This window comes from Marinomonas sp. ATLA20, from assembly GCF_057180105.1.
The window spans coordinates 1-57,671 of sequence record NZ_JBXUKU010000006.1; the positions used below are offsets into that span (position 1 = coordinate 1).

General features: G+C 43.6%; 49 protein-coding genes. 26 read left to right on the forward strand and 23 right to left on the reverse strand.

Annotation, left to right across the window (positions count from 1 at the left end; translation table 11 throughout):
- Positions 1 to 601: 601 nt before the first annotated feature.
- From AC2A4J_RS11405 to AC2A4J_RS11420, 4 genes are all read right to left on the reverse strand, one after another.
- Positions 602 to 1,291 (reverse strand): hypothetical protein, encoded by a 690-nt coding sequence (locus tag AC2A4J_RS11405; protein ID WP_484176083.1) that lies wholly within the window; start codon positions 1,289 to 1,291, stop codon positions 602 to 604.
- A gap of 84 nt (positions 1,292 to 1,375) precedes the next feature.
- Positions 1,376 to 2,665, reverse strand: coding sequence for a hypothetical protein (locus AC2A4J_RS11410; RefSeq protein WP_484176084.1), 1,290 nt, complete (start codon positions 2,663 to 2,665; stop codon positions 1,376 to 1,378).
- 687 nt (positions 2,666 to 3,352) lie between these two features.
- Positions 3,353 to 3,523: a hypothetical protein gene (locus AC2A4J_RS11415; RefSeq protein ID WP_484176085.1), complete on the reverse strand. Its 171-nt coding sequence runs from the start codon at positions 3,521 to 3,523 to the stop codon at positions 3,353 to 3,355.
- A 326-nt stretch (positions 3,524 to 3,849) separates the two neighbouring features.
- Complete coding sequence (locus tag AC2A4J_RS11420) at positions 3,850 to 4,761, reverse strand: AraC family transcriptional regulator (RefSeq protein ID WP_484176086.1); 912 nt, start codon at positions 4,759 to 4,761, stop codon at positions 3,850 to 3,852.
- Positions 4,762 to 5,027: 266 nt separating this feature from the next.
- On the opposite strand from AC2A4J_RS11420, the gene AC2A4J_RS11425 reads away from it, so the two are divergent.
- The 3 genes from AC2A4J_RS11425 to AC2A4J_RS11435 all read left to right on the forward strand — a co-directional run bounded on the left by AC2A4J_RS11425 (position 5,028) and on the right by AC2A4J_RS11435 (position 8,014).
- On the forward strand, positions 5,028 to 6,131 hold the full coding sequence (locus AC2A4J_RS11425; RefSeq protein ID WP_484176087.1) for an alpha/beta hydrolase: 1,104 nt from the start codon (positions 5,028 to 5,030) through the stop codon (positions 6,129 to 6,131).
- Positions 6,132 to 6,226: 95 nt separating this feature from the next.
- The gene (locus tag AC2A4J_RS11430; protein WP_484176088.1) at positions 6,227 to 7,432 is read left to right on the forward strand and encodes an MFS transporter; all 1,206 of its coding nucleotides are present in this window, start codon (positions 6,227 to 6,229) and stop codon (positions 7,430 to 7,432) included.
- A 42-nt stretch (positions 7,433 to 7,474) separates the two neighbouring features.
- Positions 7,475 to 8,014, forward strand: a complete 540-nt coding sequence (locus AC2A4J_RS11435; RefSeq protein WP_484176089.1) for a cyclophilin-like fold protein — start codon at positions 7,475 to 7,477, stop codon at positions 8,012 to 8,014.
- 253 nt (positions 8,015 to 8,267) lie between these two features.
- Here AC2A4J_RS11435 and xdhC read toward each other — a convergent pair whose 3' ends face one another.
- The 3 genes from xdhC to xdhA are packed head-to-tail and all read right to left on the reverse strand — an operon-like array spanning position 8,268 to position 12,968.
- Positions 8,268 to 9,134, reverse strand: a complete 867-nt coding sequence (gene xdhC, locus AC2A4J_RS11440) for a xanthine dehydrogenase accessory protein XdhC (RefSeq protein WP_484176090.1) — start codon at positions 9,132 to 9,134, stop codon at positions 8,268 to 8,270.
- A complete protein-coding gene (gene xdhB, locus AC2A4J_RS11445) occupies positions 9,131 to 11,476 on the reverse strand; it encodes a xanthine dehydrogenase molybdopterin binding subunit (RefSeq protein ID WP_484176091.1) in 2,346 nt (781 codons plus the stop codon). The genes xdhC and xdhB overlap by 4 nt, the downstream gene beginning before the upstream one ends.
- Positions 11,469 to 12,968: a xanthine dehydrogenase small subunit gene (xdhA, locus tag AC2A4J_RS11450; protein WP_484176092.1), complete on the reverse strand. Its 1,500-nt coding sequence runs from the start codon at positions 12,966 to 12,968 to the stop codon at positions 11,469 to 11,471. The genes xdhB and xdhA overlap by 8 nt, the downstream gene beginning before the upstream one ends.
- 244 nt (positions 12,969 to 13,212) lie before the next feature.
- Between xdhA and AC2A4J_RS11455 the strand changes: the two genes are divergently transcribed.
- From AC2A4J_RS11455 to AC2A4J_RS11480, 6 genes are all read left to right on the forward strand, one after another.
- Positions 13,213 to 13,515: a cupin domain-containing protein gene (locus AC2A4J_RS11455; RefSeq protein ID WP_484176093.1), complete on the forward strand. Its 303-nt coding sequence runs from the start codon at positions 13,213 to 13,215 to the stop codon at positions 13,513 to 13,515.
- A gap of 347 nt (positions 13,516 to 13,862) precedes the next feature.
- Entirely contained in the window at positions 13,863 to 14,858 is a 996-nt protein-coding gene (locus AC2A4J_RS11460; protein WP_484176094.1) for an ABC transporter substrate-binding protein, read from the forward strand.
- A gap of 4 nt (positions 14,859 to 14,862) precedes the next feature.
- Positions 14,863 to 15,666: an ABC transporter ATP-binding protein gene (locus AC2A4J_RS11465; RefSeq protein ID WP_484176095.1), complete on the forward strand. Its 804-nt coding sequence runs from the start codon at positions 14,863 to 14,865 to the stop codon at positions 15,664 to 15,666.
- The gene (locus AC2A4J_RS11470) at positions 15,644 to 16,438 is read left to right on the forward strand and encodes an ABC transporter permease (protein WP_484176096.1); all 795 of its coding nucleotides are present in this window, start codon (positions 15,644 to 15,646) and stop codon (positions 16,436 to 16,438) included. The genes AC2A4J_RS11465 and AC2A4J_RS11470 overlap by 23 nt, the downstream gene beginning before the upstream one ends.
- 14 nt (positions 16,439 to 16,452) lie before the next feature.
- Positions 16,453 to 16,929 (forward strand): nucleoside deaminase, encoded by a 477-nt coding sequence (locus AC2A4J_RS11475; RefSeq protein WP_484176097.1) that lies wholly within the window; start codon positions 16,453 to 16,455, stop codon positions 16,927 to 16,929.
- Between the two features lie 123 nt (positions 16,930 to 17,052).
- Positions 17,053 to 18,039 (forward strand): isopenicillin N synthase family dioxygenase, encoded by a 987-nt coding sequence (locus tag AC2A4J_RS11480; RefSeq protein ID WP_484176098.1) that lies wholly within the window; start codon positions 17,053 to 17,055, stop codon positions 18,037 to 18,039.
- Between the two features lie 61 nt (positions 18,040 to 18,100).
- Here the strand turns inward: AC2A4J_RS11480 and AC2A4J_RS11485 are convergent, their stop codons facing one another.
- Positions 18,101 to 19,501, reverse strand: a complete 1,401-nt coding sequence (locus AC2A4J_RS11485) for an aminotransferase-like domain-containing protein (protein ID WP_484176099.1) — start codon at positions 19,499 to 19,501, stop codon at positions 18,101 to 18,103.
- A 112-nt stretch (positions 19,502 to 19,613) separates the two neighbouring features.
- Between AC2A4J_RS11485 and AC2A4J_RS11490 the strand changes: the two genes are divergently transcribed.
- Positions 19,614 to 20,219: a LysE family translocator gene (locus tag AC2A4J_RS11490; protein WP_484176100.1), complete on the forward strand. Its 606-nt coding sequence runs from the start codon at positions 19,614 to 19,616 to the stop codon at positions 20,217 to 20,219.
- On the opposite strand, the gene uraD is transcribed toward AC2A4J_RS11490, so the two are convergent.
- Entirely contained in the window at positions 20,216 to 20,737 is a 522-nt protein-coding gene (gene uraD, locus AC2A4J_RS11495) for a 2-oxo-4-hydroxy-4-carboxy-5-ureidoimidazoline decarboxylase (RefSeq protein WP_484176101.1), read from the reverse strand. The two genes, AC2A4J_RS11490 and uraD, sit on opposite strands and share 4 nt — an antisense overlap.
- A gap of 196 nt (positions 20,738 to 20,933) precedes the next feature.
- Between uraD and uraH the strand changes: the two genes are divergently transcribed.
- Together uraH and hpxO are read left to right on the forward strand one after the other, a co-directional pair.
- A complete protein-coding gene (uraH, locus tag AC2A4J_RS11500; protein ID WP_484176102.1) occupies positions 20,934 to 21,299 on the forward strand; it encodes a hydroxyisourate hydrolase in 366 nt (121 codons plus the stop codon).
- Between the two features lie 287 nt (positions 21,300 to 21,586).
- Entirely contained in the window at positions 21,587 to 22,765 is a 1,179-nt protein-coding gene (gene hpxO / locus AC2A4J_RS11505; protein WP_484176103.1) for an FAD-dependent urate hydroxylase HpxO, read from the forward strand.
- Positions 22,766 to 22,819: 54 nt separating this feature from the next.
- Here hpxO and AC2A4J_RS11510 read toward each other — a convergent pair whose 3' ends face one another.
- The gene (locus AC2A4J_RS11510; protein WP_484176104.1) at positions 22,820 to 23,536 is read right to left on the reverse strand and encodes a FadR/GntR family transcriptional regulator; all 717 of its coding nucleotides are present in this window, start codon (positions 23,534 to 23,536) and stop codon (positions 22,820 to 22,822) included.
- Between the two features lie 249 nt (positions 23,537 to 23,785).
- On the opposite strand from AC2A4J_RS11510, the gene AC2A4J_RS11515 reads away from it, so the two are divergent.
- From AC2A4J_RS11515 to AC2A4J_RS11565, 11 genes are all read left to right on the forward strand, one after another.
- Positions 23,786 to 24,919, forward strand: a complete 1,134-nt coding sequence (locus tag AC2A4J_RS11515; RefSeq protein WP_484176105.1) for a mandelate racemase/muconate lactonizing enzyme family protein — start codon at positions 23,786 to 23,788, stop codon at positions 24,917 to 24,919.
- Positions 24,920 to 24,994: 75 nt separating this feature from the next.
- A complete protein-coding gene (locus AC2A4J_RS11520; protein ID WP_255825151.1) occupies positions 24,995 to 25,990 on the forward strand; it encodes a TRAP transporter substrate-binding protein in 996 nt (331 codons plus the stop codon).
- 87 nt (positions 25,991 to 26,077) lie between these two features.
- The gene (locus AC2A4J_RS11525) at positions 26,078 to 26,593 is read left to right on the forward strand and encodes a TRAP transporter small permease (RefSeq protein WP_255825153.1); all 516 of its coding nucleotides are present in this window, start codon (positions 26,078 to 26,080) and stop codon (positions 26,591 to 26,593) included.
- On the forward strand, positions 26,593 to 27,873 hold the full coding sequence (locus tag AC2A4J_RS11530) for a TRAP transporter large permease (RefSeq protein ID WP_255825155.1): 1,281 nt from the start codon (positions 26,593 to 26,595) through the stop codon (positions 27,871 to 27,873). The genes AC2A4J_RS11525 and AC2A4J_RS11530 overlap by 1 nt, the downstream gene beginning before the upstream one ends.
- A gap of 127 nt (positions 27,874 to 28,000) precedes the next feature.
- Positions 28,001 to 28,921 (forward strand): ArsR/SmtB family transcription factor, encoded by a 921-nt coding sequence (locus tag AC2A4J_RS11535; RefSeq protein ID WP_484176106.1) that lies wholly within the window; start codon positions 28,001 to 28,003, stop codon positions 28,919 to 28,921.
- A gap of 291 nt (positions 28,922 to 29,212) precedes the next feature.
- Positions 29,213 to 30,721 carry an arabinosylfuranosidase ArfA gene (gene arfA, locus AC2A4J_RS11540; RefSeq protein WP_484176107.1) on the forward strand — a complete coding sequence of 503 codons (1,509 nt, stop codon included), beginning with the start codon at positions 29,213 to 29,215 and terminating at the stop codon, positions 30,719 to 30,721.
- A 43-nt stretch (positions 30,722 to 30,764) separates the two neighbouring features.
- Positions 30,765 to 31,865 (forward strand): ABC transporter ATP-binding protein, encoded by a 1,101-nt coding sequence (locus tag AC2A4J_RS11545; RefSeq protein ID WP_484176108.1) that lies wholly within the window; start codon positions 30,765 to 30,767, stop codon positions 31,863 to 31,865.
- A gap of 1 nt (position 31,866) precedes the next feature.
- Complete coding sequence (locus AC2A4J_RS11550) at positions 31,867 to 32,748, forward strand: carbohydrate ABC transporter permease (RefSeq protein WP_255825163.1); 882 nt, start codon at positions 31,867 to 31,869, stop codon at positions 32,746 to 32,748.
- Complete coding sequence (locus AC2A4J_RS11555; RefSeq protein WP_114411183.1) at positions 32,745 to 33,590, forward strand: carbohydrate ABC transporter permease; 846 nt, start codon at positions 32,745 to 32,747, stop codon at positions 33,588 to 33,590. The genes AC2A4J_RS11550 and AC2A4J_RS11555 overlap by 4 nt, the downstream gene beginning before the upstream one ends.
- A gap of 77 nt (positions 33,591 to 33,667) precedes the next feature.
- On the forward strand, positions 33,668 to 34,978 hold the full coding sequence (locus AC2A4J_RS11560) for an extracellular solute-binding protein (protein WP_255825168.1): 1,311 nt from the start codon (positions 33,668 to 33,670) through the stop codon (positions 34,976 to 34,978).
- 60 nt (positions 34,979 to 35,038) lie between these two features.
- The gene (locus tag AC2A4J_RS11565; protein WP_484176109.1) at positions 35,039 to 36,022 is read left to right on the forward strand and encodes an aldose epimerase family protein; all 984 of its coding nucleotides are present in this window, start codon (positions 35,039 to 35,041) and stop codon (positions 36,020 to 36,022) included.
- Between the two features lie 100 nt (positions 36,023 to 36,122).
- Here the strand turns inward: AC2A4J_RS11565 and AC2A4J_RS11570 are convergent, their stop codons facing one another.
- The 12 genes from AC2A4J_RS11570 to thrS all read right to left on the reverse strand — a co-directional run bounded on the left by AC2A4J_RS11570 (position 36,123) and on the right by thrS (position 50,920).
- Entirely contained in the window at positions 36,123 to 37,205 is a 1,083-nt protein-coding gene (locus tag AC2A4J_RS11570; RefSeq protein ID WP_484176110.1) for an ABC transporter substrate-binding protein, read from the reverse strand.
- A 198-nt stretch (positions 37,206 to 37,403) separates the two neighbouring features.
- Positions 37,404 to 39,371: a methyl-accepting chemotaxis protein gene (locus AC2A4J_RS11575; protein WP_255828733.1), complete on the reverse strand. Its 1,968-nt coding sequence runs from the start codon at positions 39,369 to 39,371 to the stop codon at positions 37,404 to 37,406.
- A gap of 299 nt (positions 39,372 to 39,670) precedes the next feature.
- Complete coding sequence (locus AC2A4J_RS11580; protein ID WP_255828732.1) at positions 39,671 to 39,901, reverse strand: hypothetical protein; 231 nt, start codon at positions 39,899 to 39,901, stop codon at positions 39,671 to 39,673.
- A gap of 74 nt (positions 39,902 to 39,975) precedes the next feature.
- A complete protein-coding gene (etfB, locus tag AC2A4J_RS11585) occupies positions 39,976 to 40,752 on the reverse strand; it encodes an electron transfer flavoprotein subunit beta (RefSeq protein ID WP_255828731.1) in 777 nt (258 codons plus the stop codon).
- A complete protein-coding gene (gene etfA / locus AC2A4J_RS11590; protein ID WP_484176111.1) occupies positions 40,742 to 42,016 on the reverse strand; it encodes an electron transfer flavoprotein subunit alpha in 1,275 nt (424 codons plus the stop codon). The genes etfB and etfA overlap by 11 nt, the downstream gene beginning before the upstream one ends.
- Positions 42,016 to 43,941, reverse strand: coding sequence for a (Fe-S)-binding protein (locus AC2A4J_RS11595; RefSeq protein ID WP_304941380.1), 1,926 nt, complete (start codon positions 43,939 to 43,941; stop codon positions 42,016 to 42,018). The genes etfA and AC2A4J_RS11595 overlap by 1 nt, the downstream gene beginning before the upstream one ends.
- A gap of 212 nt (positions 43,942 to 44,153) precedes the next feature.
- Positions 44,154 to 46,220 carry a dimethylglycine demethylation protein DgcA gene (gene dgcA / locus AC2A4J_RS11600; RefSeq protein ID WP_484176112.1) on the reverse strand — a complete coding sequence of 689 codons (2,067 nt, stop codon included), beginning with the start codon at positions 46,218 to 46,220 and terminating at the stop codon, positions 44,154 to 44,156.
- Positions 46,221 to 46,316: 96 nt separating this feature from the next.
- Positions 46,317 to 46,862, reverse strand: coding sequence for a DUF5943 domain-containing protein (locus AC2A4J_RS11605; protein ID WP_255828728.1), 546 nt, complete (start codon positions 46,860 to 46,862; stop codon positions 46,317 to 46,319).
- Positions 46,863 to 46,915: 53 nt separating this feature from the next.
- Positions 46,916 to 47,893: a dipeptidase gene (locus AC2A4J_RS11610; protein WP_255828727.1), complete on the reverse strand. Its 978-nt coding sequence runs from the start codon at positions 47,891 to 47,893 to the stop codon at positions 46,916 to 46,918.
- A 278-nt stretch (positions 47,894 to 48,171) separates the two neighbouring features.
- Entirely contained in the window at positions 48,172 to 48,867 is a 696-nt protein-coding gene (locus AC2A4J_RS11615; protein WP_484176113.1) for a VC0807 family protein, read from the reverse strand.
- Between the two features lie 511 nt (positions 48,868 to 49,378).
- On the reverse strand, positions 49,379 to 49,543 hold the full coding sequence (locus AC2A4J_RS11620; RefSeq protein WP_255828725.1) for a ribbon-helix-helix domain-containing protein: 165 nt from the start codon (positions 49,541 to 49,543) through the stop codon (positions 49,379 to 49,381).
- Positions 49,544 to 49,732: 189 nt separating this feature from the next.
- The gene (gene thrS, locus AC2A4J_RS11625; RefSeq protein ID WP_484176114.1) at positions 49,733 to 50,920 is read right to left on the reverse strand and encodes a threonine--tRNA ligase; all 1,188 of its coding nucleotides are present in this window, start codon (positions 50,918 to 50,920) and stop codon (positions 49,733 to 49,735) included.
- A gap of 324 nt (positions 50,921 to 51,244) precedes the next feature.
- On the opposite strand from thrS, the gene AC2A4J_RS11630 reads away from it, so the two are divergent.
- Positions 51,245 to 52,051, forward strand: coding sequence for a M48 family metallopeptidase (locus tag AC2A4J_RS11630; protein ID WP_484176115.1), 807 nt, complete (start codon positions 51,245 to 51,247; stop codon positions 52,049 to 52,051).
- 410 nt (positions 52,052 to 52,461) lie between these two features.
- Positions 52,462 to 55,353 (forward strand): two-component regulator propeller domain-containing protein, encoded by a 2,892-nt coding sequence (locus AC2A4J_RS11635; protein WP_484176116.1) that lies wholly within the window; start codon positions 52,462 to 52,464, stop codon positions 55,351 to 55,353.
- A gap of 97 nt (positions 55,354 to 55,450) precedes the next feature.
- On the opposite strand, the gene AC2A4J_RS11640 is transcribed toward AC2A4J_RS11635, so the two are convergent.
- The gene (locus tag AC2A4J_RS11640) at positions 55,451 to 56,302 is read right to left on the reverse strand and encodes a mechanosensitive ion channel family protein (protein ID WP_484176117.1); all 852 of its coding nucleotides are present in this window, start codon (positions 56,300 to 56,302) and stop codon (positions 55,451 to 55,453) included.
- Positions 56,303 to 56,704: 402 nt separating this feature from the next.
- Here AC2A4J_RS11640 and AC2A4J_RS11645 point away from each other — a divergent pair, with 402 nt between their 5' ends.
- A complete protein-coding gene (locus AC2A4J_RS11645; protein ID WP_484176118.1) occupies positions 56,705 to 57,580 on the forward strand; it encodes an MYG1 family protein in 876 nt (291 codons plus the stop codon).
- The last annotated feature ends 91 nt before the right edge of the window (positions 57,581 to 57,671 follow it).

The window sequence follows — 57,671 nt, forward strand, 5'->3', positions numbered from 1 at the left end:
CCCACTGTTGAACGGCTGCGTTGTCTATATAGGGGATTTGCTTTTTTCATGGTAGGACTTCCCTGTTATATAACTCGCTAAATACCAACGTCTGTCTGGACTATGCCGCTTCAGATCGTCTTTGATCGCCGCTATGTTGATTCTTAATGTACCCTTTTTGTAGCGTGATTTGATCAGATAGGCAAGGGGTTCCCTCAGGCCTTTTGACCTGATCTGTTTTATTACCGACTCTCACCGTTTGCTAACGCTAACAGCCATTGTCCCATGGCAGCTTGATGCGAAGCCGTTCTGTCACTTTATTCTCAGATACACCGGCAAGATAAACAAAAAGAAAGCTTCGCTTTCGCGGCAGATCACGCTGCGCTCATCGTGCCCTACATGTAAGTTTGTACGCGAGGTATTTTGTTGATTGACGTGGAGCAAGGCGAACACCAAAAACGAGGTCAAACGGCAATCTATGAATTTAGGGTCAGATGAAAAAACACTATTTTTCATCTGACCCTAAATTCCCAAATGGTAAATTGTACGTAGAAAGTGTTGGTCTATTTTTTTATTCATTGGAGACTCAATTCTCTCGTATATGTAGGAGATGCCTAACGTCCTAATCAGCCGCGCCGCTTTTTGGCGTCGACTGGATTTGCCTGTTAGACCACTGGTTCGGGTTTGGTAAATTGACTAAATACATTTCTTTATAGCTATCAATAGCATTTTTATAAGGTATTTGTTCAATAACTAAGCTAATAACGCCTATGCAGGCTTGATATGCCCAGAGTGCAAAATCTTTGTTGTCTATAATTGTTACCCAGTCATATGAGTCATTGTTTTTACCAAACCCATTGGACTTTAGTTTTTTGATTAATAGTTTTTCGAATTTTGGTGGTTCAATAACACCACCTGAAATATTTAAAACAGAAGCCTTTGGATGCGTTAATTCATTGCGTACGTCTACAACAATACTAAATCTTTGAAATTCAGGAGTATTACCTTTTTTGAGTCTTTTACCAGATAACGCTTCATAAGCAACTTGAACTTTCTTTTTGGGAGATGCTCGGTTATTTTCAGCTTTTTCCAATTCTTTTGCCATTTTTACCATTGGGTTTTGGATAGAGTGATTATGTTTCTCGTAGCCAATACCGAACTGACAAAATTCGTTAAGAAATGCTTCTACAGCAGAAACTGAAGATTTCACTGCTGCTTTTGCACCAGATCCATTTTCACCTATAGATAAAATCTGATTTCTTGCATCCTCAAGAAATGCGAAAGACCTCATCGTAAATCCATGTGCTTCCACTCAACACCTCTATATTTATGATTTGTGGCCTAACGCTCAAAGCAGCTGCGCGGTACGCGTCGGCTGCCTTTGCTTGTTAACTCATTATACGACTGTAGATGTTTCAAAAATTATCTTCTCAGATATAAATCTCAACAATGGTACTTCTTTTACCAAGGTTTTATCATCCCTAAAAGGGGTGTATTTTTCTTTTTCCGATTCTTTACTATGTACGATTGAGTTTCGATTTTTGTATATTCTTGCCGCCAGATGCTTGAATATTATCTCATCATCATCGCCTTCGAGATGAACTGTTCCTGCGCCAGAGAATTCAACTGACTCAAGCTTATAGTAGTTTACTAGACTGCCATCATAGTCATTAATTTTTTGCACTAACTCACTTATATTTAAGTATTTTTTGAGAGTTAATCGAAGCCCTTCTTGCTCGTTAAAGGTCATACTATCATCACGCATTTTGATAGACTTACCAATCTCTTTAATGAGAGAGGAAATATCTTTTTTTCTTTTATATGAGAAATCTGGGTGAGTAAGTTTATTTCTCACCTTGTCGACGAGATCTTCATTAAATACACTTTCAAAAAAATGCTCGGCTATATGGTAGTAACAAATGTACTCAAGCATTGGATTTTCAGTGCCAACTGCCAATTGATAGTGATGAATAAGATCTGGTACATATGTTCTTCGCGGAGGATCTATTTCATCAATATTAGACCTGCGATTTCTTGTAATTCTAGCCGTCCTCAATAACTCATCGAAATCCCTTTGCTGAACCAACGCGGCATCAGTATTGTAAGTAATATTAAAAAGAAATGCGGAGGAAAATTTCTCGAAGTCACCAGTTGACTTGCGAGTATCAGACTTTACCTTGAGCGTCATTCTGCCAGCAATGAATTTCTTGAGATAATCAAAAACGCAAGGCTGTTCCTCTATCGCCCTACGTATCATTGAGCCATTCATTATTGGTCTCGATAAAGCTCTCGGGTCACCATATACGACAGCATTTTTGATTAAAAAAAGTATAAATTGGTTAGATGGTCGACCTAAGGTATATCTAATTTTATTCTCAGAGTCTTCTATTTCAAGGATTACGTTTTCATCTCGACCACGTGGTGAAAATCTGAAATACGGCCCTTCTTCTCTTACAAGAATCTCATATGACCTATCTGTTGTGATGACTGTCTCTGATGCTGATTCGAATTCTTTAAGTAGAGTAATTTCATTTATCAATTTTTCTTTGGAAAGAACAAGCTGCAAGCCATCAGACATCGCAGACCTAGCCTTGTAGATAAAGCCATCATCAATCTCTTCAACTTCACACCTAATTATTTCTCCAATCCACGAAGCAAAATCATTAATACTTTCTTCAATTTCCATTTATTCTCCATGTACATGATTGGGAGTTAACAATTAAGGGTTATACAGCAGCGTAGCTGCGGCTATAACCCACTGTTGAACGGCTGCGTTGTCTATATAGGGGATTTGCTTTTTTCATGGTAGGACCTCCCTGTTAAATAAATCACTAAACACCAAAGAATGTTTGGAAGATTCCTCTCAGATGGCCTTTGATCGCCGCTATGTTGGCTCTTTATTTGTTCTTTTGTAGCGCGATTTGACCAAAGAGGCAAGCGATTCCCTCAGGCCTTATGACCTGATCTGTTTTTATACCCTGATCTCACTAAGTGCTAACGCTAACTGCCATTGTCCCATGGCAGTATGATGCGAAGCCGTTCTGTCACTTTGCTATCAGAGACATCGTCAAGATAAACAAAAGAAAGCTTCGCTTTCGCGGCACTTTTAAAATATATAAAAATCCGCTTCGCTTATATGCCCTACAAGGTGAGTTGGGACGCGAGGTATTTTGGTGGAGCAAGGCGAACGCCAAGAGCGGGGTCAAACGGCAATTTATAACAGTAACGTCGAGCGGTGGTGTTTGGTTTGCTCGCGTCTCCAGCGGAGGTCAGGGTCAAAGCCCTTTTCTATAAAGGCTTGTTGTATCCGACAGTACAGTAGAGGAAAAGGGGTTCGACCCTTTGGGTTATTGAAGCACTCTAGATAAAGATTTTATAGTTTGCCAATAATTTCTAATTCTCTTTGAAAGTCTTCATAAGATATTTCTTGCTCACTTGAACGTTCAGATATGGCAGCTAGGTCTTCTTGATCTTCTCTCATAAGCAAACGGATCGCTTCATCAATTAGTTCTGAAATTGAAACATCTGATGATGCCGCTCGCATTTTTAACGCTTTGATAAATTACTCATGTTATGCCTCGACGATTCCTTTGTAGCCTTTATATTGTAGCGCTATAACACTAAACCACCAAAGTAATAACCCCTCCCTCGCCCTCCCCTTGGAAGACATAAGGGGAGGGAATAATTACGTTGTCGAGCTGAAGCCACGACCTACAAAAATTGTTAAATCAATAACTTACAAGGTTAATGTGGAGCAAGACGAACGCCAAGAGTAAGATAAAATTGTTTAAGTAAGCTAAATAAAAGCTAGGATCAAAGATCTTTGGTTTGCACCCATAAAAAACGTCGCTTTTAACGACGTTTTTTTGATTAGATAGGCGCTGCGCTTCCTTTTCTTAGTTCCTCAATGTGTCGCTTGGGCGATTGACCAAAGAGGCGAGCATATTCGCGACTGAAGTGAGAAGGGCTTTCATAACCCACTTTGAATGCAGCGCTTGAAGCATCAAGACTATCATTCAGCATCAAGCGCTGTGCTTCATTTAATCGCAACCATTTCTGATACTGCAAAGGACTCATCGCTGTGTGTTCACGAAAGTGATGGTACAGAGTAGTGCTACTCATTTGAACATAAGCAGCAAGCTCTTCAATATGCAAAGGTTTAGAGTAATGCTTTCTCAACCAGCCAATCGCTCTTGAAATTCTGTGGGCCTGACTCCCGGTCGAAGCAATCTGCCAAAGTCGACCCGCTAGGTCGCTATTCAAAAGACGATAATGAATTTCTCTGATAATGAGTGGCGACAGCGTTGCAATAGCATCTGGCTCATCAAGCAAAGCCAACAAACGAGTAAAGGGCTCCAGTAAAGATGCTGAAACCGTTCCTATTGCCGAGCTCCCACTAATAGAACCTTCATAGGGAGGAGGCATGCCATTTTGAGAGATAATATCCGCCATAAGTAGCATATCGAGCCTGAGCATTAGCCCTAAACAAGGACTATCTGTACTGGCGTCTAGCACTTGTGAACTCGCTGGTAAATCCAGTGAGTTTAATAAAAAGTGCTGAGTATCATAAATAAAGCCTTGCTCCCCTACTAACAGCTGTTTAGTGCCTTGAACGACAAAAAGAACACTTGCTTCAATCGTGCAAGGACAAGGTTCGGTTATCACTTCTCGTCGAAAAAAAGATAGGTTTTCGATTAATGTAGCGCAATCTTCCTGTCCTACTGTTTTTTCTTCGATCACCTTAGCTAAATCGTTTTGTATGCTGCTGATATCTCTATTCATGTCTTTGATTCTAATGATGGAAATGCGTTGAGTTGTAAGGAGTTACTTCGAGAAATTATCTTTTCATAATAGTTGCTGCACTATCCTAGGTCACGTGAAATTCTGCTCTTCAGGACTATCGGCAAGAATCAAGCAGAATCCTGCTAACCCCCAAATACCCAGAGCTGTAAAACTAGATGCGAATGACTGCTTTCAGAAAGACGATGCTTAATAACGCTTTGTGATCGACAACTGGTTTGCCTAACTTACTTATCTGGAGAATGACCATGGATAAACATACTGAAATTACAAATAATATGACTCAACAAGATGTTCCTGATGAAGGCCGTCGCAATATGATGAAATTAACAGGGGCAGGCATGGTGGCACTAGGCGTTGCCTCGCTAACCACTGGCAAAGCCTTTGCTTCGTCCATAAAACTAAATAATGACTGGGACAAAAAATTCGCCAAAAGTGACAAGGTTGATCATAAAAAAGTCACCTTCAAAAACCGCTACGGCATTACTCTTGCCGCTGATCTTTACCAACCAAAAAATGCGTCTGGCAAATTACCAGCCATTGTCGTTGGTGGGCCTTTTGGTGCTGTGAAGGAACAATCTTCTGGCCTGTATGCACAAACCATGGCAGAACGTGGCTTCGTGACGCTGGCTTTTGATCCATCTTATACAGGAGAAAGTGGTGGTGAACCTCGCAACATTGCTTCTCCAGACATCAACACGGAAGATTTTAGCGCAGCGGTGGATTGTATTGGCATGCAATCCCATGTGGATCGTGAGCGTATCGGAATGATTGGTATCTGTGGTTGGGGCGGTATGGCATTAAATGCTGTCGCGGCCGATAAACGTGTCAAAGCCGTAGTAGCAAGCACCATGTATGATATGACTCGTGTCATGTCAAAAGGCTATAACGACAGTGTCACCTTAGCTCAACGTACACAAGGATTAGAACAACTAAGCCAACAACGTTGGGAAGATGCAGGTAACGCTGCTCCAGCTTACCAAGCCCCCTACAACGTATTAAAAGGCGGCGAGCCGCAATTCATGGTCGACTATCATGATTACTACATGACTCCTCGTGGCTATCACCCTCGCGCGGTCAATTCTGGTAACGCATGGTCACAGACGACACCATTATCCTTTATGAATATGCCTTTACTGACTTATATTTCAGAGATTTCTCCTCGTCCAGTTTTGTTCATTCATGGTGAAAAGGCTCACTCACTTTATATGGGTAAAACAGCCTATGAAAATGCGGCTGAACCAAAAGAGATGATGATTATTCCTGGCGCAAGCCATGTTGATTTATATGATCAAGTGGATGTCATCCCATTCGACAAGCTAACTAGCTTCTTTAAGCAACACCTAGCCTAATCGACATCGAAATTGTTGAAGTAACTTCTGCACCATGCGGCTCTTTGGGCTCGCGTGGTGCTTTTTTTATAGAAATCGAGGCGTAACAAAAATCTATGGCACTCACCACATCTGATACTCATGATGGAACATCAACAGACAAGACTAATAACACCGCTCATTGGAGTGGCGTTTTTGCCATGTCGCTATGCGTATTCACGCTAATAGCGTCCGAATTTATGCCGGTTAGTCTGCTAACGCCCATTGCCAACGACTTACAAATTACAGAAGGAATGGCAGGCCAAGGTATTGCAATTTCTGGCGCCTTTGCCGTATTAACTAGCCTTTTACTTCCTATGCTAATTGGATCAATGGACCGTAAAAAGTTAATGCTAATACTGACAGTCTTGATGGGAATATCTGGAAGCATTGTCGCGCTGGCTCCAAACTACACAGCTTATATGCTTGGTCGTGCGCTCATCGGTGTGGTTATCGGCGGATTTTGGTCAATGTCAGCCGCCATGGCGATTCGGTTAGTTCCATCTAACAAGGTTCCTAAAGCTTTGGCTATTTTTAATGGCGGTAACGCACTAGCAACGGTAGTTGCCGCGCCATTAGGAAGTTATTTAGGTTCTATTGTAGGGTGGCGAGGTGCATTTTTAGCTATCATTCCTATCGCACTAATTACCTTAATGTGGCAGTGGATCGCATTACCGTCTATGAAGGGAAAGGTACGCGAACCAGGTTCAGGCAATATTCTCAAGGCGCTAAAAAGCCGTGCCGTTGCCTATGGTATGGCTGGATGCGGTGCCTTCTTTATGGGCCAGTTTGCCCTTTTTACCTACCTACGCCCTTTCCTTGAAACCGTTACGCAGACTAGCGTATCAACACTGTCTCTTCTATTGCTCACCATTGGTTTTTCAGGGTTTATCGGTACGCTAATAATCAGTTCAATCCTAAAACGTACTTTATATGGCTTGCTGATTGGCATTCCCGTTTTTATGGCAGCCATTGCTGTAATACTGATACCAGCTGGAAGCTATGTGTTACCTGTCGCTTTACTGCTAGCAATGTGGGGATTGGTCGCTACGGCTGCGCCTGTGGCTTGGTGGACTTGGTTAGCAAAAGCAATGCCAGAGAATGCTGAAGCAGGCGGCGGTCTGATGGTTGCCGTGGTTCAATTATCCATAGCGTTAGGTTCAACAATAGGAGGCATACTCTTCGATGCAGATGGCTATCAAAGCACCTTTATTGCTAGTGCAGCAGTCTTGCTCTTGAGTGCCTTTCTGACGCTTCAATCTTATCGTATGCAGACAAAGTAAAGTATCTATCCATATGCAAAATAAAATAATGAGGTCCCTATTATGAATAAAATTTTTCGTATCAACACAGATAACGTAAACACCTTACTCTTAATAGCGGACCATCAGAAAGCACAAACCCTAAAGCAAATTTGCCTTTCGTTACTGCTTTTACTAACGCTCGGTAACAGCTATGCAGCGCAGTCAACAACGAAGCCTACTTCTACTCAACAAGCATCCATAAACTCGGAGGAATCACGTATGTGGATAACCATTGGTGAACGTCGTTTCGCAGCGACCTTAGCCGACACTGATGCGGCACGTGAATTTGCGGCTATGTTACCGCTGATCCTAGACATGGATGATCTGAACAGTAACGAGAAGAAATTTGATTTATCAAATGCACTGACGAAGAATACCTATCAACCTGGCATCATTCATAATGGAGATATCATGCTGTGGGGATCTCGCACTTTGGTGGTCTTCTATAAAACCTTTGATACTCCATATTCCTATACTCGTATTGGGCACATAGAAAACTCAGAAGATTTGCCACGAGAACTGGGGCATAGCAACGCAATAATAAGATTCTCGAAGGACTAGCATTTGAATTACGTCTATTTTCGCAGGCGTCAGGGTCAAAGCCCTTTTCCATGGAGGCTTGTTGTTTCTGATAGTGCGTTGGAGGAAAAAGGGTTCGACCCTTTTTTAAGACAATGGATCCCCGCCTTCGCGGGGATGACGTTAATAGTCGCCTAGGACTGTATGATTTTCTAGGGGCAAGACTAACACCAAGAGCGAGGTCAAACGACAGTGTCGTGCGGTGGTGTTTGCCTTGCTCCTGCTACCAAACGACCTAGATGTGAGCCTTCTCTTCACTTAGGACGTTGTTGATTTCTTTCCAAGTCAGTCCGCTGCCCTTTTTCGCTTCTGTTTTGGTTTGGGTGATTTGGATGATTTGCCCAGCAATGGAGATGGCGATTTCGAAGGGCTTTTTGCCTGCGATTTCGTTTAGTCCCACTGGGCAATGTACTGAGTCGATTTCCGCTTGGCTAAAGGAAGCGCTGACGAGGCGTTTTTTGAAGCGCAGGGCTTTGGTTTTCGAGCCGATTAAGCCGATGAATCGGCAGTCTTTTCGATCTAACAAGGCTTCCACTAGCTGATAATCTAACGCGTGGTCGTGAGTCATGACTAAAGCGATTTCGTTATGGCTAATGTGGTCGATATGTTCCAACATGGATTCATACAAAAACGGTGTAACGCTGCTCGGTAGGCCTTTGATATTATGGTCTTGAGCGAGGTTTTCGCGGCTGTCGATCCATGAGATTTTCGCCTGCATGTTGCCCAATACATTGACCAAGGTGGTCGCGACGTGTCCCATTCCAAAGATAGTGATCTTTGTGGCGGGTTCTGGGAAATACTCCAGCAACACGCTAACCGTGCCGCCGCAACATTGGTTGGTTTTGGCGGCGAGGGGAAAGTTCTCCAGCACATGAGAAGGCGAAGACGCATCTTGCAACATGGCACGGGCTTTTTGGCAGACAGCGTATTCCAGCTGTCCACCGCCGATGGTGTCGAAGCTGTGTTCCTCGGTGATAATCATCTTGCTGGATGATTCCCGCGGCGCAGAACCTTGGGTGCCGATCACGGTGGCGATCACCCAAGCTTGCCCTGCTTTTTCCACTTCCTGTAACGCCTGAACCCAGATCATAGAAGACATCATAGGCTGACTTCCCCACCTGTTTTGTGATTTTGCGCCGCTTGCATGGCGTAAAACACCGCTTCTGGCGTGGCTGGCACGGACAATGGAGGCGAGATTTTATGGTCTGCCACGGCAGCGCAAGCGTCTTTTAACGCACACCAAACGGAAATGCCCAGCATGAGTGGCGGTTCGCCCACAGCTTTAGAACGATACACAGATTCTTCACTGTTGGGTCGATCAAACAGTTTAACGTTGAATTTCTCTGGGATGTCCGCCGAGGTTGGAATCTTGTAATTCGCCGGGCTGTTAGTAGTGATTCGGCCTTTTTCATCCCAACTTAATTCTTCTGAGGTGAGCCAGCCCATGCCTTGTACAAACGCGCCTTCGATCTGGCCGATGTCGATGTCAGCGTTTATCGAATCACCCACGTCGTGCAGGATATCCACCTGAGTGACTTTGTACTCGCCAGTGAAAGTATCAACGATTACTTCAGACACGGCCGCGCCATTGGCAAAGTACAAGAAAGGTCGGCCTTTGGCGGCTTTGCGGTCATAACCTATCTTCGGGGTTTTATAAAACCCGGTAGACGATAAAGACACGCGGTTCATGTACGCCAATTTAATGAATTCAGGAAAGCTCATTGTCTCGCTGCCTAGAATCACTTGATCGTCTTCAATAGCAAAGGCATCGGCGGCGATGCCGAAGTGTTCCATAGCGAATTCTTGCAAGCGGCTTTTGATCGTCAGTGCGGCGTCTAGCGCTGCCATGCCGTTCAAATCCGTTCCTGCTGATGCTGCAGTTGGTGATGCGTTTGGCACTTTATCCGTACGAGTAGAGCCTACGTTGACGCGTTGGTAATCAATGCCAAAGGCTTTGGCAACGATCTGCGCTACCTTGGTATAAAGCCCCTGCCCCATTTCCGTTCCGCCGTGACTCACATGCACGCTGCCATCTGTGTAGATATGCAGCAAGGCGCCACCTTGGTTTAAATGTTTCGAGGTAAAGGAAATACCGAACTTAACAGGTGTGAGCGCGAGTCCCTTTTTCAAAAATGGATTCTGCTTATTGAAGGTCTTAATCGCTTCACGGCGAGCACGATAATCCGAGCTGGTTTCCAGTTCTTCAATCAAGGTTAGCAAGACATCGTCGTCTACTTTTTGCCCATATGGCGTGGTGTCTTTATTCGCTTGATAACAGTTCAGCTTGCGAATATCTAAAGCATCTTTGCCCACAGCGCAGGCAATTTCTTCAATGACGTTTTCGGCTAAGATCACGCCTTTTGGCCCACCAAAACCACGAAACGCGGTATTGGAAACTGTGTGGGTTTTACCACGATACCCACTGATGCGAGCATTCGGTAGAAAGTAAGCATTGTCCGCATGGAACATAGCACGATCGACGACGCCGTCTGACAAATCGGCGGTACAACCACATTTTCCGACCATATCGTATTCTGCCGCGAGGATTTCTCCCGCGTCAGAAAAGCCTACTTGGTAGCTGTTCCAGAAGTCATGACGCTTGCCCGTTTGTACCATGTCGTCTTGACGAGGCATGCGATATTTCACCGGACAACGATTTCGTACTGCAAGCACAGCCGCCATACAGCCCAGCACCGCCGCTTGCGATTCTTTGCCGCCAAAGCCACCGCCCATACGTCGCACTTCGACAAGAACCTGTGCCACGGGTAAACCTAGCACACGCGCCACCAGCTTTTGCACTTCGGCAGGATGCTGAGAGGATGCAAATACTTGCACGCCACCGTCTTCATTGGGTGTCGCGACACTGATCTGCCCTTCCAAATAGAAGTGCTCTTGGCCCTTGATGTACAAATCGGATTTGAGTTTGTTCGGCGCGCTTTCCAGTGCCCCTTTGGCATCGCCACAGCTGATGGTGTGAGTTGGCAAGACGAACTCTTGGCGCTCTAACGATTGGCGAGGATGCAAGGTCGCTTCTCGCGGTTTGTACTCTATCTCAGCCAAGGCAACGGCTTGTTTCGCCGCACGTAAGCTGGTCGCCGCGACGGCAAAAATTGATTGGCCGACAAAGTGAACAAAATCACCAGCGAGTAGTAAATCGCCACTTAACACAGGTGACACATCTACTTCACCGGGAATATCAGATTGCACGATAACATCCACCACGCCTGGGTAAGCACGAACTTTGTCTAAATTGATCGACACAATATCCGCATGGGCTTCGGTCGACAATCCCGTTGCCACATGCAATTCATTTGGCCATTCTGGCATGTCGTCAATATAAACCGCTTGACCTGTTACGTGCTTAATAGCCGATTCATGAACAGGCAGGAGTCCCTTTTTAAAGGCTTTTGTGTCGAGGTTAAAGTCTTGTGGAAGTTTACGCATGAGTGCTGCCCTCCAAACCGGTCAATAAAATGGAATCGCTGACAGCGTGACCTGAAAAAGTCACCACCTCGGTGCCGTTTAGTTCCAGCCATGCTTTGCGAATCAGGTTACAGGCCATGTCTAAGCGATATTTCGCGCTGGCACGCATGTCACTCATGGGTGTTAACTCGCTGCGTAATGCTTCGATGGCTTGGTTTAAGGCTTGCTCGTCGTTAATGGCTTTGCCAGTCAGAGTAGCTTCCGCTTTTAAGCCGCGAATCGGTGTGGCCGCCATGCCACCAAATGCAAAGCGTACGTCACTTACTTTGCCATTATCAACGCTAAATCGAACCGCCAACATGACACTGGAAATATCGTCTTCCATGCGTTTCGATACTTTATAAAAACGATGGAATTGCGCCAGTTTGTCGAGAGGCACATCAAAGGATGCGATCATCTCATCATCTGCTAATTGGGTTTGTTTGTAGCCTTGGTAAAAGTCATTGATGTTTACCGTTCTGGTACTGCCGTCTGTTTTCAATAATTGAATATCGGCATCAAACGCCAATAATAACGGCGGTAAATCGGCAATTGGGGATGCGTTCGCTACATTGCCGCCAATCGTGCCACGGTTACGAATTTGTCGAGAGGCAATTCGGCTTAGCAAGCCATGGATCTGCGGATAAAGTATCTTACTGAAATCTTCCAATTCACTGTAAGTCACCGATGCGCCGATGGTTAAAGTGATGGCACCAATGTCCAGCGTTTTGAGTTCTACCACGCTAGAGACATCAATTAAGGTCTCAAAATCACGATAGCGCTGAGTATTTTCTAGCATCAAATCCGTACCACCCGCGATCAAGGTGGCGCCTGGATTCGAGGTTAATGCCTGAGCAAGTTGTTCTAAATTGGTAGGTTGCAGATAATTGCTTTTATCATTCGTCTCGGCTTGTAGGTTTTCAAGCAAACCTTTAATGCCTTCGTTTTTACTCATCAGCTCAATAAAAGGCGTCTCTTTCGATTCTTGAACCTTAATCATAGATAAGCCAGCTTCAATGATTGGGCGATAGCCAGTGCATCGGCATAAATTACCTGAAATAGCATCACAAACCGCTTCACGGTCAATTGGCTGATCATTGCTTTGTTTGTTTTCATACAAACCCGCTAAGGACAACACAAAACCCGGTGTGCAAAAACCACACTGTGAACCATGAGATTCCACCATAGCTTGTTGAGCAGGATGCAACTCATCCACCTTGGACAAATACTCAACAGAGACAACATGCTTGCCCGACAAGGATTGCACTGGCGTAATACATGAATTGAGCGTTGAATAAGTCAATTCGCCGTTTTCTAACGCACCAACAAGCAGCGTACATGCACCACAATCTCCCGATGCACAGCCCTCCTTCGTTCCGGTTAATCCACGCTTTTCTCTTAGATAGCGCAAAGCAGTAAAGTCGCTAGGGAGCGTGTTATCGTCGATGAGCTCGTCGTTTAGTATAAATTGCAAAGCGCTCTCCTTATTTATAGTGATGTAGGCAATGCTAGTTTTAATGCAAAAACCTGACCAATCGTACAGACTTTTAGTTTAAAACTAATTTTGCCTCTTGAACAATCAATTTTGTAATCAAAGCCATCCTCTTGCCACTCAAATATGAATTGAATATGCAAAGAAGAATATTCACTCTAGCAACAAACACAAATGAGTTTTATTATCATTAATACAATTTGATAAAGGATGTAAGGTTACCAATATGGATAAGATTAACATTAATGAAGAATTTGTATCTCTAAACGAAGAATGGGCACCAAAAATCATTGCCGAGTCTAATGGGCAATCGGTACGAATCCTAAAAGGGACAGGAGAATTAGGCTGGCACAAACATGAAGACGAAGAGAAGATTATCATGGTATTCAAAGGCCAACTGACATTAAAGCTCAAAGAATCCAACGACATTATCCTTGAGACAGGCGAAATGTATGTCATGCCAAAAGGCGTCGATCACTGCCCTGTCGCACAAGCTGACACGCACTTCATGATGATAGAACCATCTTAGTGCGCACTCCGAAGTAAGCATCAAACATAAGTCCAGAACGACAAAGATACAGTACCGCCAAAATTTAGGTCTGAAATATGACCTAAATTTTGTCGACAAAATAAAACAAAGAATCTCAGGCTATCGCCTATCAAGTCTGTTGATATCGCACCATTTTGTTTCATTACCTCTATTCAAATCTTTTTCTGTCCTATCCCCCAAAGTTTTCCTTTTTATTTTTTGATATAAAATTCAAATACTTAAAGGAATATTTACAGCTTCACAAAGAAGTGGAACAAATGTTGCTAACTATAAAACATATGAAACAAGCGGGTCTTTAGTCCCTATTAATTGTATGGAGTATGTTCATGAAAGCAGCAAAGAAAACAGCAATCCGATTGACTCTTTTAGCCAGCATCATTTCAAGCACGTCCGTCATGGCGGCCGATCAAGTAACGTTTCAATTAGATTGGTTGCCAGGCGGTGATAAAGCGCCCGTTTATGTGGGGATTCAACAGGGCTTCTTTGCTGAAGAAGACTTGGAAGTTAAGATCGCCAGCGGTCGCGGTTCCACCGATGCGTTAACTAAGATGGCCACTGGCCAATCAGATATTGGCAGTTCTGATATCGGCGCTTTGATGGCGGCTAAAGCGCAGGATAATGTCCCTGTTGTGGCGGTTTACCCTTACTTCACGCAAGCGCCACACGCATTCTTTGTATTAAAAAGCAGCGGCATAAAATCGATCAAAGATTTAAAAGGCAAAAAAGTTGCGACGTCGCCTTTCACCTCATCGAACGCTTTTTTACCGTTAGTATTACAACAAAACGGTCTGAGCGAAGACGATATTAAATTGGTGAAATCCGATCCGGGTGCCCTAGCGCCAATGATGATCACGGGCAGCACTGATGCCATTATTGCTTGGGTTACCAATACCGCCCTTTATGAATCTCAAGCAAAAGGCGCAGGCAAAGAGCTGATCGAAATGCCTTGGTCAAATTCTGGTTTGTCACTTTATAGTTCCTCTGTTTTAGCGTCTGAAAAATTCTTAGAAGAACGTCCTGATGTTGCAAAACGCTTCATCAAAGCGTTCGCGAAATCCATTGAGTTTACTTATGCCAACCCAGATCAAGCGGGTGCTGACTTACACAAAATGGTACCAGAAGTAGACGCCAACATTGTCTCCGCACAAATAAAGAGCATTTATAACTTGGTGTACAACGACGTAACAACACAAGACGGCTTCGGTAACTTCACCGATACGCGTATTCAAAAAACATGGGAATACGTTGCACAAGCGAATGGTGTATCTGTGGATGCAATAGACCCCAAAACCGCAGTGAACAGCAGCTTTAAGCCGGAGTAACGCAATGGAAGACAAAAATACGACGGATGGCAACAAATCCGCCTACGTTAGCATGAAAAAAGTGGGTCATAAATTTGACCCACGTCCAGATGCACCTATGGTTGTGCAAGACATTGACCTCGACATCCACCGCCACGAATTCGTTGCAGTGGTTGGGCCTTCTGGTTGTGGTAAATCCACCCTATTGCGCATGGTGGCTGGCTTACTGATTCCTTCCCATGGTGAAGTCTCTGTCTTTAATCGCCCTGTCACTGAACCACGTGATGATGTGGGTATCGTGTTTCAAAAAGCCAATTTATTGCCATGGTTAACAGTACGTAAGAATGTGTTATTTCCACTGAAACACAAATACGGCCGCTATTCCCCTAGTGATGAAAAGCGCGCAAACGAGTTATTGGAAATGGCAGGTTTAACCCAATTTGCGGATAAAATGCCAGACGAATTATCTGGCGGTATGCAACAGCGTGTTGGCATTGTGCGAGCACTTTTACTCAACCCAGACATTCTATTAATGGATGAGCCTTTCTCGGCACTCGATGCATTAACTCGTGAACAAATCGGCTTCGACCTGCTCGATATTTGGAAGAAGAATCCAAAAACAGTGCTGTTTATTACTCACTCCATAAGCGAGGCGGTGCTGTTATCAGATCGCATTCTCGTCATGAGCAAACGTCCAGGATCAGTGCTGGATTTGATCGAGGTGGACTTACCTCGCCCACGTTCTTCACAAACCATTAACTCCCCTCGCTTTGCTGAGCTAACCGATTTAATTAGAGGCTATATTTATGAACCAAACGTACCAGCCTAAATCTTGGCTTGGTCAGCAAGCCAATCGCTTCGCACCGGGCTTATTCTTTATCGGCCTAGTGCTGTTATGGGAATTAATCTGTCGATTTGGCAATGTGCCAAATTACATCCTGCCTTCACCATCGGCCATTTTCATCGCTTTCTTTGATGTGGAGTTTTCCCGTTGGTTAACCCATCTTTGGGCAACATTACGCGTGGCTTTAATGGGTTTTGCCTTGTCCATCATGATCGCGATTCCCTTGTCGATTGGCATGATGCGCTCTGAACTAATGAACCGAGTGCTTTATCCTGCTTTGATCGTGATTCAGTCTACGCCTGTGGTCGCTGTTGCGCCTTTGATCATCGTATTACTTGGTACAGACGACCCCTCTCGCGTGCTGATAACCTGCTTGATCACCTTCTTCCCTCTGGTGGTATCAACAACGACCGGAATGTTGGAAACACCACCAGAAATGATCGAGCTGAGCCAATCTTTGCGCGCTCCACGTTATCGTGAAACGTGGCAAATTCGTATTCCTTATGCGATTCCACACATTTTCAGCGGCCTTCGTGTCTCTATCACCTTGGCGATTATCGGTGCCGTGGTGGCGGAATTTGTCGCAGCAGAAGAAGGCTTGGGTTATTTCATTCAGTTCTCCACGTCGTTCTTCAAAATTCCACAAGCGTTTGCAGGACTTATCTTCTTGTCGATCATTAGCTTGTTACTGTTTAAATCGATCCAGTGGATTCAGGCTTGGCTTTTTCCGTGGAGCCTTCCTAAGAAACAATCTTAATAATTGAGACAGATATGACATTAAACACTAAAGACACTGACTTTCTACGCCAAAGCTTTGCCCTAGCGGATGAAGCCAAACAACAAGGTATCCACCCTTTTGCGGCGATCTTAGTCGACGATGAAGACAATGTACTCATGACGCAAGTAAACGGCTACTTGCCTGATTTCGATATGACAGGCCACGCAGAGCGCAAATTAATGACTCGTGCGAGCAAAGCCTATCGCCCTGACTTTTTGGCGAAATGCACCATGTTCGTTTCCGCCGAGCCTTGCGCCATGTGTGCAGGCTCTGCCTATTGGGCAGGATTAGGGCGCCTTGTGTATGGATTAAGCGAAGACAGCTTGAAAAACATCACTGGCAATCACCCAGAAAACCCAACCTTGGCTTTGCCTTGTCGCACCGTATTTGAATCGGGACAACGAAAAGTAGAAGTGATTGGACCTTGCCTTGAAGAAGAGGCAGCAAAATTGCATGAGGGTGTTTGGTAACACTAAATCATCGGAGTAGAAGCAGTCAGATGTATTTCATAGGAAATACATTCGGTCATTGCTCCATTTTCCACTAGGCAAAAACGCCTAGTTATTTTAAACCTAGGAGAATGGGAGAAAACCATGACTAATTCATATTCACTGGAAGAACTGCAACGCGAAACCACCTTTGGCGGAGCTGGTGAAGACACCAACGACCGAGAAATTCGCATCATCGACATGAGCGATTTTGAAAATCGCCGAGAAGAAATCACCGAACAACTTTGGCTCGCAGCAACCGAGATTGGCTTTTTCCAATTAAGTAACCACGGTATCGATCCTGAAGAAATAAAAGCGGCCTTCAAAGAGTCCGAGCGTTTTTTTAACCTTCCTGAAAGTATTAAAAGCAAATACCCAAGACCAAAAAGTGTCAATGCTGGTTGGGAAAGTCGCAGCCAAATTCGCCCTTCCACCGGCACCAAAGACCAAAAAGAATCCTATCAAATCACTCAATATCACATGGATAATTTGTGGCCGTCAGAAGAAGAGTTGCCAAACTTTCAGGCCAATACGCTGCGTTTTGAAAAACAGTGCTGGGAAGTGGGTATGAAGGTATTGTCTTGCTTTGCGGACAAATTAGGCTTTGATCGAGACTTCTTTAGCAAAGCCCACGACCCACACCAGCCCGATTACCAAAGCACCTTACGTTTGTTGCACTACTACGCAACGGAAGGTGTCACCGAACAAGGTAATATGTGGCGTGCGGGTGCCCATACGGATTTCGATTGTTTGACTTTGTTGTTCCAACACGAAGGCCACGGCGGCTTACAAGTTTGCCCTGGAGCTGAAGCCGATACTCAACGCTGGACCAGCATTCCGCCTCTTGGCGGCGTGATCACCTGCAACATCGGCGATATGCTCATGCGCTGGAGCGATGACCAGTTGAAATCCAACTTACACAGAGTTCGCCAACCACGAATCGATGAATACTGTGGCAGCCGTCATTCCATTGCCTTCTTTTGCCAAGCCAATAAAACGCAGATCATCCAAGGTCCGGCTAAACGTTATCAACCTATCAGCGCGGCAGACTTTTTGACGCAACGTATTCAAGCTAACTTTGTAGATAAATAAGTAGAAAAAAGACCATCATAGGCTGCTATGATGGTCTTTTAGTATGACTTTATTCAAAATATCAAATAACAATATCTTCTTGGCTGTTAAATTGAGTTAAGGCATTTTCGAATATAGAAAGGCCTTGCTGAAAATCCACTCTTGAGTTGAATCCACCTAAAGATACTCTGAAGCAATTTACCGAAGGTAAAGACGCAGTAGGACAACGGAATAGATCGGCCGTTCTAACTTTAATATTTTTTGATGCAAAAAAATGATTCAGTTGATTCACATTAATATGGCTTGGCAATTCCAACCACGCATTTAAACCACCACTTCGAGAACGAAAACTATATTTCTCCGCGAGAGCTTGAAAAGCGCCTTGTCTATAACGCATTTCTTCAGCTAAAAGAGACTGATTATGCGTAAAGTTTTCACTTCTCAGAAAGCGTGCTGCCAATTCAAAGTTCAGCGTCGAAACCATCCAGCATTGGCTATGGATACTTAAATTAAAGGCTTGCTGCCAAGTCTCAGGCACCAGACAATAGGCAACTCTTAAACCACCTGCTACATATTTTGACAAACTAGAAAGATAAAATATTCGTTCTTTTGCTTGCTGCTGCAAAGGTATATTCCAGCTTTCTGGCAAACAGTAATTCACATCATCTTCAATGATATAAAAATGATATTTCTCACTTAATTCTAGGATGGCCTTTAGCTGATTTTTTGAATACTTAATATTGGTCGGATTTTGAATATTGGGTGTTATATACAAAACCTTAGGACTGTATTTTTCACAGTATTCTTCTAATACAACTAAATCTAAACCTTCCGCAGATAATGGCACACTTAATGGTTTTACTCGACTCGCTTCGGCGGCACGAAATAACCCCGGATACGCTAACTCTTCATGAAGAATATAATCATTTTCTTTGGTAAGAATTTGCAAGCATGTATAAATACCCTGCTGGGCACCTTGCGTAAAAATAATATCTTTCGCTTCAATATAGATTTTTTTAGATGCCAGCCAATCGGTAAAAATTTGTTTGTGCTTTTGTATGCCTTGAGGCGAATAAGTCATCACCTGCTCGATCGAAACAAGATCTTGAGAAAATTCGCTTAAGGCATGTTTGAGCAGCATCTGTTGCCCCAGCATAGGCTGCATACTGGATGCAAAGTCGTATTCTTTGATAACAGAATCATTAGTAGTAACGAAGGAGCTTGGAAGGTTCACATAGGTACCAGCACCCAGTTTAGCATTCACTAGACCTTTCTTTTCAAGCAAGTCGTACGCCCTTGTTACCGTGCCATGAGTAATCTCTAGCCTATCCGCCAAAAACCTTTGTGCTGGTAACTTTTGTCGATCCAGTAACTCGCCAGACTGAATCGCCTGCTCAATAAGCAAAGCCAATGCTTTGTACTTTGGATGTGCCAAACAAGCTTGATCGAATGTGTCTTTACTCATTTCTATAATTGTATTCATAACAATAAATAAATTGCCCACAATTGTATTGTATGTAAATCTATATGGGTACATTACACCAATAATTGTATCGATACAATTATTGGCTGAATTTTTCTAAGAAGGAAAGGAAATGATAAATAGCGCCCTATTGGAACTCGCTCCCGCTCTGATGCTTTTTTGCCTAATAAGCACCATCACACCTGGACCCAACAATATCCTGCTGGCTAACTCAGGGGCCAATTTTGGCATTAAAAGAACCTTGCCTCACGTGATTGGCATTCGTTTTGGCATGACATTACTTCATATAATGATTTTGTTTGGCTTGGGTGAAATGTTTAAGCATTGGCCTTACCTGCATAAGGTGTTCACCTTTATTGCAGCAAGTTACATTGTTTATATGTCTATAAAAATCGCTTGTGCAAAAATGCCTTCAGACAAAAAGAGCCTTCAACCAATGGGCATTTTACAAGCCGCATCATTTCAGGCAATTAACCCTAAATCGTGGGCCAGCTTAATGACTGCAAGCTCTGTCTTTACTTTGACTGGAGAGCTTTTTTGGTCATCAGCTTTGCTATGCATCATGATGTTTAATATTGCCACACTACCAGGAACATTCATGTGGATTACCATAGGCAAACTCGTATCTAAAAGGCTTCAAGAACCTAAATTCCACCGTTACTTTAGTGTATCAATGGGACTATTACTGCTAACAACTTTGCCTATGATGTTTATCTAAAGATCCGCCAATCTAAACCCTGCAATTTTATGAACTTCGCTCATAGCGCGGTCAAATTCTGTTTGCCAGTCATTGGGCGTTCTGGTTTCAAACCCTGCAAGTATCTGATCCTTAGTCGCGCCCTTCACGGCCATGATGAAGGGAAAGCCAAACTTCTCTCGGTAGGTATCGTTCAACTGTAGAAAATGCGCTAACTCTTCTGCTGAACATTGATCAAGCCCCGCCCCAGACTGTTCGGACGTTGATGCATTAGTAAGCTCGCCAGCTAAAGCCGCTTTGCCAGCTAAATCTGGATGAGCACGTAGCAGTATGAGTTTTTGTTCGTCTGTACTTTGTTCTACGATGTCTGCCATAGTGGCTTTGATTTTATCGATGCTGTCAAAGTACTCGCTGGGGTGCGAGGCTTTTTGTCGCCATAGCTCTTCTGCCACCCAAGTGGAATGTTCATAAATACTGCTAAATAGCGCGATAAAATCCGCTTTTTCCATTTCACTGATTACAGCTAACGGGTCGTGCATAATAGGACTCCAATCTCTGACGGCTTATACAAAAAGATCTCTAAACGAATCTCGATAAATAATAAAAACGCTTGCTATAGGAACACATGGCACAAATATTGATCTCTATGAAACAATATTTTCAGCACCATTTCACTTATAAAGACGCTTACTTGCAAAAAGCAGGCTAGTTTTCAGATTAGATTGAGGTAAAACAATGGGATACTTAACCACACACATTTTAGATACGACAAAAGGCATCGCCGCCGCTGGTGTTAAAATCGACCTTTACCAGCAAACTAAAGACGGACAACGACAGCTCATTCATAGCACGATATCCAACAATGATGGTCGCTGTGATCAGCCCTTATTACAAGCGGATAGCTTCTCTACAGGCATATATGAGCTGGAGTTCGCCATTGATGAGTACTTTGCTGACAGCTCTAATGAAGCCTCTCTAAAAGAGGGTCCGAACTTCTTAAATACAGTAATTATTCGTTTCGGCATCAGTGATGAAAACGCTCACTATCATGTTCCTCTTCTGGTTTCGCCTTATTCTTACAGTACTTATCGTGGCAGCTAGCCTTGAATAACCAGCTCAACATTTAACGAGCCGAAATAGAGCAAAAATAAATAAAGCCGCACCAAGATAAGTCATTTCCTGCCCTATCGGTCAAAGAAGAAAACCAGCCTATTTCTTCTTTGACCTAACACCACCGATTACGCACCCCTCTAAAACAAAGGTTTCACATAAATAAATATAGGCTCATTTGTTTCATGGCATATTTATTGCCATTTATTCCTTTAACAAGACATTAAAAATTCGCTACGACAACACGACAACGAAGCGAAAGATTAAAGGGGAATGGTATGAAAGCACTTATTATTGGCGGCGGTATTGGCGGCATGTCTGCAGCGGCTGCGTTAAAGCAACAAGGCATCGAGTGTGAAATTTTTGAAGCGGTGAAAGAAATCAAACCTGTTGGCGCGGCGCTTTCTATTTGGTCTAACGGTGTAAAGTGCATGAACCATTTAGGTATGGGCAGCATTATGGACGCACTGGGCGGACCAATGCATAACATGGCTTACCACGATGGTTTAACTGGAAGCGTCATGACCCAATTTAGTCTTTCACCATTGGTTGATGCGGTTGGCGAACGCCCTTGCCCAGTATCACGTGCCGACTTACAAAGCCAAATGATCGATTGGTGGGGCCGTGATAAGGTTCAATTTGGCAAGCGTATTGAAAAAGTCGAACAGAGTGACATTGGCGTCACCGCATATTTTACCGATGGAACGAGTGATGTGGGTGACTTTATGATTGCTGCTGACGGCACGCATTCTGTTGTTCGCGCTGATGTCATTGGTTATCAAACCGAACGCCGTTATGCCGATTACGTGAATTGGAATGGTTTGGTTGAAATCGATGAAAGTATTGCCCCTGCCGATCAGTGGACGACCTTTGTAGGGGAAGGCAAACGCGTTTCTATCATGCCGATTGCCGATGATCGTTTTTACTTCTTCTTTGATGTGCCATTACCAAAAGGTTTAGCAGAAGACAGGAGTACTGTCATTGCTGATCTAACGGGTTACTTTTCTGGTTGGGCTGAACCCGTTCAAAAACTGATTGCAGCCATTAATCCAGAAACCACCAATCGTATCGAAATTCATGACATCGAACCTTTCGACACCTTGGTAAAAGGCAATATCGCCCTACTCGGCGATGCGGCTCACAGCACAACACCAGACATTGGCCAAGGCGGTTGCTCGGCGCTGGAAGACGCGGTCGTGCTTGGTCAGTGTTTCGCGGATCAATTCAAAGAGAAAGGCAAAACGGTTTCTGGTGTGCTAGCGGCTTTGAAGCAATACGAAGAAGAACGCCGTTTTCGCGTGAAGGATCTTGTACTAAAAGCTCGCAAACGTTGCGATGTGACTCATGGTAAAGACATGCAAGAAACCCAAGCGTGGTACGACGAACTAAGACACGAAACGGGTGAAAATATTATTGCAGGATTACGTACTACTATTATTGGCGGGCCATTGGCGTAATGCTAATAAGCCACTGATAAAGCACTAGTAAAAGTGATTGCCCTTACAGGGGAATCACTTTCTTGCCAGCTTCAAAAAGCGCTCTCGACTGTTTGTTAGATGCAAACGCATTGCGGCACGCGCAGCATAGGAATCTCCTCGCTCTATCGCGGTATATACTTCTTCGTGTTCATGGTTCACATGAGACACATCAATACGCTTACGTGGCACTAAACTGTTTTCCATATGCTGCATGATATCGACAAAGTAATGATTACCTGCCGATTTTGCGATTAATAAATGGAAATTAAAATCCGCTGATCCCGCGTCTGATACATGACCATTTCTGTCTATGGCTCGCAATGCATCTAATGCTTTGCGGATTTCCACCAGCTGCTCATCTGTGCGTCGTAACGCGGCTAAACCGGCTATTTCCACTTCCAATCCAATGCGCAACTCCAAGATTTCAACTGCATCGTTGACATAATCAAACGACAAGTCCATCGGCCCTTGCCCTTTATTATTTAAAACAAAGGTACCTATGCCATGTTTGGTCTCAACATTTCCTGATGCTTGAAGGCGTTGCAGGGCTTCTCGCACAACCGTACGGCTAACGCCATGCTCTTGCATGATATCCGCTTCTTTAGGCAACTTATCACCGGGAACTAAAACCTTACTTTCAATTTTATGCAGTATTTCTTGAACCAGTTTCTGCGCCAGATTCCGTTGTGGTTTTTGCTCCCGACGGGGCTCATCAGAAGAATTAGCGGACAATAAAGGGTCATGTTTCACTTTCAGTTATTCCTACAACCAAAAAAGTCATCATACAACATATAAAAGAAATACGGAAAACGAAATAAAACAAGGTATTAAACAAAGATCCGCCTCACAAATCATCGTAACTGGGCGTAGTAATGACTAGAAACTCGGTGTTAGCCCGTATTAAAAAATAGTCATCGTACCTCTTGACCAATAAAAAGTAAGTTGTATGATGTACTACATCAAATTAAATACATTAGATCGACAGAGATTTTCTTAGCCATGAAAATTACAAAAATAACAATTAGGCGCATCGCCATTCCATTTACGGCAGGAGTACGAGACATCGCCCCTGTAAAAGAGGAAGACAAATTCAACGGCGCCTCTCCTAATATCGACAAGATGGAATCGTTGCTCGTTGAAGTAGAAACAGATACCGGCCTAGTTGGCTGGGGCGAAGCGTTCGGACACGCCTCAAACGTCGTTACCTTCGCGACTTTAGAACATCTTGTTGCGCCCATGTTTATTGGCAAAAGCATCACGAATTACGAAAAACACCTCTACGCGGCCAAACGCGCTCTGCATAGTTTCGGCAGTTCTGGCCCAATGCTTTACGCCTTATCCGCTATCGACATAGCGATTTGGGACCTTAAAGCACAGCAAGCCAAACAGCCTTTGTATCAATTTCTTGGTGGCAAGAGCGGTAAAATCAGTCTTTATGCTAGCTTGGTAAGTTATGGCAACGAACCAGATAAAGTCCGCGAACATGTCCTGCGAACTGCCAATGCTGGCTTCAAAAAAATCAAACTTCACGAAACAACTTATGAAGCCATTGCCGCTGCTCGCGAAGCTTTGCCTGATGACGTGGAGCTTATGGTTGACGTTAATTGCCCGTGGAGTCTCACTGAAGCTACCGTCAAAGTTAACGAATTAAAATCGCTTAACTTGAGCTGGGTAGAAGAACCTGTTTGGCCTCCCGAAGATGCTGCACAACTTGCCACTATTAGAAACATTGGCGTGCCGATCTCTGCGGGTGAAAATGCCTCTGGCCCAGAAGGGTTTGAGCAACTTTTTAAAGCAGGCGCCATTGATATCGCTCAACCTAGCGTCAGCAAAATAGGTGGTATTACAGGCATGTACGATGTGTGCAAACGCGCCAAACATCATAACGTAAAAGTCGTACCTCACTGCTTCTACTATGGTGCCGGTATGATAGCGACTGCCCATTTCATCGCTGCCACCATGCCTGAAACATCATTAGAAATTCCCTTTATTGAGTTGGCTGATTCCCTTCATCCACTTAATGAATGCCCTGCAACATTCGATCTTGGAGATTCTCTAGGGCTAGGGTTCTCACCGAAGCCTGAAATCTTAGAGAAATACACCATAGCAAGCTGCTTAATTAGCGAAAAATAGCACTATCTTTCTTAGCGCAATGTTTCTTAGCACAATAAAAATAATCTACGCTTAAAGCGTATTTAGGAGAAGACTATGTTCACACGAAAAACCCTTGCGGCCCTCACTATCACATCAGCCCTTGCTGTCACACCAACGGCTTTTGCAGCAAAAATGATAACGGTTGCTAACTTTTTTCCTGATACTCACCCAAACAGTATCGCCCTAAAAGACACCTTCAAAAAAGATGTCGAAAGCCTTAGCAATGGCGAGCTAAAAGTTAAAGTGTTTAGCAATGGTGTATTGGGCGCAGAAGAAAAGCTTTATAACTCCGTTCGAGGCGGCACCATTAGCATGGCTATCCTCGGCACCATTATGGATAAAGAAGTAGAAAATGTTGGCATCATCCAACTGCCCTTCTTATTCAAAAATTACGAACACGCTCAAAACGCGTTAAACAGCGATATCGGCCAGAAATTGGTGAATGATATGGACACCAATACAGGGATGCATTTCCTGGCTTATGGTGTACAAGGTTTCCGCGTAGTTGCCAGTAACCGAGAAATCTCTTCTATGGATGATTTCAAAGGATTGCGCCTTCGCTTCCCTGGTATTTCCAGCATGCTAGAAATCGGTAAAAACCTAGGTGCGAATATCACGCCTTTGCCTATTTCTGAAGTGTTTAGTGCATTAGAGCAAGGTGTTGTGGATGGCGTTGAAAACCCATATCCAAATATCGTCGCGTCTAAATGGTATGAAATTGTGAAATACATCACAGAAACGAATCACGTTTTCACGCCAAACTTGTACTTGATGAACAACAACACTTGGAACGGCTTAACCAAGGAGCAACAAACAGCCGTCTCTACAGCGGCACAAAATGCAGCGAAGCAAGAATGGAGTTTGTTGATCAAACAAGAAGCACAAAACAAAGCAACTCTTGAGCAAGATGGTGTGAAAATCACCGTTCCAGATCAAGCATTCCACAGTGCGTTAATACAAGCAGAACAGTCTGCTTATGAAAATTTCTATAAATCACACCCAGGTGCTCGCGATATTGTCCAAGAGATCATTGCACTAGGCGAAAAGTAAGCTTGATAAGGGCGTCTATATAATCCATATAGACGCCCTTTTTTACTCTTAAACCTTAATACTGTTTGACCAATTAAGAGCTTCACCATGATGAAAAAGCTATCTCGCTCTGTAGACTTACTACTGGGAATCGGCATGGCGGGTTGTCTGGCCACGATGTCCTGCCTTGTCTTCTCGAATGTCATTTTGCGCTACTTATTCGACTCAGGTATTACATGGTCGGAAGAAATGTCGCGCTACCTATTTGTTTTTATGATTTTTCTCGGCACGACACGAGCTATGAAGCTCAATCAACATTTGAATGTCGATATTTTCATAAAGCTTATGCCCTTCAAATGGCTACGAGTTGCGCTGCAACTTATTTCTGCGGCCTTAATGCTGTACGCCCTCTGGTTACTTATTGATGGTAGCTGGCAGCTAGTCAAAATAAACATTAACACCCTTGGCCCTGCTACTAATATGCCTCTATGGCTACTCTATGCTGGCGCCATGATTATGGGCGCTTGTATGTGTTTGTTCATTTTATTTGGCATTAGACGCTTATTCGAAAACGAACAGCAACAAGACGCTCTCAATAAAAATCATCAAGAAGGAGAAGCATAATGGAGCTGGTCATTTTTGCTGGCGCGTTATTTGGCGCCATTATTATCGGTATGCCTATCGCCTTCGCGCTCATCATGACAGGCATGGCGCTGATGTTTTACATGGACATGTTTAACAGTCAGTTGATTGCGGAAAACCTAGTCAGCGGTAGCAATAATTTCTCTTTGATGGCCATTCCCTTCTTCATACTTGCAGGGGAGTTAATGAATGCAGGCGGGATTACCCGTCGAATCATTGATTTAGGCATGACCATGCTGGGTCACAAAAAAGGCGGTATGGGTTATGTAACCATTGTGGCGGCGATACTTTTTGCGTCGTTATCTGGCTCCGCCGTTGCCGACACCGTCGCTCTTGGCGCTATATTGATTCCACTCATGGTGAAAGCGGGTTATGACCACAACCGCTCTTGTGGCCTTATTGCCTCAAGTGGCATCATTGCCCCAATTTTACCGCCAAGCATTCCATTGATTTTATTTGGTGTCACCAGCGGTGTTTCTATCTCACAGCTTTTTATTGCGGGTTTGGCACCTGGCCTAATGATGGGTGTGCTGCTTATTTTTGTATGGTGGTACGTAACGCGCAAAGAAGACATTGAATTACTAGAAAAAGCCAGTCTTAGCGAGCGTCTACACGCTCTAAAGAATGCACTATGGGCGCTCATCCTGCCAGTCATTATTGTTGTTGGTTTGCGCTTTGGCGTCTTCACTCCAACCGAAGCGGGTGCTGTTGCGGCGTTCTACGCATTGTTTATTGGAACATTTGTCTATCGCGAACTCACACCTAAGCGTTTATATGGTGTGTTAGTAAATTGCGCGACCCTAACCAGTATTATTATGTTCTTGGTAGCGGCCTCTTCTATTGCCGCTTGGATGATCACCATGGCGGATATTCCTGGTGCCGTGTCTGAGTTACTACAACGCTGGAAAGACGACCCAACCACTCTAATGATCATTATCAACATCTTGGTATTAATCATCGGTATGGCGATGGACCTTGCGCCGGTTATCTTAATTTTGACTCCGGTTCTCATGCCGGTTGTTACAGCGGCAGGTATTGACCCTGTCTATTTTGGCATCGTCTTTGTACTTAACCTGAGCATTGGCTTACTGACACCGCCAGTGGGAACGGTATTAGCGGCCATATCAAGCGTCGGCAACACCAGCATGGGAGCGGTTACAAAAGGTATTGCACCTTTCTTATTGGCTCAACTGGCCTTGCTTATTGCGTTAATTCTGTTCCCTTCACTGGTCTTGGTGCCTTTCCATGCCCTGTATAATTAGCCAATAACGTCTGTTTTTTCAGAAAAATATATGGCTTTCTCACAAAGTGAACCAAGTGAGGAAGCCATTTAAAACTTGATAAGAATCATAATACTCGATATAAAGACATCTTGAAGTGGAGATGATGATGAGTAAAAAGTTCTTATTGCTAACACCTGAAGACGGCGCTGATGTCCTAAAAAGCCTAGCGGCTCCAGCGCGTTTGGCAATTTTGTCCTTGCTACATGAAAAAGGGCCAATGAATGTTAATGATATTGCCGACCTACTCGAATTACCGCAATCATCTACCTCCAGCCATATCAATTCCCTCGAAACAGTTGGCTTAATCACCACAGAAAGCCAAAAAGGCCGTAAAGGCAGCCAAAAAATCTGCCGTGCGGCACATGAAGAAATCGTCTTATCTTTCAGCAACACCAAGCAAAATCAAAATAATGTCATTGAAGTATCCATGCCAGTTGGCCTGTATTCTGAATTTGATGTGATGGCGCCTTGTGGTTTGTGCTCTGAATCTGGCATCGTGGGTTTTTTAGATAGCCCAGATACTTACCTTTCTCCAGACCGTATGCGAGCCAGCTTATTATGGTTCACCAAAGGGTATGTGGAATATCAGTTTCCCAACAATGCCCGCATCGCAGGTCAAACGGTGAAAGAGCTAGAGCTGATAATGGAGCTTTCTTCTGAGGTCCCTGGCACTTCTGAAAACTGGCCTTCGGATATCCATATTTCCATCAATGGCAAAACCGCCGCCATCTGGACCGCTCCTGGGGATTATGGCGACCATCAAGGCAAATACACACCTGACTGGTGGAAGCTGGCAGGCAGCCAATATGGACATTTAAAAAGCTTCCGTGTCACTAATAATGGTACTTTTGTGGATGGCATGCGCGTTTCTGACGTCTCTTTGAAAGACCTAGCACTTGAAGAACACAGATCCATTCGGGTACGAATTTCAGTCCCTGATAATGCTGAACACCCTGGCGGCATCAATATTTTTGGCAAACAATTTGGCAATTACGATCAAGATATTATTTTACGCCTTCAATCTTAAGCATCTCATTTTCTGATTTTGATATCATCAAATTTGTTATAGCGGTTAAAAATTCATAAAAACTCTAAATATCAACACTTTAGAAAATCTCCAAACATTCACTTCTTACTATTTTCGTTATAAATCCCGCTTAGACATACCAATTTTGGTATTTAATTGCACGAAAATTAAACGTCTTATTGATTGACCTCAGGTCAAATATGCAATTAATATCCATTAATCGGATAATAAACAAAAAATCAGATACTTAAAAATACCTTAAATAAGTACAAAAATAAGAAAGGAGTAAGCATGCGCGCTAACGTGACTGCACACAAAGATTATGTAATTGCTAAAATAGACCCTCGCCTTTACGGCTCTTTCATCGAACATTTAGGTCGCGCTGTTTACAGCGGCATCTACGAGCCAGGCCATCCGACTGCCGACGAGCACGGTTTTCGCCAAGATGTTATCGAGCTGATCAAAGACATCGATGTACCAGTTACTCGTTACCCTGGTGGTAACTTCGTTTCTGCTTATAACTGGGAAGATGGCATAGGGCCAAAAGAAGACCGCCCGACTCGCTTAGACCTCGCTTGGCACACCTCAGAAAGCAACGAAATAGGCATTCATGAATTTGCCGAATGGGCAGAACAAGCGGGCACAGAAATGATGTTAGCAGTGAATCTTGGATCACGAGGTTTAGACGAAGCTCGCGCCTTCTTAGAATATGTTAATCACCCTGGTGGCTCTTACTGGTCTGACCTGCGTAAGAAAAACGGTCGCGAAGAACCTTGGGACGTGAAACTTTGGTGTCTTGGTAATGAAATGGATGGCCCTTGGCAGATCGGTCAAAAAACAGCAGCGGAATACGGTCGAGTCGCCTTTGAAACCGCTAAAGCCATGCGTGCCTTTGACAAGAATATCGAACTGGTTGTGTGTGGTTCTTCTTCCCCTAAAATGGCCACTTACCCAGAATGGGAAAGCACTGTTCTAGATTACACTTACGAAACCGTCGACTATATTTCTCTGCATATGTACTTCGACGACCATGAAAAGAATACCGCCAACTACTTGGCGAAAGCCAGTCTACTGGATAACTACATAGACACTATTGCGGCGGTCATTAAAACCACCAAAGCCAAAAAACGCTCTAACCACGACGTATATATTTCTTTTGATGAATGGAACGTCTGGTATCACTCCAACGAACAAGACAAAAAAATCCTTGGTGGCAACGACGGCTGGCCACATGCTCCAGCTTTGCTAGAAGACATTTACGACTTTGCTGATACCCTGCAAGTTGGCTGTATCCTGAACAGCTTTATTCGTCACAGCGACGTAGTAAAAATTGGTTGTTTGGCACAATTAGTCAACGTTATTGCCCCTATCATGACAGTGAAAGATGGCCCAGCTTGGCGCCAGTCTACTTATTATCCATATTTGTATGCTTCTCAATATGGCCGCGGTACAGCGCTCAATCTAGCAGTGCAATGCGAAAGTTACAGTACAGACTTTGCTAAAGATGTACCTTATTTAGATGTGTCTGCCGTGGAATCTGATAAAGATGGCGGATTGACCTTCTTCATCGTCAATCGCCACCCAAATGAAAGCATTGAATTGGATCTATCTCTACAAGGCTTCACACACCAGAAAGTGATTATGGATAAAGTCATGTCAGGTTATGCACTTGACGCTAAGAATGGCCCAGATGCAGAGCAAGTAGCACCAAAAGATGGTCAAGGCGCATCTGTTACGCAGCAAAAACTAACGGCAAGCATTGCTCCTATGAGCTATCGCATGATTCGACTTGGGGCGTAATACCCCAAGTTTTTCCGTTTAAAATTTGCTGAGAGAGGAAACCATGTCTGCATCTATCTCTATAAAAAATATAACAAAGCGATATGACAGTGTTACCGTTTTAGACGACATTAACCTACACATTGAAGACGGTGAGTTTGTTGTATTCCTTGGTCCTTCTGGCTGTGGTAAATCTACCCTATTGCGCATGATTGCAGGGCTAGAATCCATAACTAATGGCGCGATTGAAATTGGCGAAAAGCGCATCGACACGCTACCACCAGGGCAACGCGGTGTAGCCATGGTGTTTCAGTCCTATGCGCTCTACCCACACATGACGACACGTCAAAACATGGCGTTTGGACTAGAAAATGTGAAAGTAGCCCAAGACGACATTGATCGTCGCGTTAATGACGCAGCGAAAATCCTCGAAATCGATCACTTGTTAGACCGTAAACCTGGACGATTATCTGGTGGCCAGCGCCAACGTGTCGCTATTGGCCGCGCCATCGTCAAAGAGCCGAAAGCCTTCTTGTTTGATGAACCACTATCTAACTTGGATGCCGCATTGCGCGGCAGGACGCGATTGGAGCTAGCACAACTCCACCAGCGTCTTGGCTCGACCATGATCTTTGTTACCCACGATCAGGTGGAAGCTATGACGTTAGCAGATCGCATCGTCATCATGCACAACCAAAAAATTGAACAAATCGGCACGCCTATGGAGATTTATCAATATCCCGTTAGTCGTTTTGTGGCTGAATTTGTTGGCTCTCCACCTATGTCTATGTTGCCGATTAATAACATCCAACAAACTGCTGATGGCGTTACTGTTGAAGTCAGTGGAGCAGGAAGCGTCGCCACAGCGATTACCTTGCCACCGGAGTTTAACGCCAAAGACGCAGTAATCGGTATTAGAGCAGAAGACACTGAAGTGGTTTCTGAGCAAGAAGATGGCCTAGATTTGACCATAAAAGTCGTCGAGCGCCTTGGCGATCGTACACTTCTGTATGGCACATTGATTGATGGTACAGAGCTGATCGCGGAGGATTCAGGACGCTCAAAAGTAAAAGCTGGCGATAAGGTGAGAGTGGCAATATCACCTCATGCCGCTCATATTTTTGACGGCGATGGACTTGCTCACCACAGTCAGCTGGAGGTGTAAAATGGCAGAAAGTTATCGTCGTTCCCGTTGGTCGAATGGCTTGTTTGTCGTTCCCTATCTCAGTGTCTTTTTGACCTTGCTGGTTTTCCCCCTTGGCTGGGGAATTTGGCTATCCCTCAATAAAGTGGACTTGTTTGGTGGCGAACGCTTCATCGGCTTAAAAAACTACGCCCGTGTACTAAGTGATCCAATTTTTGGCCAAGCTGTCAAAAACACGGTCATTTTTGTTGGGGTGTCTGTTCCTACCTTAGTGGTTTTAGGTTTGTTTCTCGCATTGGCCTTGAACAAAACCACCAAGGGCTCGTCTTTCTTACGCGGCGTATTTTTTGCGTCTTCCATCTTATCTGTCACTATTGTAACGCTCATTTGGCGAATCGTTTTCATTCCTAATGACGGCTTAATGGCACTGATTTTTGAATATTTCGGTTGGCAGCCAATAGGTTTCCTATCAACCACTGGTTGGTCATTATTTTCAGTTGGTGTCGCAACGGTTTGGTGGTGTATCGGTTTGCCGATGATGTTGTTCTTAGCAGCATTACAACAAATACCGAAAGACCTTTATGAAGCCGCGGCTCTCGACAATGCTTCGCGCTGGCGAGTCCTCACGCGTATCACGCTGCCGTCGATTAAATCGACAATTATGCTGGTCGCGATTATCCAAGTCGTCATGCAATTCCAGTTATTTGGTCAGGCTCAATTGATGACAAACGGTGGCCCTGCGGGTTCGTCACGCCCCATTGTCATGTACATATACGAAGTTGGCTTCCTACGCTGGGACATTGGTATGGGCGCGGCTGCGTCGCAAGTTCTGTTTTTAATCATTCTCTGTGCCGCCATGCTGCAGTATTGGGTCAGCACTCGTAAAGAGGAGACAGACGCATGAAAGCATTAAACTACTCGCCAGAACATTTAACGTCGAACCGAAGATTGTTCTGGATAGCCGCTTTACTGGGCTTAATTATGATGGCGCCAGTGGCATGGATTATTGGTCTTTCTTTAAAGGATAACGCCGAATTACTGAAAGGTACTGAAGCCGTCTTTTCCTTTCCTTACACAATGGAAAACTATGCGAACATCTTAAAGTCATCCAGTGTTTTTGGTTGGTTTATGAATTCGATGATAGTAGCAGTCGGACAAACGTTTGGCGTCTTACTACTCTCTTCTCTCGCAGGTTATGCCTTTGCAAGACTGGAATTTCCATTTCGTAAAACAATATTCATTATTGTGTTATTTGGCTTAGCCGTACCAGAGCAAGCCGTTATCATCGCTCGTCATCAGATGTTTAACTGGTTTGATCTGCATAACACGCATATCGGTTTGATATTGCCTAACTTGTCTTCGGCGTTTGGGGTTTTCCTGATGACGCAATTCTTTCGGGCTATTCCGAAAGAAATTGATGAAGCGGCCATGTTAGATAACACATCAACTTTTCGTATCTTCTGGAAAGTACTATTACCGCTAACGCTGCCTGCACAAGCGACCTTGGGAATATTTACTTTCTTACAGGCTTGGAACGATTACTGGTGGCCGCTGATCTCAGCGACAAAGTCCGATATGTACACACTCACCATTGGTATCGCATCGTCACAAACCAACTTTGCACAATCCGAAGGGCTAGGCTTTTTAGGTGCACAGGCTATCTTTGCATCACTGCCAGTAGTGCTCGTCTATATCTTCTTTCAACGCCACATAGTCACTGCGGTATCAGGAGGAGCCGTAAAATAGCGCGAATAAGATACTTGAGTAATAGAAATTGACACTGGGCTATACAACAACAATAAAAATGAACTAGGAGAAAAATAATGAAAAAGTTACTTCTCGGAACAACCGCAGTTGGCTTATTAGCTCTCGCACCGCTGGCTAACGCCAATACCACCATTGAACTGCAACGCTTCTTTGGTGCTTGTGAAGCTGAATACGGCAAGGTCACCGATGTTTCTTCCGCTGTGGGTGAATGTGGCATCATCACCGCATTGGTTAATAAATTTGAAGCCGATAATCCTGACATCGACGTAAAGGTCACGACAGTGGAATGGCCAGGTTACGATCAGCTGAACGCTCAGCTAGCATCACGGTCGGCTCCTGATGTTGTTTCTATGCATTATTCTGCTATGTCCGATTACCAGTCTCGCGGCCTATTAGTACCGCTGGACAAACTACTAAAAGACCAGAATATCAAACCATCTGATTTTACGAACGCGGCCATCTCCAGTGTGACGAAGGAAGGCAAAGTCTATGCCTTACCATTTGATAACTGGACCATGTTATTTCATGTAAATAACAATATGATGAAGAAAGCAGACTTAATGAAATCCAATGGCAAACCGATTCTGCCAAGCAGCGCAGATGAATTATTTGCCCAAGGTAAACAATTTAAGGATGCAACTGGAAAGCCTTACTTAGTTCAAGTCACAGCAAATGAAACCGCTGTTTACGCCCGCATTTTCTACACCTTATTAATGCAGCAAGACAGCCAATTTTTCGCGGATCCAAGCCGCATTGATTTAAGTGGAAAAGAAGCAAAAGCCGCACTTACCTTGATGAAAGACATCATGGATAAAGGCTTAAGTACGACCAATATGGACTATCCTGCTGCGGTCGCCGGCTTTGCAAATGGTGCAGGCGGCATTGCCGTAAACGGTACTTGGTTAATTGGTTCTTATGATGCGCAATCAAAACAAGCCAATAATCCACTATCAAACGGTTACAGTGTATTCCCTGTGCCACAGTTTTTTAAACAAAAAGACGCCACTTATGCTGACGGCCACGGCTGGGTTGTACCACGCGGAAACCGTGACGACGAAAAAATGGCGGCCATCGGGAAACTGTTTAAATTCCTATACGATAACGACTATGAATGGGCTCGCACAGGTCATTTACCAACGGTAAAAGCCGTGATTGACAGCGATAAGTTTAAATCCCTGCCTCATCGTAGTGATATCGCGAAAGTCGCAAAAACAGGGCAAGCTCTACCCGCTCAAGTTTTACGTCAATTCGCCATACAAGACATCCTTGGTGAAGAGTTAGGGTCTGCGATTAGTGGCAACAAATCAATGGACGATGCACTGGAAACAGCGCAATATCGTATTAACGACTTGTTAGAAAACATCTAATAACCGATCTATCTACACTTTCGGGAGCTTCGGCTCCCGTTTATTTTAAAGGATACTTCCGTGAACCTAGCGCCAGATTTAAACCAAATTCAATCTATCACGCTAAAAAACGCGCAGCTTAAAGTGTCTATTCTGACACTGGGTGCGAGCATTCAATCTGTTTATCTAAACGGCCATGAGCACTCTTTAGTTTTAGGCTCTCCAAAGCTGACTGACTACCTTCAAGGGGCAAAATACTTTGGTGCAGTTGTCGGCCGAGTAGCAAACAGAACCAATAAAGGGCATGCCGTAATAGGTGGAAAAACTTTCCTACTCCCTCCTACCCTACCTGAAGCCCATCACCTACATGGTGGCCCAGATGGAACAGGCAGTAAAAATTGGTCTATCATCGAGCAAAGTGACGACATGGTACACCTGCAAACTAAGCTCGCTGACGGTGAGATGGGTTATCCAGGCAATATGATTGTGAATGTGTTTTATCGCCTGATCGATAGCGCATTGGAAATGGAAATTACGGCAACCACAGATCAACTGACAATTTGTAACTTTGCCGGCCACAGTTACGTTAACCTTGATGGCACAGGTTCTATCTTGGACCATCAACTGAGCATTCAAGCAGACCATTATTTACCTGTCGATGCAGAATTAATTCCAACAGGCGAAGTCACACCAACCGCAGACAGTGCGTTTGATTTTCTACAAATGCGCACTATTGGCCGTGAGGACTACCCAGAGCTGGATACCAATTTCTGCTTATCTCTTGCTAGCCATCGCCCGTTACAAACGGTTGCCACCCTTAAAGCCCCTATCACGGGACTGACATTGCACTACCAGACAACCGAACCGGGATTGCAAGTTTACGACGGTCGCCATATTCAACTGAGTGCCGAATCTAATATTAACCAAGGCGCTTTATCGGCATACGCAGGCCTTGCCCTTGAAGCCCAACACTGGCCTGATGCGATCAACCAGTCACATTTCCCGCCAATATTACTGGCGCCTGAAGACACTTATCGACAAGTTACACGCTACGTCTTTGAATGATTTTTGAGTTAATCAAAGAATAAAAAAACAAAAAAAAGGGGCTTTCTACTGTCCATGTAGAAAGCCCCTTTTTCTTGCTTAGAGCAAGTATCAAATCTATTTACAGTGCCAGAGTAAAGGTTCCTTCTGGCGTTACAGGAAGGTATTTTTTATAAAAGTCTAAATAAGCTTTTTCAGGATTCAAATCAGCGAACAAATCTGGATACATAGCTTTTGCATAGAATTCAATCATAGCGGCATCAAAAATAGTACGGCATGCGCCATGATAAGCAGCATACAAACGATTATTTTTAACTGCATTAATAGACGACCAACCTAAGCGATTTTTATAGCCTTCTAAACGCTTGCGGGCTTCCGCTCTATCAACACCTTGACCCATGATCATTGAATCAGAGCCTTTGCCTGTTTCATAACCTGTGATAACGATGACATCAGGGTTTGAAGCAATCACTTGCTCAGGGTTCAATTTCCCCCACCACTCAACAAACGGCGCAGAAATATTGTCGCCACCTGCCATAGTAGAAATCGCACCCCACATGTTTTTACCAAAGGTAAAACCAAGCTCTTGTACACCAGAAGCACCGAACTCTGTATACACTTTTGGAGTTGGCAGATTAGCATCAGCAAGGCGCTTACTTATGCTTTCAACCGTTTTTTTGTAGTCAGCCGCAATAGTCGCTGCGCGTTTTTCTTGCCCTGTAATCACACCAATTAACTCGGTGCTCTTAATATGGCGTTCTAAGGTTTGCGCGTTGTAATCAACAACAATTACTTTTACACCAGCATTTTCAAGACGCTCAATGTCGGTACCTAATCCCTTGTATTGCCAGTCAGCTAACATCAAAACATCTGGTTTCAAGCTAATGACTTTTTCAATAGAGAAAGTTTGCGTATCAACTCGACCAATACCCGGAATATCATCTAATGACGGACGATGCTTAACGTACATTTCCCAGTTAGCTTGACGTGCCTGCCAAATGTATTTCGACATACCCACAACCTTGTCGTAAGCGGCTTCAGTTCCAATAGCCATATAATCTTCAGGGTAAAATCCAACAATTACACGCTGTGCTGGAGCATTAAATGTCACATTACGACCAAGAACATCTTTCACCGTAACTTGATCTGCCCAGGAAGCACTCATAAAGAGAGTGAGCAAAAGCACTACAAACGATTTAATCATCTTACACCTTTATTAGTAAATTTAGACAAGTATGATAATCGTTATCACTTGTTTTTTAAAACCAAATATTGAAATTTTTAACTTTAAATTTCAACTCACTCAGTAAACATAAATGCTAATCACGGAAAAGCTCGAACCCAAAGTAAAAAGACCACTGTTAAGTGGCCTTTGTGTACTCAATACTAGCAAAAACGTCGCTTATTCGGTTCGGAATCTAACAACCATCGAATGTAGCTCTTTGCTTAACTGATCTTGCTGCTTACATAGCTCAGCAACGTCACCAGAAATACCTGAAACTCGATGCGCTGATTCACTAATAGAATTAATATTTCCATTAACATCTTCAGTGACTGCACGCTGTTCTTCAGCAGACGCGGCCGTTTGCATAGTCATATCGCGCATTTGCTTAACCACTTCTTCAATTTGCTCAAAAGATTCAAGCGCTTGGTTTGATAAACCAATTGCATTTTCCGACTCGGCTAAGCTTGTCACCATTGAATCCGACGCTTGCTTGGTTCGATTAGCAAGAAGCCCTAAAATGTTACTAATTTGCTCCGTCGATTCTTGTGTACGCCCTGCAAGCGTTCTCACCTCATCTGCAACAACAGCAAAACCTCGACCTTGCTCTCCAGCTCGAGCCGCTTCAATAGCAGCATTTAGTGCTAACAAATTAGTTTGCTCGGCAATCGCTTGTATAGTCGATAAAATCTGATTGATATTGGTCGTTTCTTTTTGCAGCTCTGTAATGATTAGATTCGAATCTTTCAAACGATCGCCCAAACGGTTAACGCCTTCTGCACTATTTTTAAGAAGTTTTTTACCTGCTATCGTCGTTTCTAGGCCCTTCTCAGAAAATTGAGCAGAATTAGCGCAACTTTCTGCTGCTTCATTCGATGCTATTAGCATTTGCTGACCCGCTTCAGAAATTAACTCGATAGACTGCAACTGGCCTGCTGTCGCTTTAGCCACATCACTTGCTTTCGCCGATGTCTCAGCTGCAATCTTATCAATCTGCATACCTGATCTTTTAATACCAACTATAAGCAACCTTGTAGATTCAATGAATTGATTGAACCAATTAGACAATGTTCCTGTTTCATCTTTAGTCTTGATTTCAATCTGAGAAGTTAAATCCCCCTCACCTTCTGCCAAGATGCGCAAGTGATTAGAAACTGATTCAATAGGCGTGATTAGCTTTTTCGACATAATATATGCAACAAAGCCAAAAACAATCAGCAACAATATACATACGATAATAGTTGTTTTAATTAGTTTTGATGTACCAGAGTAGATTTCAGAGGCTGGCATAAAACCGACGAACTTCCACTTTAAATTAGGGGAGGTATAAACATTAGCGTAATACTCTTCGCCATTAAGCTGAAAACCAACAACACCCGAAGAGGTTTGAGCTATTTTTTTATAAGCTTCACCAGCAAGATCGCCAATTTTCTTGAAATTATTTTCAGGGTGTTCTGCATCAACTAAAATAGTACCTGTATTTTCGACAACCATAACACTGCCAGCATTACCAAGTTTGGATTTGTTTGCCATATCAATTAAGGTTTTTATAGACACATCGACGTTAATCACCCCACCAACAGCATTTCCTTTGTTGTAAGTACTCACGGCAGAGATATAAATGGAATCGTCTGCTTCCCAGTAATAAGCATCCCGCATCACCACTTTACCTGGATTCTCCATTGCTTTTGTATACCAAGAGCGTTGCTTAGGATGATAGTCCGCATATTCATATGTACCCGGCCACTCAAGGTAGCCGTCAGATTCGTCACCTAAATACAAATAGGCAAAGTTTGGATTGTTCTTAGCAATGGCCGCAAACATATTATACAACTGCGCTTCACGCCCACCGTTTTGTTTAGCCACTTCACGGGGAGCTTTTCCTTTTTGCTCATGGTAAGTAGTAAGAGCTTCAGCATCAGGGGAAATAACCAGATCGCTATCGGAAATATAGCCAACAATATAATTCACATCGGTTAAGAACTGATTAAATGACTTTTCAATCGCACTTAACGTCTGACCACTATTTTTAGAGAAGCTCTCAAGCGCTTGATTTGAGGCTAGATAAGCCGTTATAGAGCTAACAAACAGCACAGGTAGAACAGTCGCAATTGAAAAAGCTATTAATAACTTAGTTTTAATTCTCATAATATCTACACAACTCGTTAAATAAAGTAACCAAAATCCATTTTAAGCATCTTCCATTTCTAAAAAAATGCTAGCGTTAAATTTTTATTCCTGAATAAAATTTAGCACAAGCCAAAGACTAGCTATAGATGTATGGATTGTGAAAAATTAAAAATACAGAAAGTGAGAATTTATAGACTTTTTTATGATAAGTAAAATTTATATTTAATAAATAAATAAAAAAAAGCAACCAATTAAATATTAATTAGTTGCTTTTTTTAAAAGGATAACTGAAGAATTAAACTATTAATAAGTGAGTTCTAACTGAAGGCTGCCAATACGCTCGACACTTCAGGTAAAACAGTTGTCGTATCCTTTTGCATTTCAGTACAAAGGTCTTTTACGAAGGGAGTTTGTTCAGGATACGCTTGTAGCCACGACAACACAGCCGACTGCACTTCTGCTAAGCTTTGCTCTTGAGTCACTGGCGCTCCAAGAGCGATGAGTCTTTCTTTAAAGTCGACTTCGTCGACCAAATCTACAATCATCATATTGCATACCTATAAACAAACAATCTGTTCAATCAATAACCAACGGGGACTATAGCTTATACCTAAACGCACACTTAGCGAACCACTTTCTCTTCTAATAAGAGATCAAATATCGCTTGTGCTTTTTCAGCCGCCGTTTCGTCCTTCATTACCTTACCACCACCGCCGACTGGTTTTGCAGTCGCTGCCTTCATTCGATCTGCGGCCGTTTTTGCCTTAACTACTTTAATCCGCTTAGGGCGAGGTTTCGCGGTACTAATCTGCCATTGACTGGCAGCCTCATCGGTTACAGCATTCACGTTTAAAACGTTTAGCTCCGCTCTCAACCCTGGACCAAATGCGGTTTGGCGTGCTTCTTGCGCCGCGTTATCAACACTGGCGATAAAAGGCAGTTTGACAGTCACAGCTCGACGCTGCCCACGCGGCAATGCCAAAAGCACTTCGGCTTCACCATCTTTCACGTTCAAAATCTCAGCCACACGAGGAACTAACGGCCAACCCAGTTGCTCTGCTAACAGATATGGTAACATGCCAGATGACTCTCCGCCTTCAGCACGAACACCAGTCAGCACCACATCGATATGTTTATCTTGTAAAAACGAAACAAGAATAGGCAACGCATCACAATGACGCTCTTGCTCCAATACCGTTAACGACGACAACCCCATACCTGCGTATTGTCGAAGCACTGACTCTTGCGCATTCCCAGCGTGCACTACAGTTAATGCTTTGCCTGCAAGTTTTAAACCCAGTTCTACCGCGCGTCCATCTTGTTCAGCACGACGAGCACGACCAGATTGTGGATGGCGCCCTACAGACACTAAAGAAACCACATTGATATTAGGCTGCATCGCTTTTCTCCCCTTGGTCTTTAGATGATGCATACTGTTGAGCAAGTTTAGTAAGCTCTTCTAAAATTTCTTCACTATCTGCGATAACAGCCAGATCCGCACGTTTTACCATGTCACAGCCCGCGTCTGTATTAATGGCAATTACCTTGTCACACTGACCAATACCCTGCATATGTTGAATCGCACCAGAGATACCAACAGCAAGGTAAACTCGAGCAGTAACCCAAGTACCAGAGGCACCAACTTGGCGTGCACGAGGCATAAAGCCATCGTCCACCGCAACGCGACTTGCTCCTTCTGTTGCACGCAAAGCAGCGGCAGCACCATGGAACTGATCCCAGTTATGAATACCATTACCAGCAGACAAAATGAATTCGGCTTCTGCTAACGGCACCGCATTTGAATCGACAGCGATTAAGCCTTTATCAACAACTGCTGGAGATGCTTGTTCAACACCATCAACAGAAATTGGCAATACCTGATGACGAGTTTCGTCTATCGCATCACCACATTCTTCCAGTAAAGTTAGAATACGTGGTGTCTCACGCAAAATATCTTGGCTAGCAGACGCGCCACGGCAAACCGTTTGTTCAGCATTTACTTGCCATGCCTGAGTAGCAAGACGCTCACCCAATCGAGCAGATAAGCGACAAGCTAAATCCATTCCGCCATGAACACTATCAGGAAACAACCAATGAACAGGTTTATATTGTGTTTCTATTTGCTGCAATACAGCTAGCCTAGCTTCTGGTGCAAAACCGTCATACTGCTCACCTTCTAAGTGAATCAAACGGTCAACACCTGCTAGATCGCATTGAGTTTCTTTATTTTCGCCAAAGCACACCAGTGTCACAGCACCATTGCGTTTGGCGACCAACTGATGCGCCAAACCAAGAATATCTTTATCGTGACCAGTCAAACGACCGCCGACCATATCTGCCACAACCATGATATAAAAATCTGGGTTCTCGACAGTATGCAAAGGCAACTGTACTTCTTTTGCTTCGCCTGAGCGTTTTTTACCGCCAGCGCCAGCAGACGACACGTTTGCCCTATCGATTCGCTTAATGCCGTTTGGACCAATAAACCCAATGACATGTGGATTCTTACGCAGTAAACCAGATGGTCCGCGCACTTCTCCACTTCCAGCTTGCATCATTTCGCTATGCAAAGGATGCAAGCGGTTACGTGCAATCCATTCAGCTCTAGGATCTCGTCGAAACAGGTTATCTAAAGAGCTATCTTTTGATGATAAATCGCTCATCAGTGTGCCTCCTCAATTAGCTGCCCAGCAAGAATTTCAGCAATATCTTTTACCACTGGACGTGGCTCTACGACACCTTCAAGCATAGCAGTACATTGCTGACAACCGACCGCGACCATGTCTGCGCCAGTACTAGTAACATCTTCCATACGCATATCAGCAATACGACGTTCACCAGGGATATCAGTAATAGGGGCACCACCGCCGCCGCCACAACAGCGTGAACGGAAACGAGAACGTTCCATTTCAGCGATTTCAATACCTAAGCTTGCAAGTAATTCTCGCGGCGCTTCATACTCTCCGTTGTAACGACCTAGATAACAAGGATCGTGGTAGGTCACTTTACTGCCTTGAAGAGGGTTCAAGTTAAAGCGATCTTCTTTGATCAAGCGATTCAAAAATGTCGTATGGTGCAGCACTTCCACGTCTTTCAACGCATCAGAACCAAAATCACCGTATTCATTTTTCAAACAATGAAACGCATGTGGGTCTGTCGTAACAATGGTTTTAAAGCGATATTTCGACAAAGTGGCCAAATTGCGTTTCGCCAAACTTTGGAAAGCCGCATCATCACCCAAACGACGGGCAACATCACCACTATCAAGCTCTTCATCGCCTAAAATTGCTACATCAACATTCGCGGCTTTTAACAGCTTCACAAAAGAACGTAAAATTCGCTGGCTACGCATGTCAAAAGCACCATCAGATACCCAAAACAGCACATCAGCCTGTTTTACATCTTTCATTACTTTAAGGTTCTGATCGGCAGCCCAGTGAGTACGACTTGCTGGAGAGTAACCATTTGGGTTATCGGTAGCGATAATATTTTCTAATACTTGAGCGCCTTTATTAGGAGTATCGCCCTTTTCTAGTGTCAAGAAGCGACGCATATCGACAATGGCATCCACGTGCTCTATCATCATAGGACATTCTTCAACACAAGCTCGGCACGTTGTGCAAGACCAAAGTGTATCTGGGTTTACCAAACCATCAGTAATAATCTGATTCGGCGCACCTTTAGCATTACCAACTTCAACACCTGGGTATGCACTACCAGCGTATTTTTCATCTGTACCACCAGCAAAACCCACCACCATATCTTGAATAAGTTTTTTAGGATTCAATGGCTGACCTGCTGCAAACGCAGGGCAAACGGCTTCACAGCGACCACATTGTACGCAAGCATCAAAACCTAACAATTGGTTCCATTTGAAGTCTGTTGGCTTAGCCACACCATGTACCGCTTTCACGGTCACGCCATCGCCAAAATCAACAGGTTTTAAGCCGGTAGAACGACCGCCACCAAAACGCTCTGAACGTCGGTGGAAAGCAAGATGCAAAGCCCCAGCGAAAGCATGCTTCATTGGCCCGCCCCATGTCATGCCAAATAGCATTTCACTCAAGCTCATTAGGATCAACGCAGACAATACTAAAGTCAGCGCCCAACCACCAAACCCCTCAGGTAATATCCCAGCAGCAGGTAAGGTCAATACGAAAAAGGTAATAGAAAACGTCAGCAAGCTTTTTGGCAAACGCATCCACGGCCCTTTAGAAAGGCGAGATGGTGGATTTAAACGACGTTTTGCTACGAACAGAGCACCACAAAACATCAACACCAAAGCACCCAATAAGGCCCAAGCGAGAATCTCACTTTTCACGCCAAACAGGTGAACAAACACGACCAACACCATCGCTAAGACAAAACCGCCGCCTGTCGCTACGTGGGTACGAGACATATATTTATCGCGTTCTACTACATGGTGAAGATCATGCAAATAGCGCTTTGGCATCGCGAACAAGCCAGCCAGAAAGTCAACTTTTTCAGCTTGACCTGCACGCCATAGATTCATACGACGGATCGCACCAATCCCCGCTAGCACAAGAAGAACACCAATTAAAGTTGGAGGTAACCAATCAAGAATCATCTTAAACCCTCATTCATCGGGCATATTGAAAACAGAAAAACCATGAAAAGATGGAATGAGCGATTTAAAAACAAAGCAAAAATGAACAAAAAATGATGACCTAAATTGGTCTTTGCTCTAAGTAATCAAAATACTAATTCGTATTTGTATTACCTAGACATGCATTTCAAGTTCATTTTTAACTTTGTTTTTACTAACTCAACTATCGCTTCTTATAGGTCTTTGCAAAGGCGAAGTGCATCATACATAGCAGCGTGAACATTACGCTGGGACACACAGTCTCCTAAACGCCACAAGATCATGCCTTCATCTGAACTACCGTCTAGTACAGGCTGCGGTTTGATATCAAATAAAGCTTCGTTATCAATTTGCCCTTTATTACGTGAGCTTTCTTTCAGCGCGTAATACAAGCCTTCATTTGGACGAATACCGTTTTCAATGACTACCTGATCAACGACACGCTCTTCTTTCTGTGCTGTATACTCATTTTCAAGCACTGCGACTAAGCTATTACCTTCACGATACACTTTATCTAGCAGCATATCGGATGTCATGATCACTTCTCGCTCGTACAAAGAACGATAGTAAGTTGGGAAAGTAGTACCACCCACCCCGACACCAGGTTTAATATCATCTGTGACCAATTCTACCAAAGAGCCTTTTGATGCAAGGTAATCCGCTGCAGACATACCAGAGAACTCACAAATAGTGTCGTATACCAAGACATTTTTACCTGGCTCAACAGCACCACTCAGAATATCCCAAGAAGAAACAACCAAGCCTTCTTCAGCGCCCCACTCTTCATTCTGATCGATAAATGGACGACCACCTGTTGCTAAAATACACACATCAGGATTCAATTCTTTAACCATTGCCTCATCCGCTGCAGTATTTAAACGTACATCAACACCTAAGCGCTCTAATTCCATAACCAACCAACGAGTAATACCCGCAATTTGATCACGTTGAGGCGCTTTAGCAGCAAATACTAACTGCCCACCTAGCTCATCAGCTTTCTCAAGCAAGGTCACTTTATGGCCTCGTTCTGCTGCAACACGAGCCGCCTCTAATCCACCAGGACCACCACCTACAACTAGCACGTTACGAATAACGCCTGTGGTTTTCTCAATAATATGTGGCAAGCCCATGTATTCACGTGATGTTGCCGCATTCTGGATACACAAAACATCCAAACCTTGGTACTGACGATCGATACAATAGTTCGCGCCAACACATTGACGGATCTGATCAACCTGATCCATTTTGATTTTGGCAATGAAATGTGGATCGGCAATATGAGCACGAGTCATACCAACAAAGTCTACGTAACCCGCTTCGATAATACGCTTAGCTTGGTTCGGATCTTTGATATTTTGTGCGTGAATAACCGGCACTTTAACCACTTCTTTGATACCAGCTGCCAAGTACAAGAAAGGCTCAGGCGGGTAGCTCATGTTTGGAATAACGTTAGCTAAGGTATTGTGAGTATCACAACCAGAACCAACCACACCAAAGTAATCCACCATGCCAGTCGCATCGTAGTATTGAGCAATTTTTTTCATTTCTTCATGGCCCAAGCCATCAGGATGAAACTCATCACCCGTGATACGCATACCCACAACAAAATCTGGTCCTACTTCGGCACGAACGGCTTTTAGCACTTCCATACCAAACTTCATGCGCCCCTCAAACGTTCCGCCCCATTCGTCGGTACGTTTGTTTACGCGTGGAGACCAGAACTGGTCGATCATATGTTGGTGAACAGCAGACAGTTCTACACCATCTAAGCCGCCATCTTTGGCACGACGTGCTGCTTGAGCAAAGTCACCAATGATGCGCCACATTTCTTCAACTTCAATGGTTTTACAGGTCGCACGGTGAACCGGCTCACGAATACCAGAAGGAGACATTAGGTTAGGCCAGTTTTCACCATCCCAACGAGAACGACGTCCCATGTGAGAAATCTGAATCATTATTTTCCCGCCGTGCTTATGAACTGCATCAGCAAGATTTTGAAAATGTGGAATAATTCGATCAGTGGACAAATTCACTGAACTCCACCAGCTTTGTGGGCTGTCTATAGAAACAACACTTGAACCACCACAAATACACAAGCCACAGCCGCCTTTGGCTTTTTCTTCGTAATACTTCACATAGCGATCAGTTGTCATGCCGCCATCAGTGGCGTACACCTCAGCGTGTGCCGTACTGACAATACGATTGCGGATGGTTAATTTATTAATATTGAGGGGCTCGAACAACGCATCATACTGGGACATAACATCCTGCCTTCTTGGAAACGACGTTTAACTTTTACTGTGTTGGTTGCCACCTGCCCGTGGCAACCTCATACATTTAAGTTTTGATTAAAAGATCTAAAGTGGAGAAACTTGGAAATAACCTACATCACAACCTTCTTCGGCTGCGCTCTGGGTTTGAACTGCTTTAGTACGAGTGGCCAAACCTTTACTTTCTAAGATTTGATCCAACGCACCAGCAAACCAACCGGTAAACATGTAGTCTATTTTTCGGTTCACTTTTTTACCGTGAATTTTTTCGTAGTGGTAAACAAAAGCGGAGTTTTCTAAACGTACTTTTGCTGTACCTTTTTCAATGTCTAGCTCTTCTGTAATAAAGAAGCCCCAGCCACGTTGTGAAAGACGTTTTAAATAATGGTGCCAAATTTCTTCACCATAAATACCATGGCACTCAGATTCTTGTTCACACCAAAAGTAAGCAGACTTATAACCTGCTTTATAAAGAATCTCGGCATAACGCTCAGCACCGATTTCATCTTCAATACCCATGTGATTATTCACGAAGAAGTGACGAGGCACATACAACATAGGTAGTGCATCTGTCGTCCAAACACCGGTTTCATCATCAACAACAATTGGCATTTCTGGAGCATGTGTAGACATGTTTAATTCCTTAAATTCTTTTCGTTAAGATCAAATCCTGTAAAGCAGTCGCTTTACTCACCCCAAACTTCGTGTAAAAGATTTACCCAGTTTTCACCCATAATCTTCACTACTTGACGCTCGCTAAAGCCACTTTTCAATAAGGCTTCTGTCAAGTTAGGGAAATCACCCACAGTACGCATACCTAGTGGATTAATGATTTCACCAAAGCGCGTTAAACGGCGGGCATAGCCTTTATCATGTGTTAGGTATTCAAAAAAATCTTGTCCGTGACCTTGAGTAAAGTCAGTACCAATACCGATCGCATCTTCACCAACGATGTTATAAATGTATTGAATCGCTTCTACATAATCATCAATCGTTGCGTTAATACCGGCTTTTAAGAAAGGAGCGAACATAGTCACACCAACAAAACCGCCGTTATCAGCAATAAACTTAAGCTCTTCGTCTGTACGATTACGAGGATGCTCTTTCAAACCCGATGGCAAGCAATGAGAGTATGCGACAGGTTTTTTCGATTCGATAATGACTTCTTTCGCCGTATTTGCTCCAACGTGAGACAAATCACACAACATACCGACACGGTTCATTTCCGCCACGATCTCGCGACCATAGCCTGACAAGCCACCGTCACGTTCGTAACAGCCTGTACCCACCAAGTTTTGTGTGTTGTAGCACATTTGCACAATGCCAACGCCAAGGTCTTTAAATACTTGTACGTAACCAATTTGATCTTCAAACGCATGAGCATTTTGAAAGCCCATCATCACACCAGTTTTGCCTTCGGCTTTAGCACGGTGAATGTCTTTCGTCGTATAAACTTTTGTAAGCAAATCACTATTTGCTTCGATCAGCTGGTTCATTTCAACAATGTTGCGAACCGTCCCTTCAAAGTTTTCCCAAAATGACACAGTGCAATTTGCTGCGGTCAATTTACCCTTAGACATATCTTCGAATAACTCGCGATTCCACTTAGCACAAATCAAACCGTCAATAATAATGGACTTATCGTGTAGCTCTGCTGCGTTCATTGTTCTTCCTTACCTATCAAATTGGTAAAATATCAATGAACTCAGTGTAATTTTTCGGTACAGGGGGGAGGTGGCTGGAAACGACTAGAGGTAGACTAAAAGCGACTTTCTATCTTTTACTTCGTCGTAGAATGCGACAAGCTAACCGCCTTAGGCACTTAGCTAGTTATTCCTTCCTTTAATTCAGCGCAAGCTAATCGGATAACGTTTACCCGCCATAAAAAAGCACAGTACAGAATGGGCCATCCCCTTTCTCAAGGGAATGGCAGAGGATGGGGTTATTTCTTAACAATTAAGTCTTCTAGTTTCAATCCAGTGGCTTTTTGGATGCTACGCCATAGATAATAAAATATCGCCATTAGCATGATCATCGATGGAATGGCGATCATTGGGTAGCTGTATAAAGTCATTTGACCTAGTTCTTCATTAAAGGCTTCCGTACCCGCTGGGCTGGTGACGATCCACTTCGCCAAGACATAATTCATCGTTGCAGAGAAGGCAAAAGAACATGCGATAAAGTATGTGGCTTTCATTAAGCGCTTTTCGAACATTGCGGTACTGTTGTTCTCTTCTAGCTTTTGCTTGATGGTATCGACATCCATGATCGCCGCATTAAAGAACATTGCTCGCACCAAGGGATAAGGCGTAAAGGTCGAGATCAAAACAGCAATACCAATGACGGCTGGAATCGCCGCTTCTTTAATCGCTAACCATTTATTGTCCAGCTCAAACAAGCCAATACTGCCTGTTAACAACACACTCACCAAACCCAGCAAAGCGATGAAGTTAAACTTGCGGTACTTTATTAACTCATAAATCCCCCAACCAAGAGGAAACGCCAACGCCGCCAGCAAACCTCCGGTTGTACCCAACTTATCTTCACCACTTAACTTCATCAAAATGACAGATGGCAAGATAACACTAACAATAAGATCAACCATCGGACGTGGTTTATGTGTAGGAGTACTGTTCATAATTTTCGGGTTCCAACTTTAATTCAAATTCTAATGGCGACTATCATAAAGGAAAAATACGCTCGGTAGTGAATAGACAGTGATTTTTGGCAGAAGTGCCAGAGGTTTTGTGGATTTCATCCAGTACCTATCCACTCTTATCTTCCAAGAGAAAGATGCATCTTTGGGTAATCAAGTATATTTGTTTCTTCTCAATAGCTTTGAGCTGCAAGTCTATTCCGCCCTGCTGGGCGTGTAACTTTTGCCCAGATCCGCAAAAGTAACCAAAAGGTCTCTTTATCTGGCTTTCGCCCAAACGTCTCACTCATTTTATTTAATGACATGTTTAGCAAGACGATTTATACCGTAAGGCATAGATTGTTTTTGCTGTTTTTAGGAAGGATATTTTTAACTGACTCTGAAACTCCATAAGGTCGCGCAACGCTGTTGCGTCGAACTGACTTCTTCGTAGCTAATCAATGGTGTAATGAGAACCTATTTTTGATTGGCCCCCCAACACTCCAAGTAACACCTAAAATTCGCCATCCATTTCTTTCATCAATTCATCATAGCTATACTCAACTTCACCACTATCGATGCCCTCTTGAATAAGACTTTGAAGTGTTTTCAGTTTCGTATCCTTGTCGGTATTAGGTTGCTTGCCATTGTCGGTGCTGGTTTTTGTGTTTTTATCCATTTGTATTTTTATCCATTTGTCTTTCTCTTGCGTTTACGCATGTTCATCATTTTTTAACAAAGTCTAAGCTTAGTATGTAACTACAACAAACACTGCGATATTCTTTCAACGTTTAACCAACCCAATAAGAAAAAGGCCGCCAATTGCTTGGCGGCCTATCTGGTTTCGCTGGTCATAATTTGCTCCTTTTTATCTAAAATTTTGTTTGGCTTTGAGGAAGGAGATCAGTTCTTCCTTGTTGATCATTTCAATGTGCTTTCCTCGGCGGATTGTCAATTTTCCCGCTTGGGCTTCTTGCTCACCTATTATGACGATGTTGGGGATTTTCAGTTCGAAACTGCGTTTAATCTTACGCCCAACCGAGTGATCACCAAATTCACAAGCGACATTGATGCCTTGTTGCTCTAGGTCTGCTCTTAGCTGATTAGCGTAGTCTAAGACGGAATCATTAACAGTCACTAATGCGATGGGTTGCGGATGTATCCATTCTGGCAATACGCCTTGTGATGCTTCCAGCAATATGCCAATCCAGCGCTCTATGGAACCATAAACGGCTTGATGTAGAATAATAGGTTGCTCCACTTTGCCCTGCTCATTGTCGAATTCTAATTCGAAACGGTCTGATAAATTGAAGTCCAGTTGTATTGTTCCACATTGCCAAACTCGTCCCATGGCATCTTGTAATGCCAGCTCAATTTTTGGCCCATAAAACGCGCCCTCTCCAACTTGAATGTCGTAAAGAACATTTTCTGCCTGACAGGCTTCTTTAAGTATGTCTTCCGCACGTCGCCACGATGCATCGTCACCTAATGCTTTCTCTGGTTGAGTAGAGATTTTTACTTGTAGCGCCTGATAGCCATAGTCGTTATAAATCTGCTTCGCTCGCTGAAGAAACTGGCCAACTTCCTGCTTCACCTGTGACCAAGCACAAAAAACATGGGCATCATCTTGAGTAAACTGCCTCAATCTTAGGCATCCATTTAATGAACCGGATGATTCATTACGATGCACTAAACCAAATTCAAATAGCTTCAGTGGTAAGTCTCGATAGCTGTGTACGCCGCGTTTATACATCAATATATGAGCAGGACAAGACATAGGTTTTAAAGCGTATTCTTGCTCGCCATTTTGCTCGCCACCAAAGAACATATCTTGAGCGTACATATCCATATGACCAGATATGTGCCATAGCTCTTTTTTCATTAACTGAGGTGTACGCACTTCTTTAAAGCCATATTGACGATAACAGCGTCGCATGTGCTCTTGTATATTTTGAAACAAATGCCAGCCATTGGGATGCCAAAATAGCATTCCTGGGGCTTGTTGCTCTGAATGGAATAAATCGAGTTGTTCCGCAAGTTCGCGATGAGTTTTCATACCTTTCTCCTAACGAAAGATTTTTAGTGAAATACTCTGAGCGAACAACAAGGTATAGACATAAAAAAGCCCTCTGGCGATTCGCTCAGAGGGCTTTTTTATCAAATAGCAGCTACCCTCCAAACAACCTTGCGGTCGTGGTGGTAGAGGCGCTGTATTGAAAAAAACTTAATAAAGGATTCATGGGAATATTTTTATCATTTAAATCTCGTTCTTACAATGACTAGGTTTGGAAAAGTTCCCATTTGCTTCTTGTGAAAGCCCTTCTCTATAATGGCGGTCATGCTCAACAGTCTAGGCAGTTTTTTTAAAGGCGGTTTTATCATGGTGTTTATGAAGGTTTCTTTTAAAGCGGTTCTGGCGGCGACGTTGGTTGTAATGGTGGGTTGTAGCTCTTCACCGACGGGCCGTAAACAGTTTGCGGTGTTGCCTGATAGCCAGATGAATGAAATGGGTGTTCAGTCTTTTACGGAAATGAAGAAAGAAACACCAGCATCATCAGATGCAAAGTTGCGTGAGCAAGTACAATGTGTGGCGGACTCATTGATTGCAGTGTTACCAGATAAATACCGCAAGCAAGACTGGGAAGTGGTGTTGTTTAACGATGATCAGGTAAATGCGTTTGCTCTGCCAGGTTACAAAGTAGGCGTTTATACCGGTTTATTAAAAGTGGCGGAAAATCAATCCCAACTTGCTGCAGTCGTGGGTCATGAGTTAGCCCATGTAATCGCAAGACACGGTAATGAACGTGTTTCAACTCAGTTGGCAACAAGCCAAGCCCTAGCGCTGGGTTACCAATTAAGCGGTGAAGAGTCACCAGAAAAAATCGCGATATTCCAAGCACTGGGTCTTGGAGCACAAATCGGTATTATTTTGCCTTTTAGCCGATCCCATGAGTCTGAGGCCGATTTGCTTGGTTTAGAATACATGGCAAAAGCAGGCTTTGACCCTCGCGAAAGCGTTCAGTTATGGCGCAATATGAGCGCTGGCGGTGAAAGCAAAACGCCTGAGTTACTATCAACTCACCCGTCAAATGCTAACCGCATTAAAAACTTACAAGCTAATTTAGCCAAAAATGTACCGATTTATGAATCCTTGATTAAACAAAACAAAGGCGCTAAATGTTACTAATTTTTTAATTAGGCTAGTAAAGACGAGTCATCATTAAAACTCGTCTTTACTATTATTCATTAAAAGATAACTACGATATTTTCTCTTTATTACAAGCAATATCTATAAGCTTAATTTATAGCACCCACTGAAATGCCATAAACAACACAAAACACATTCGATAAATAGACTTAAACCCCTTAGTTTTAAGGCATTATTGTCTCTCAGTAACATTTGGAAACATTTCAGTAAAACTCTTTGTGATATTATCCAGCCAATTTACTGAAGTTTGTTATTACCCATTCCGAGCATTCATTTCATAGTAAAACTAGCAGAGCAATATTATGAATGCCTATCGCTATTAAAAATATTTTTCAATAGTGGACACCAGCAATCTCGATGTTACTAATTTGTATAAGTATGAGGGAAAAATGACGCTTATCAGTTCGTCAAAAGTGATAATTGGAATTCTGATGTTCTGCGCTTTTCATTTAGCTCATGCTAAATCTTCTATTCCAGTTTCAGATTATTTCAAAGATGCTTGGTCAACCCAAGAAGGCCTTCCGCACAATAGTATCAATGCCATAGCGCAAACCTCCGACGGTTATTTATGGTTTGCAACTTGGGAAGGCGTTGCCCGTTATAACGGCCGTGATTTTCGTTTTTATGAACGTTCAAAAGAAAAAGGCATTCTTGATTCGGGGACTCGTGCCTTGGTGTCTGATACCGATAATGGTCTGTGGGTTGCTGGCGTCAGAGGCGGAATTACCTATCGAAAAGACAATACCTGGCAGCCACACTTTGCCGCTCCTAGCATGGTCAACCATTTAATTAAAGACAGCTCAGGTGACCTTTGGATAGCGGTGGAAGGTCTGGGGGTATTTCATCGAGCCAAGTCTAGTGTTGAAGATGCTGTGGGTGAGGAAACCTGGGTATTACAAAACATTAGTGCAAATAGATTATTAGAAGACAGTAAAGGTCGAATTTGGGCAGCGACAAACAAAGGTTTATTTCAGGTAAATGGGCAAAGCAAACTAGAAGTGTTAACGCAGTATAACTTACCAACCCTAAACGTATATTCCGTGCTGGAAACACATAATGGTCAAATACTAGTGGCGACAGAAAGAGGTGCTTACATAATAGGCGATAACCGCCCCACGCTATTGCACCCAAGTCTAGCTGGAGAAGCGATCACCACCTTAATGGAAGACGATGAAAACACCCTATGGTTAGGTACGATAAAAAACGGTGTAGTGAGATTAACAAATAATCAGATAGAAAGGCTCAACACGCAATCAGGTTTACCAAATAATCGTGTTCTATCAATCTTACAGGATTTTGAAGGCAGCATTTGGATTGGCACTAACGGTGGATTGATGCGTTTACGTAAAGCGCCTTTTACCACTTGGACCAAGAAACGTAGGCTCATAGGCGATTATGTTCGTAGCGTTATCGACATTGATGAGCAATCCGTATTGGTCGGTTCAAGTGAAGGACTAAGCGTTATCAGTAATAATATAGCTCGGAACGCCCTAGCCAGTAACAGCAGCCCTATTTCGGTCCTTAGTTTTGCCAAGCGACACGATGGCGGCATTTGGGTTGGCACTTATCTCAATGGTCTCATGCTTTGGAATGACCACGAGCTATTGCCTCAACTTGATCATAAAAATGGCTTACCCAGTGATGAAGTCAGATCTATTTTAGAGGACACTCAGGGTAATTTATGGATTGGCACCACTAATGGTCTGGTTAAACAAGACACAACAGGACAACAACAAGTACTTACTCGACATAATGGCTTGCCTGACAATTATATTATGGCATTGGCGGAAGATGACCGAGGGCAGATTTGGGTTGGAACAGGTGTCGGTGTAGCGAAATTAACCAAGAACGGTTTTGAAAGTGTGCCGATTCATAACCTCGAGGACGCTGAATATGCGTTTGGCTTCTGGGTAGAAAAAGGTTACGTCTGGATTGCCACAGATCGCGGGTTAATTCGTTATAACCAGCAAAACGAACAACTTGGTTTGGTCGGGCGACGCTCAGGGTTACCCATCGATAAGCTATTCCAGGTGATTTACGATGGTACTAATGGCCTCTGGCTTACCAGTAATCGCGGTATTTGGCGAGTCGATTACCACGCCGCCCACGCCGTAGCTGAAGGGCGACAAAAAGACATATCTTTTGAGCATTTCTCTGAAAGCGATGGGCTAGCCAGCGCGCAAGCAAATGGAGGGTCTAACCCTGCGGCTGTGGCGATGGAAAATGGCAAATTATGGTTTGCCACCGCCAAAGGCGTTGCCATGATAGATAGCTCAAGCATATCGCAAAAAAATACCACTCGTTTACCCATCGCCATAGAATCCATAACAGCTGATGGCGTCGAGCTATCTGCCAATCAAGAAAATATCTTACCTGCGGGCACAAATCGGGTGTCATTTAACTATGCAGGCTTAGGATATATTCTGTCGTCCCGCATTGAATATCGAACAATGTTAGCTGGCTTTGAAGAAAATTGGGCTTCTAGAGGCAAGAATACGATTGCCGAATACACCAATTTAGCACCAGGAAAATACCAGTTTTTTGTCAGTGCGCGTTACCCTTACAGTGATTGGAATAATGCAGATGAGGTATATGAATTCACCATTTCACCTTATTTTTGGCAGCGTTTAGAAGTACAAATAGGCTTAGTAATTTTGGTTTTAATACTGTTAGCTAGCGGCATAAAATGGCGCTTACACCGACTACAACAAAGCGAGCTAAAACTAAAAGCGCTGGTTGAGAAACAAACTTATGCTTTGCGCCAACAATCAGAAGACTTTCAACGCCAAGCCAATGAAGACCAATTAACAGGATTGCCGAATCGTCGAGCTTTTGATCGATGGCTGAGCGAGAAATTCATTAGAGCCAAGTCAAAAGAAATCACACTTGCCTTGGTTATTATGGACATCGATCACTTCAAAAGAATAAATGACCATTACTCTCACCTGATTGGAGACAAAGCAATAAAAGCGCTCGCTAACCAACTACAACGCCTTGCCGATGATAAACAAGTGCATGCTGCTCGCTGGGGCGGTGAAGAATTTACCCTGATGGTCAAAGGCATGAGCAATGAAGATGTAGCGGCTTATTGTGAAAATATACGTCAGAGCATTGAAACCTACGACTATAGTGGCATAGCGGCTGATCTCACAATGACTGTCAGCATGGGCGTGGCATTTTCACATCAGGTAGAAAACTATTCCGACTTGCTTCGACTGGCAGACCAAGCTTTGTATCGTGCAAAAGACAATGGCCGTAACCGAGTAGAGATATGGCAGTAAGGCCGTAAGCTAACGACAAAACATAGCCGTCCCAGAAAACACTTATCTTAGGCGGCTATGTAAGTAAGCTAAAACTCTATAAGACTCTCAAAAACCATTATGGCTTGCCTTTCAACGCACGAGCGCCCTGCTCACTAACCACATGCAAGGTTCGTTGTGGGAAAGGAATCGTTAAACCAGCGGCTTCTATCGACTCTTTTACTCGCTTGTTTAAATCCCAGTACGTCGGCCAATAATCATCATTTTTTGCCCAAGCTCTAAGCTGAATATTCACCGAGCTGTCCAGCATAGAAACAACCATTGTCTGCGGCGCTGGATCTTCTAATAGCCTAACTTCACCTTCCGCCACTTGCTGAAGTACAGACAAACCGACCTCAATAGAATCCGAATAAGATATACCGACAACAATGTCCATTCGCCTCCTGCCATTGCGCGTGAAGTTTTTGATATTGTTTCCCCACAAAACACTGTTTGGAGAAGCTATATATAAACCATCAACGGTTTCAAAAACGCAGGTGAATAAATTAATTTCTTTCGCCACACCTTGTGTAGAGCCGAATTCAATAAAATCGCCCGCTTTGAAAGGTCGTAATATAAGCAACATAATTCCTGCGGCAATATTACTTAATGTATCCTTCAGAGCTAAACCGATAGCCAAACCAGCCGCACCAACCAAGGCAATAAGACTGGCTGTATTAACCCCAAAGATATCTAAAATAAACACACCACCAATAACATAAACTGCATAACTGGCGACGGTTGAAAATATAGGTGTCAGAGTAGCATCCAGCTTATGCAGTTTAGAGTTTGTATTTAGTATTGCCTTGCGAACGGCTTTTGCAATAAATGAACTGGCGATAAATATAACAATGGCCAACACAATTCGATAACCAAGGGTAATAATGGTACTGGAATGATTTTGCCAAAATTGAGTGAATAACTCTTCCATAAACGTCTCTTCTACGTGTAATACTTAACTAATGATATTTGACAATACCCAAATCGGATAGGGGCTTTCATGTCTAAGACCTTTAACAAAACCTAACCGCTGAAAACCACGATTAAGAGACGTAAATCAGTTACCTCAAGCATGACTGAAAGGCCGATACAGCAAGGCTTGTAAGGATCATATTCCTATTTATATTGCTTAACAATACACACCTCACTAGAGCCCCTTTGATCCTTTCACTACAAATTCAGCGTTTCAAACTATTCTTAAGGCTTTTGCCCAAGCCTGTCTTCAATACTGTTACAATGAGCGGTGTCGCCCTCCACCAAAAACCAGTAAAATCGCGATCTTTAGTACCTGTGTGCTGTTAAGTGAAATGATATCAATAAAAGAGACTATAGAATGACCGAACAAGTTCAAGTAATCGCAACGCACAATGGCAACTTTCACGCAGACGACGTATTTGCCGTAGCGGCGCTTAAACACCTTTTTCCGTCTGCCAAAATAATACGCACACGTGACCTAGACGTCATGGCCGAAGCCGACATTGTGCTTGACGTAGGTGGTATTTACGACGCAGAACAAGGCCGTTTTGACCATCACCAAAAAGGCGGCGCCGGCGCACGAGAAAACGGTATCCCATTCTCATCTTTTGGCTTGATTTGGCAAAAGTACGGTCTAGAAATATGCGCAGGTGACCAAGAAGTTACGAATTCATTGGATAAAAATCTAGTCTCCACCATCGACGCCATAGATTGCGGACACGTTGAAGGCGTACAAACAGGTATTAGCCTCAGTCAAACCATTTCCATGTTTAATCCGACTTGGCAAGAAGAAGGCAATTTCGACGCCTGTTTTGATGAAGCCGTTACCTTTGCATCACGCATCTTGACTCGCTTTATAGCAGCAGCTAGCGGTGGCGTAAACGCAAAAACCATCGTCGCCAACGCCATTGAAAAAGCCGAAGACCCAAGAGTCATCGTGTTAGAACAATACACGCCATGGAAAACCACCGTACTTAGATTATCGCAAGACGCTCTTTTCATGGTTTACCCATCGCAAACAGGGCAATGGCGTATACAAACCGTACCCGTTGAACTCGGCTCGTTTGAAGACCGCAAAAAACTCCCTGCGCCGTGGGCTGGATTATCAGATAAAGTACTTCAAGACGTCACCGGTTTAGACGATGCCATGTTCTGTCATAACGGCTTGTTTATCGCAGGCTGCGCCTCATTTGAAAACACCATGAAAATGGCAGAAATGGCGTTGGATTATTAGAGATTTGAAATAAAAAAAGACCGATGTGTGAAGCATCGGTCTTTTTTTGAAATGATATAACGGGGTATACCTATTTAATAGCCAAAAACTT

What these genes read in the sequence shown, in the direction of transcription:
- AC2A4J_RS11410 (WP_484176084.1), bottom strand. Translation starts at nt 2,665, where the DNA reads ATGGAAATTGAAGAAAGTATTAATGATTTTGCTTCGTGGATTGGAGAA.
- AC2A4J_RS11415 (WP_484176085.1), bottom strand. Translation starts at nt 3,523, where the DNA reads ATGCGAGCGGCATCATCAGATGTTTCAATTTCAGAACTAATTGATGAA.
- AC2A4J_RS11420 (WP_484176086.1), bottom strand. Translation starts at nt 4,761, where the DNA reads ATGAATAGAGATATCAGCAGCATACAAAACGATTTAGCTAAGGTGATC.
- AC2A4J_RS11425 (WP_484176087.1), top strand. Translation starts at nt 5,028, where the DNA reads ATGGATAAACATACTGAAATTACAAATAATATGACTCAACAAGATGTT.
- AC2A4J_RS11430 (WP_484176088.1), top strand. Translation starts at nt 6,227, where the DNA reads ATGGCACTCACCACATCTGATACTCATGATGGAACATCAACAGACAAG.
- AC2A4J_RS11435 (WP_484176089.1), top strand. Translation starts at nt 7,475, where the DNA reads ATGAATAAAATTTTTCGTATCAACACAGATAACGTAAACACCTTACTC.
- xdhC (WP_484176090.1), bottom strand. Translation starts at nt 9,134, where the DNA reads ATGATGTCTTCTATGATCTGGGTTCAGGCGTTACAGGAAGTGGAAAAA.
- xdhB (WP_484176091.1), bottom strand. Translation starts at nt 11,476, where the DNA reads ATGCGTAAACTTCCACAAGACTTTAACCTCGACACAAAAGCCTTTAAA.
- AC2A4J_RS11455 (WP_484176093.1), top strand. Translation starts at nt 13,213, where the DNA reads ATGGATAAGATTAACATTAATGAAGAATTTGTATCTCTAAACGAAGAA.
- AC2A4J_RS11460 (WP_484176094.1), top strand. Translation starts at nt 13,863, where the DNA reads ATGAAAGCAGCAAAGAAAACAGCAATCCGATTGACTCTTTTAGCCAGC.
- AC2A4J_RS11465 (WP_484176095.1), top strand. Translation starts at nt 14,863, where the DNA reads ATGGAAGACAAAAATACGACGGATGGCAACAAATCCGCCTACGTTAGC.
- AC2A4J_RS11470 (WP_484176096.1), top strand. Translation starts at nt 15,644, where the DNA reads ATGAACCAAACGTACCAGCCTAAATCTTGGCTTGGTCAGCAAGCCAAT.
- AC2A4J_RS11475 (WP_484176097.1), top strand. Translation starts at nt 16,453, where the DNA reads ATGACATTAAACACTAAAGACACTGACTTTCTACGCCAAAGCTTTGCC.
- AC2A4J_RS11480 (WP_484176098.1), top strand. Translation starts at nt 17,053, where the DNA reads ATGACTAATTCATATTCACTGGAAGAACTGCAACGCGAAACCACCTTT.
- AC2A4J_RS11485 (WP_484176099.1), bottom strand. Translation starts at nt 19,501, where the DNA reads ATGAATACAATTATAGAAATGAGTAAAGACACATTCGATCAAGCTTGT.
- AC2A4J_RS11490 (WP_484176100.1), top strand. Translation starts at nt 19,614, where the DNA reads ATGATAAATAGCGCCCTATTGGAACTCGCTCCCGCTCTGATGCTTTTT.
- uraD (WP_484176101.1), bottom strand. Translation starts at nt 20,737, where the DNA reads ATGCACGACCCGTTAGCTGTAATCAGTGAAATGGAAAAAGCGGATTTT.
- uraH (WP_484176102.1), top strand. Translation starts at nt 20,934, where the DNA reads ATGGGATACTTAACCACACACATTTTAGATACGACAAAAGGCATCGCC.
- hpxO (WP_484176103.1), top strand. Translation starts at nt 21,587, where the DNA reads ATGAAAGCACTTATTATTGGCGGCGGTATTGGCGGCATGTCTGCAGCG.
- AC2A4J_RS11515 (WP_484176105.1), top strand. Translation starts at nt 23,786, where the DNA reads ATGAAAATTACAAAAATAACAATTAGGCGCATCGCCATTCCATTTACG.
- AC2A4J_RS11520 (WP_255825151.1), top strand. Translation starts at nt 24,995, where the DNA reads ATGTTCACACGAAAAACCCTTGCGGCCCTCACTATCACATCAGCCCTT.
- AC2A4J_RS11525 (WP_255825153.1), top strand. Translation starts at nt 26,078, where the DNA reads ATGATGAAAAAGCTATCTCGCTCTGTAGACTTACTACTGGGAATCGGC.
- AC2A4J_RS11530 (WP_255825155.1), top strand. Translation starts at nt 26,593, where the DNA reads ATGGAGCTGGTCATTTTTGCTGGCGCGTTATTTGGCGCCATTATTATC.
- AC2A4J_RS11535 (WP_484176106.1), top strand. Translation starts at nt 28,001, where the DNA reads ATGAGTAAAAAGTTCTTATTGCTAACACCTGAAGACGGCGCTGATGTC.
- arfA (WP_484176107.1), top strand. Translation starts at nt 29,213, where the DNA reads ATGCGCGCTAACGTGACTGCACACAAAGATTATGTAATTGCTAAAATA.
- AC2A4J_RS11545 (WP_484176108.1), top strand. Translation starts at nt 30,765, where the DNA reads ATGTCTGCATCTATCTCTATAAAAAATATAACAAAGCGATATGACAGT.
- AC2A4J_RS11550 (WP_255825163.1), top strand. Translation starts at nt 31,867, where the DNA reads ATGGCAGAAAGTTATCGTCGTTCCCGTTGGTCGAATGGCTTGTTTGTC.
- AC2A4J_RS11555 (WP_114411183.1), top strand. Translation starts at nt 32,745, where the DNA reads ATGAAAGCATTAAACTACTCGCCAGAACATTTAACGTCGAACCGAAGA.
- AC2A4J_RS11560 (WP_255825168.1), top strand. Translation starts at nt 33,668, where the DNA reads ATGAAAAAGTTACTTCTCGGAACAACCGCAGTTGGCTTATTAGCTCTC.
- AC2A4J_RS11570 (WP_484176110.1), bottom strand. Translation starts at nt 37,205, where the DNA reads ATGATTAAATCGTTTGTAGTGCTTTTGCTCACTCTCTTTATGAGTGCT.
- AC2A4J_RS11575 (WP_255828733.1), bottom strand. Translation starts at nt 39,371, where the DNA reads ATGAGAATTAAAACTAAGTTATTAATAGCTTTTTCAATTGCGACTGTT.
- AC2A4J_RS11580 (WP_255828732.1), bottom strand. Translation starts at nt 39,901, where the DNA reads ATGATGATTGTAGATTTGGTCGACGAAGTCGACTTTAAAGAAAGACTC.
- etfB (WP_255828731.1), bottom strand. Translation starts at nt 40,752, where the DNA reads ATGCAGCCTAATATCAATGTGGTTTCTTTAGTGTCTGTAGGGCGCCAT.
- etfA (WP_484176111.1), bottom strand. Translation starts at nt 42,016, where the DNA reads ATGAGCGATTTATCATCAAAAGATAGCTCTTTAGATAACCTGTTTCGA.
- AC2A4J_RS11595 (WP_304941380.1), bottom strand. Translation starts at nt 43,941, where the DNA reads ATGATTCTTGATTGGTTACCTCCAACTTTAATTGGTGTTCTTCTTGTG.
- dgcA (WP_484176112.1), bottom strand. Translation starts at nt 46,220, where the DNA reads ATGTCCCAGTATGATGCGTTGTTCGAGCCCCTCAATATTAATAAATTA.
- AC2A4J_RS11605 (WP_255828728.1), bottom strand. Translation starts at nt 46,862, where the DNA reads ATGTCTACACATGCTCCAGAAATGCCAATTGTTGTTGATGATGAAACC.
- AC2A4J_RS11610 (WP_255828727.1), bottom strand. Translation starts at nt 47,893, where the DNA reads ATGAACGCAGCAGAGCTACACGATAAGTCCATTATTATTGACGGTTTG.
- AC2A4J_RS11615 (WP_484176113.1), bottom strand. Translation starts at nt 48,867, where the DNA reads ATGAACAGTACTCCTACACATAAACCACGTCCGATGGTTGATCTTATT.
- AC2A4J_RS11620 (WP_255828725.1), bottom strand. Translation starts at nt 49,543, where the DNA reads ATGGATAAAAACACAAAAACCAGCACCGACAATGGCAAGCAACCTAAT.
- thrS (WP_484176114.1), bottom strand. Translation starts at nt 50,920, where the DNA reads ATGAAAACTCATCGCGAACTTGCGGAACAACTCGATTTATTCCATTCA.
- AC2A4J_RS11630 (WP_484176115.1), top strand. Translation starts at nt 51,245, where the DNA reads ATGGTGTTTATGAAGGTTTCTTTTAAAGCGGTTCTGGCGGCGACGTTG.
- AC2A4J_RS11635 (WP_484176116.1), top strand. Translation starts at nt 52,462, where the DNA reads ATGACGCTTATCAGTTCGTCAAAAGTGATAATTGGAATTCTGATGTTC.
- AC2A4J_RS11640 (WP_484176117.1), bottom strand. Translation starts at nt 56,302, where the DNA reads ATGGAAGAGTTATTCACTCAATTTTGGCAAAATCATTCCAGTACCATT.
- AC2A4J_RS11645 (WP_484176118.1), top strand. Translation starts at nt 56,705, where the DNA reads ATGACCGAACAAGTTCAAGTAATCGCAACGCACAATGGCAACTTTCAC.